This is a genomic window from Bacillus sp. MRMR6, from assembly GCF_001940785.1.
Taxonomy (GTDB): Bacteria; Bacillota; Bacilli; order Bacillales; family Cytobacillaceae; genus Neobacillus.
Genome location: NZ_MSLS01000002.1, coordinates 115344 through 173014, shown reverse-complemented (window position 1 = coordinate 173014; position 57671 = coordinate 115344). Strand labels below are relative to the sequence as shown.

Genomic DNA, 57671 nt, shown 5'->3' with positions numbered 1-57671 from the left:
CATTAATTAACATAAAGATTGTGGTTAACTCTTCAACAGAATAATGATCCAATTTTTCTTTCACATTAAATTGATTTAGCCAGGTGCTCTGCATTAATAGGTCCGCTCTATTGCGGACAATTCCTGTGCGTTCCATCATCAGATCTTTCATTTCTTCTACGTTTGGTAGTGCCAGCTTTTCACCCTCAAATGTTACTTCACTCCGGTATACTTTTAAAAAAGGCTCCTTAGGGGCGTTATTTAACCATTCAGCCAATTTATGTCCTTGGTACAGTCCTTCTAATAATGAATTGCTGGCCAGACGGTTTGCACCGTGAAGCCCTGTACAGGCAGCCTCACCAATGGCATATAAGCCAGTAATGGACGTACGGCCCATTAAGTCCGTTTTAATGCCGCCCATTAAAAAATGACTTCCAGGGGCAACAGGAATTCTCCCCTTCGAAAGCTCTATTCCATTTTTCCTACAAATCAAAGTGATAGAAGGGAATCTTTCTTCAAAATTATTAATCGTGCTAATATCTAAATAAACATTTTGACCATTTTTAAGATATTCATAGATGGTTTGTGAAACGACGTGGCGCGGACCTAGATCCTTTAAGGGGTGTACGCCGTCCATAATTCTTGTGCCATCATCGGTTACAAGGATTGCCCCTTCCCCCCTCACTGCCTCGGATATGAGACCATGTGTTTCACCGTTTACATACAACAAGGTCGGATGAAATTGGATAAACTCCATATCAACAAGTTCAGCACCTGCTAAATAGGCCATAGCAATTCCATCTCCGGTTACCGTTTTCGCATTGGAGGTAAATCGGTACAATTGGCCGCAGCCACCTGTGGCAAGAATGACATGCTTGGCATAGTAAAAACAAACCGTTCCATCCAGCCTTTTCGCTTTCACTCCGATACAGCGGTCTTTTTCAGGATTTAAAATACATTCGTAAGCGTGGACATCCTCTTCAACGATGACATTTGCCTGTAGACTCTTAACTAAGTAATCCACCACATTTTTTCCGGTAGCATCTCCGCCACCATGGACGATTCTTTTTTCGCTGTGAGCACCTTCCATCCCAAGCAGCAAATTTCCATTTTCGTCTTTATCCAGAAAATCACCTTGTGCATCCATTCCTTTAATTAGCGATGGTGCCTGGTTAATCACCTGCTTTACCACTTCGGGGTCATTGTGAAAGCGGCCTGCTTCAATGGAATCGACAATATGTTTTGCAGGATTGTCGTGTTCACCAATCGCAGCCGCAATCCCCCCTTGTGCGAGGTAGGAGTTAGCGGTGGTGATTTTTCCTTTTGTGAGTATCCTCACATTCACATGATTATTTAAACGAACAGCCAGCTGTAAAGCGGCAATTCCACTACCGATAATAAGTACATCATCACTTAACATATACGCTCCTCCTGGATTAACAGGTGTCTTGACATATATATTTACATAGAATTACAATATTGACAAGTGTTTTTGTCATTTAAAAATAAGAGTATAGGAGAATGATAATGTCCTATTTTGATTATGCGGCTACCACACCTTTAGATTTTGAAGCAGCTGAGGTATATGTACAAGCAGCAACCAAGTATTTTGGTAATTCGAGCAGTCTCCATGACATCGGCGGTCAGGCAGCAGGTTTGTTAGAAAATTGCCGGGAAGAGCTTGCTAGCTTGTTAGGGGTTGATAAGACAGGGTTGTATTTTACAAGCGGCGGTTCAGAGAGTAATTTCTTGGCTATTGAAGCCTTATTGTCCGCTCCTAAAAAAACTGGTAATCATATTATCACCGGTATCGCTGAACACTCGTCCATTCATGGTGTGCTCAACCGGCTAAAAGGCTATGATGTCACCTGCCTCCCACTCGATTCAACTGGTTTAATTGATGATGAGCTTTTCATCAATGCCATTAGACCGGAAACAGTTCTCGTAACCATTCAACATGTTAATTCTGAAATTGGTACAATCCAGCCGATTGAAAGAATGGCACAAATTTGCCGCGACAATCAAATTCATTTTCATAGCGATTTTGTTCAATCATTTGGAAAAATCGATGTAAGAAGGGCTGCCGCTCTTGTCAGCAGCTTCGCTTTCTCTGGTCATAAATTTTATGGTCCAAAAGGGGTGGGCGGGGTATATATTGACCCGAACATCTCTTGGAAACCATTTTTCCCAGGGGGCTCACATGAAAAAGGGTTACGTCAGGGGACATTGAATGTTCCAGCCATCGCTGCCATGACTGCCGCGGCGCAAAAAATAAACAAGGTTAGTTCAGACAAATTTTTATTATTTCGAAAAACTTTTATTGAGATGCTTGAACCGATTAATGACGATGTCCAAATTTTTCAGGCTGCTCCCGATTCGCAGCTTCCCCATATTATTGGGATGAGAATTGCAGGCATTGAAGGTCAGTGGATGATGCTCGAATGCAACCGGCTGGGCTTTGCAATTAGTACCGGAAGTGCCTGCCATGTAGGAATGCAATCGCCAGCTAAAGTGATGCAGGCTCTAAATATTCCAGTTGAAGAAGCAAAAGGATTTATTCGGATTAGCTTTGGAAATATGACAACCTTGGAAGAAGTGGTACGACTTGGGGAAAAAATAGTTGATATCGTAAAAAAGTTTAAAGGGAGCATGGTATGCTAAAATAAAAGAAACAGACTACAAATAGGAGGTCAACTATGACGGAACAAAAGAAAATACTAGGGGAAGAAAGGAGAGAATATATCCTACAGCTGCTAAAGGACAGTTCTGTTCCGCTAACAGGAGGCGAATTGTCTGCTAGGACGAATGTGAGCAGACAGGTGATTGTCGGCGATATTACCCTGTTAAAAGCACGGAACGAGCCGATTATTGCCACAAGCCAGGGCTATCTATATTTTAGCCAAAATGCCGCCACTCCTTCCTTTGAGAAAACGATTGCCTGCCGCCACACACCTGCGGAAACGGAACGGGAGCTTAATTTGTTGGTCGATCATGGGGTAGTCGTGAAGGATGTAAAAATTGAACATGCAGTTTACGGTGATTTGACGGCCTCGGTTATGGTCTCCAATCGCCAAGAGGTGAAGCAGTTCCTTGAAAACATGCGTAATTCAAATGCCGCACTCTTGTCGGAATTAACGGATGGCATCCATCTGCATACCATTGCTGCATCTAGTATCGATGTGTTGAATAAAGCCGAAGCGGCCTTAAAAGGGGAAGGGTTTTTGATTGAGTAATGAAGGCGAAACATGAGGCCAGCCATTCCTGTACGAACTAAAAAACAAAAGCAGACCATTGATGGTCTGCTTTTGTTGGTTCGAACAATCTCACCGGTTTTTCACTCAGTTTGTCCCAAGTTAACTCCAGTTCAGACAATCTAGCTAGTAGCTCAAAAACTTTTTGTCTATAGCCCCACCATTACCGATGGATAGCTACCTAAAAGAGTCACACCGCAGCCCAATGCCTCTAGCTCGGCCATAGCTCCCGGGATGAGCACCTCATCAAGCTTCATTTCTAAATCAATGATAAAGAAGTAATTCCCAATACCTGTTTTCATTGGGCGGGATTCAATTTTGGAGAGGTTTATTCTTCGCCAAGCAAAAGCCGATAGTACCTGGTGGAGCGCACCAGCACGGTCTGAAGGTAAAGTAACCATCAAGGTTGTTTTAAAATGAGACGAACCGCTAACTGCCTCAAAATCTATTTCTTTTTCACATAGAACAACAAAGCGAGTATGATTATATTTAAAGTCATGAATGTCTCGCTGAACGATGCTTAGTCCGTATTCGCTGGCTGCTAGTTCATTAGCAATCGCTGCAACATTCTGCTCTGGATGGTCCATCACCATTTTCGCTGCAGCTGCGGTCGAGCTGACACTTTCAAACGGGACTCCTTTAAGACTTGTATGTAAAAATTTATGGCACTGAGCAATCGCATGAGAGTGGCTGTACACCTTGCTCACTTCCTGCCAGTGATTCTGATTCACAGGGTGCACCATCAGATGTTGTTTGATCGGGAGTGTAATTTCCCCAACAATCGGAAGCTGAACCACCTGTGTCAAATAATCTAGTGTAATATTAACAGAACCCTCTAGGGCATTTTCAATCGGCACAACCGCAAGGTCTACCGTTTGCTCCACAACCGCATCCATACTCTCCGGAATGGTGGTATATGGTTGATATTCATATCCTGGAAACACCTTCTGAACCGCCAAGTCTGTGAAGGTTGCTCTTGGTCCTAAAAAACCTACTTTCATCATTTCTCACTCCCCCTTGTCAAAAAACTCTATATGATGTTGGATAGAAAAGTAAACAGGCGCAAAGCAAAAACTATGCACCTGTTCCCAGCACGTCCACTTTCTCTACAAATTCAAGCTTCCGTAATTCCATTAGCAAATCCTCAATTTCCATCGAGATGTCAGAGGTATTTAACGACAGAGTTACGTTAGCACGCCCTTGCAAAGGAATCGTTTGGTGAATCGTTAACACATTACATCCTGAGGACGCTACGACTCCTAGCAATTTGGAAAGTGTGCCGGAACGGTCCTCAAGATAAAAGAAGAGCGAAACTAATTTATCCTTCTGAATGGTCGAGAATGGAAAAACAGTGTCCTTATATTTATAATAGGCGCTCCTGCTTAAGTCGACTCTATGGCATGCATCCCAGATTGATTCCGCTGTTCCCCGCTCAAGCATTTCTTTGGCATCCAGCGTTTTCTTCATGGCTTCAGGCAAAACATCTTCACGAATTAAATAAAACTTCTTGTGATACGACTCATTTCTCATCTCTCCACCACCTGGCCTCAGAATGGCTACTCTATAAATTCAAATTCAAATTCTAATAACTTAACGATGTCTCCGTCTTTTGCACCCTTTGCTCGTAACGCTTCATCCACACCAAGACCTCGGAGCTGACGGGCGAAACGGCGGACAGATTCCTCCGTTTGGAAATTGGTCATCTTAAACAGCTTCTCAACCTTTTCACCTGAAATGACAAATGAACCATCTGGGTCTCTTGTGATAAAGAACGCCTCAGGATCAGCTTCGTGCTTGTACAGTACACGATGGACGCCTGTATCCTCTTCTTCATGGTCAAGTGGAAATTCTGGCGTTTGCTCAATTTTATCGGCAATCGAAAACAGCAGGTCACGCAAACCTTTTCTGGTCACTGCAGAAATTGGAAAAACAGGAAAATCATCTTCCAGCTTCTCTTTAAATTTCTTTAGATTCTCTTCCGCTTCTGGAATATCCATTTTATTCGCAACAATAACTTGCGGACGCTCAGTAAGGCGAAGATTATACTCTTCTAATTCTTTATTGATCGTCACGTAATCCTCGTAAGGGTCACGGCCTTCCATTGCAGACATATCAATAACATGAACAATCACTCGGGTACGTTCAATATGACGTAAAAATTGATGACCCAGTCCAACTCCTTGGTGTGCACCTTCAATCAATCCTGGGAGGTCAGCCATAACAAAGCTTCGGTTATCCTCAGTCTCCACCATACCGAGATTCGGTACAATCGTCGTAAAATGGTACTCAGCAATTTTAGGCTTCGCTGAAGAAACAACGGATAGTAATGTGGACTTACCTACGCTTGGAAAACCAACAAGACCAACGTCAGCTAGCAGCTTTAACTCAAGAATGACATCGCGATCTTGACCAGGTTCGCCGTTTTCAGCAAGCTCTGGTGCTGGGTTTTGCGGGGTTGCAAAACGAGAGTTTCCTCTTCCACCACGGCCGCCCTTGGCAATAACTGCTCGTTGACCATGTTCTACAAGGTCAGCAAGTACTTCCTTAGTTTCAGCATCAATCACAACTGTACCAGGTGGAACTTTTACAATCATGTCCTTGGCATTTTTCCCATGCTGATTCTTGGACATTCCATGCTCACCACGAGGGGCTTTCCAGTGCTTTTGGTAACGGAAATCCATAAGGGTACGTAGACCTTCATTGACTTCAAATACGACATCGGCACCCTTACCTCCGTCACCGCCAGCAGGACCTCCCATTGGTACATATTTTTCACGACGAAACGCGACCATTCCATTACCGCCGTCGCCGCCTTTTACATAAATCTTCGTTTGATCGACAAACATTTTACATCCTCCCGTCTAAATAACTGAATGATACCGACGAGAATCGCTGCTTTAATCCCTGATTTACTTTAAAAGGGCATAAAAGCTTCTAGTGCGAGTTCGCTTGCTGAGAATTCCTTTACCTCAACCGCCATTTCTGGTGTTTTTGAGGCTGATAGAAATTCTTCAATCAGATCATTTTTTATTATTATTCCGCTAAAATCAAAAAAGAAACGGATTCCATTTGATTGCGGTTCAATTGTGATCGATAAATGATTGTCTTGAAACGCCTCAATGGCTGAATCTAAACATGAAAAAAAGGAGATGGTCCAATTTGTCAAAAGTTCATCGTTTACTTTAATATTGTCCATTTCATTTAAAACTTCATATTCCAATTGAAAAGAATGATGTTCCCAGTTTGAACGCAACAATAGACTTGCAAACAATGGTAAGTGGAAATTAGAGAGTTTAGACTCATTTTGGGTTTCAATCACAATTTCATTTATATATTCTTTTACACGGTCAATCCGATTCATTTCTAAGTTTCCTTTAATTAATTGCAGGCGATTTAGCCAATCATGTCGTGAATGCCGGAGCACCTCAACGATATCCCATTCTTTCTCCATATCTCGAACTCCTATAGTAAGTGTCGAAAAACTGTTTATAGTATATCAAAAAAGTGCGAAAGAGTAAGCTATTTTGACCAATTCCATGCCAATAGTGGAAAAAATAGTTGCTTTTACCATTGATTTTTATTCTAAATGGTAAAATTTACCTAAAACTACAAAAAGAAAACTCTAACCAATCAGGTTAGAGTTTTCACTGAAAGCTTACGCTTCTTGAGCTACTGGGTATACAGATACTTGCTTGCGGTCACGACCTAAACGCTCGAACTTAACAACGCCGTCTACTTTCGCAAATAGAGTATCATCTCCACCACGGCCTACGTTTTCACCTGGATAAATCTTTGTACCGCGTTGACGGTAAAGGATTGAACCACCAGATACGAATTGACCATCAGCACGCTTAGCACCTAGGCGCTTCGAGATCGAGTCACGTCCGTTCTTTGTAGAACCTACTCCCTTTTTAGATGCAAAAAGTTGAAGATCTAATTTCAATAACATTTTCATTTCACCTCCTGCTTTTTGAAGGTAATTTTTATGTGTTCTCCGTATTCTTCCTCAATCGTCAGTAAAGAAATAATCATACCTTCAAGAAGAATTTGTACTTTCTCATTTATGTCTTCCGAAAGGTTTTCCGGTACAACACAGCGGAGAAAGCCGTCTCCCTGCTCAATCTCTGGGGTAACGTCAGTTAAGGCATGTACCGCATTGATGGCTCCGACGGACACAGCGGATGCGCCTGCACAGACGATATCCTTGCCCCGTTCGGCAAAAAAAGCATGACCACTAATTACAAACGAATGAATGGAACCGGACTCTGTACGATTAATCGTAATGTAAATCATCTATGAATCAACACCTTACGCGTTGATTGCTTCAATCACAACTTTAGTGTATGGTTGACGATGACCTTGCTTCTTACGGTTGTTTTTCTTCGCTTTGTACTTGAAAACGATGATTTTCTTAGCGCGGCCTTGTTTTTCAACTTTAGCTGTAACAGTAGCTCCTGCCACCAATGGGCTTCCTACTTTTACGTTTTCTCCGCCAACGAAAAGAACCTTGTCAAATGTAACTGTTTCGCCTGCTTCTGCGTTAAGCTTCTCGATGTAGACTGCTTGACCAGCTTCTACTTTGATTTGCTTACCGCCTGTTTCGATAATTGCGTACATACTTGCACCTCCTTATAAACTCAGACTCGCCAAATACAGGCGTCTATGCCTGGCATAAAACTTATTACCTGAACTGTGCGGTTGTAGTAGCACGGGTGCTACAAACATAACGTTACAATATTAGCATGTTTTAAGGAAAAGTGTCAATACTATTCGACAGCTTTTTGGGCAATCTCATTTTCAGTGCCAAATTGTTTTAATAAAAACTGATGATGAGGTGACTCCAGAATCTTAAAGTACACATTAAAATGAAGCATCTCTTCTAAGATTTCTAGATGTCCAGCCAAAGCTTCCTTTACCTCAATCGTTGTCTCTACTAGAACGGCTTCAAAATCACCATGACGGTGCTCCAACAGCTGCCGCTCAAGGCGGAAAGCTACCGTTTCAGCACTTAAAATTCGGCCTGTCCCATCACAAACAGGACACTTTACCTGTAAAGCTTCTGATAACGAGACCTTCGTTTTCTTCCTTGTCAGCTGGAGTATTCCAAGCGGGGTGAAGCCAATGACTTTCGTCCTTTTTTCGTCTTTTTTCAGCTCAGTTTCAATACGATCTAGAACGGATTGCTTGTCCTTTTCCCGTTTCATATCAATAAAATCAATTAAGACAATACCGCCGATGTCACGAAGACGAAGCTGGCGGACAATCTCGATGGCGGCTAACTGATTTGTTTTTAGGACCGTATCCTGATAATCGCTTTTTCCGGAAAACTTGCCAGTATTTACATCAATTACGGTTAATGCTTCTGTCTCGTCGAAAATCAGATATGATCCGTTATCAAGCCAAACAATTCTTTTTATAGCTTTTTCAATTTCATGTTCAACTCGGTTGAAAGCAAATATGTTTTCCTTACCACCATAAAACGAAATCTGCAAATCAGGATTCCTATTTTCTAGAAGCTTCTTTATAGATAAGTCATCAATAATGACTTCTCCATTTTTCATTCTTGAGGCAATATCTAGTATTGTTTCAATAAAGGTATCCTTTTGAGAAACGATTCCTGGTTTCTTAAGTTGTGAAGCTTGTTCGGAGATACCAACGTACTGTTCACGGAGTTTCTGTAGTTCTCCAACAATTTCCTCCTCCGTCGCAGCCATACTAGAGGTACGGAAGATGAATCCCTCAGCTTCTTCTTTTAAAGAATGACCCATGCGTCTTAATTCAGCATCTGACTTTTCGGCAGCAATTTTTTTCGAAACAGCCACATATCGCCCTTGTGGCATGTAAATGAGATGATCACCGGAAATTTCTATGATTCCCGTGACTCTCGGACCTTTTGTGCCAGTAGCATCTTTATCAACCTGGACCAACAGTTTTTCACCTTGGTGAACAAGGGTAGATACACTTTTCTTCTCTTTATCCATATTCTTCTCGGGAGACAGGACATAGCTAGGCAGGACATCACGATGCAGGTAAGCATTTTTTTCTTCGCCTATGTCGATAAACACCGCGTTCATTCCCGGCAGTACCTTCGTAACAGTCCCATAATAAATATTACCGACCAAAGAACGCTGCTCTGGCCGGTCAAAAATTAGCTTTTCAACTGTATTATTTCTCACAAAAGCAACTCTCTTTTCCCGCGATACATAATTTACAATTAGTTTTTCCAAACCTAGTGGCCTCACTTTATTAATCTCGATGTGTTCATTATACCGTTTTAATACAAAAAGAGAAGGTCGCTAATCTTATCGTTCGTTCTTTTCTCTGTAAAAAAAGCGTGGAGCAGCTCATTTTCGTCTAGCATTCCTTTCTCTTTCCCGTTACTCTCCACGATAATGGGGTGCTTGCATCCGCGCTGGAATTTTTCAAGTACGTCGATTAGCAAATCCTGCTCGTTCGCTTGGATTGGCACAAGAGCTTGGAGGTCACTCTTTTTACCATAATAGCGCTCTAGTAAAAAACGCATAAAAATAAAGCGGCGCTGTTTCCACTCATAAAAAATGGAGAACGCTAGAAATCCAATAATAATCCAAATGTTTAGATGAGATGGTGCCACCACTACGGTCACTATTGAAAAAATAAATAGGCTAATCATAGAGATGAGTAAGGATAACCGATGGGCATTCGGAAATGATTTTTTCAAGGATAGCATCATAAAAATTAGTTTGCCTCCATCAAGCGGCCAAACTGGAAAAAGATTAAATATAAAAATCATAAGATTATAGTTAAAAAATAGCTGAAACATATCCTCTGAGATAAGTGAGAAGGTAAATAATAAATAAGCCGCCCCCACCATCCATATGTGCTGAATTGGCCCAGCAAGAACAACGATTGCTTCTTCTTTTAATGGTCGATTTCCGTGCTCCTCCATTTCGGCGACACCGCCAAAGGGAAGGAGTGTGATTTTTTTAATTCTCCAGGAAAAAAAAGAAGCTGCTGCAGCATGCCCCATTTCATGTATAAAGATAATGCCAATTAACAGGCAAAGTTCGAGGAAATGTGCTGTAGCAACAGATATGGCGATGATAACCCACAATAACGGGTGGATATGGACATGTTGTAATAATGTGATCACCCTATTCAAAGCGGATCACCTGTATCGGGTCGATGAAATCATCGCCTTTTTTATAAGCAAAATAATATTTGCCTTTTGTTTTATCTTCACCCGTTGACTCTGAAGCCGTGCCCACTACGGTTTCTTTTTTTACATACTCATATAAACTCACTTTTAAATCTGCTAAGTTTGCGTACCAGGTTTCCGTTTGATCAGGATGCTGAATGATAACCGTCTTCCCTAACCCTTCCTTAACACCTGCAAACATGACATTGCCTTCGTTCATCGCTTCCACTGGAGCACCGTTAGTTGTTTCAATCATGATACCCTGACCGTCTTTTTCAAAGTTTTCAAGAACTTTTCCTGAAAAAACAGGGACCGAATTCGGTTTATCAACGATTGTTTTGTCTTCCTCTTTTTCCGCATCTGGATATGGCAGCAGAGCTAACGGTTTCCCAAATTGGTCCTCATACCATTTAGAGACGGTTGCAAACTGAAAATCTCTTTCCATTGCAGTGTTTACCAAATTTCGTGCCGGTTCAAACGTTGCCGATGTATTGCGAAATAAAATCCCCACTACTAAAAATAACAACACTGAAGCTAAAATTTTAAAGATAAATACCTCTTTTTTAAATAACGGATGGAAACCATCATCCTCATTTTTTTGATCCTTGGACGACCATGGATCGTATGTGTATTTATCTTCATCGCTAGGCCACATCATTAACTTATTATCTGGACTTTTATCGGACGAACCCGTACCCTTCTTACGTTTTGCGATTCGTCGCCGTATTTCATCCGGTGTAGACCGCATCAACCCCACCAACCTTTATCACTCTGTATTGTTTGTACAAGTTTATGAGGTTGTCTATAAGAGTATGACTTTTACCATAAAAAGATAAATCGCATTATATCCGTCAATGTATTCAGGTGCTAAATGTTTTGGACATTTTTCCAGAGGTTTTGGACATTTATTTTTGTATTTGGACATTTCCAATGCTTTTGGATATTTATTTTAGGGTTTTGGACATTTTTCAATGGGTTTTGGATATTTATACATATTTTACCATTAAACCACATAAAAATAGCCTGTCCACAATAAAATGGACAGGCTACATAATTAACGTACACCAAAAAACTTCTTAAGTTTACCAAACATGCCTTTGTTAGGGTCTTCTAACGGCTGTAACGGTATCGATTCTCCTAGAATGCGTCGGGCAATATTGCGGTAGGCAATCGATGCTTTGCTGTTTGGATTCAAGGCAATGGGCTCTCCGTGGTTGGATGCGCGGATTACTTCATCGTCATCTGCAACGATTCCGATTAACTCAATCGATAAATGAGTAGTAATTTCATCTACATCTAACATGTCGCCGCTTTTCATCATGTGATTGCGGATCCGGTTGATGACCAATTTTGGTGACTCGATATTTTGCTCTTTTTCTAATAAACCGATGATGCGGTCAGCGTCACGAACGGCAGAAACTTCAGGTGTCGTGACAACAATTGCACGGTCAGCACCTGCAACCGCGTTTTTGTAGCCCTGCTCGATACCGGCAGGACAATCGATAATAATATAATCATAGTCTTGCTTCAGTTCATTAATTAGTTTGTGCATTTGTTCTGGCGTGACGGCTGACTTATCAACCGTTTGCGCTGCTGGCAGCAAATACAATAAATCCTCGAAACGTTTATCCTTCACCAATGCTTGGTGTACTTTGCATCTGCCTTCCACCACATCGACTAGGTCATAAATGATTCGATTTTCAAGTCCCATTACGACATCTAAGTTGCGAAGGCCAATATCAGTATCTACTAAACATACTTTTTTGCCTTGAAGGGCCAAAGCTGTACCTATATTAGCAGAAGTCGTGGTTTTGCCGACGCCACCCTTACCGGATGTAATTACTATTGCTTCTCCCACATTAATGTCCCCCTTCTAAACTTGTTAAATTAGGCCTCAATTGTATTAAAACTTGTAATCTATCAACGATGATTTGACGATTCTCGTCTACGTATGCACATTCCATTTCACGTTTTTCATTTTGGCTGGCATCAGGGGCGCGATTGATACAATCACTGATCCGCAGCTGTGACGGCTGCATGCTGGATGCCGTGATGACGGCCTGGTCATTGCCATAATAACCAGCATGTGCGATTCCCTTTAAGGTGCCCATGATAAAAATGTTACCGCCTGCAATGACGGTTCCACCAGGGTTAACATCGCCTACTAGCAGCAAGTCGCCTGGAACCTCTAATACTTGTCCCGAACGGATGATTTTAGTCACCGTTACGACTTGGCCTTCAGCTTTAAGCTGCTCGGCCTCTTCCCTAGTAACCACGTTTGTTACGATATCTTGGACACTTAAATTCTTTTTCTGACGAATTAAGTCTTTTATTTCTTCACGTTGAGCAGCCTTTAAATACCTGTTGCCAACTACCGCCTTAACAGGTGTTAATTGCCGCTCAACTTGAGTTCTTAGGTTTGCGGATAATTTTTCATCTAGTTCCTTTATCAGTTCATCGTAGGAACATTGGTCATCTAAATGAAGGACTAGTCCATCCTTAGTCCCTTTTATTGTAACATTTTGTCGCTTTTTCATGGAGAGTTTTTCACCTCAAATAATTTCAGGAACGCCGTGTATCTAAGTAAAATTTTTTTACAGCTCAAAAAAGCGTAATGATACACCTTCTAAATTCAATTCGACACTTCCTGCTTCTTTTCCTTCAAAAAAATTACTCATCTCTCAATTCTTCAGCTACCTTTTCAAAATGCCGTTTTAAAGGATAGGCAGCGATGATGATAAATACGGCGTTTAATATAAGTGAAGGAGTAAAACGCATCCGAATAAAGCTCATAAATTCCAGGTTCGTTACATGAATCAAAAAGTCCATTTGATATACACCAATCTCTAGTAGGGCAATACCAGCGAGTGATACTAAGAACGCGATAATGATATGCGCTTGCAGGAAATGCATGATTTTTGATCCGAGATAGGTAACAAACGGAAAGAGGAAAAAATAAATCCCGATAATCTCAATCCAGATAATATCAAAGAGCAGACCAAAAACGGCTGCATAGATAATTCCATACTTTCTACCTGCATAAATCATTAAAAAGAGGATCCCTGCAAACAAAAAGTGGGGCACCAATATGTAATCCTGACCAAAAACTTTTGACGGGATATATTGTACAAAAATGCTTTCTAATAGAAAAAGAAACAGAAACAAAAGAGGAAGAAGGAGCCTCTTCAATATTCCTCCTCCTCCCCATCAATCATCTCATCGCCATTAGGCTGAATCATATTTCTTTTGATGACAATAATATTTTCAAGATCGTAAAAATTTGCTCCCGGTTCCACTAAGGCGGTTTGATTTAAGCCATACTGATCCGGCTTAACCTCGATTACCTTACCAATTTGCAGACCTTGCGGGAACACTCCGCCTAGACCGGATGTAATGACGTTTTGGCCTTTTTTAATTTCTACACCAGCAGGAATGGTCTTAACGAGTAGAGCCTTTTTCTCTTTATCAAAGCCCTCTACTAGTCCGAAGACATTGGTATCACCTTGGATAATGGCAGAGATCCTGTTTTTTGGATCCATGGCGCTCAACAGTTGAACCGTTGAGCTAAACTGATTGACGGTCTTCACTTTCCCAATTAATCCATGGGCTGTGACAACGGCCATATTTTTCTGAATGCCGTTCAATTTGCCTTTATTAATAATAATCATTTCATGCCAACGATCAGGGTTTCTGCCAATTACAGTTGCTTGTAATGGCTCATAATCTCTCAGGGTTTCTTCCTCACCAAGAATATCACGAAGCTCTTTATTATCCTTTTCTAGCTCTTGAACCTTCGCCTCAAGGGTAACTAGCTGCTCCATCCGTGATTTTAACTCTTTATTCTCTTGATATGTATTTTGTAAGTCCTGTAGATTTTCAAAAAATCCTGCAACAAAATGAGCAGGCTTTGAAACGAGGGATTGAACCCAGCCGGCGCTATCTTTGACAAATTGCTCCGGCCAGGATAGTTTCTCTCTCTCCCTTATCGAAAACCCAATCAATGCCACGAGAACAATAATGCTGACTAGCAAAATGATCAGACGTTTATTCAAGAAGAACTGTGGCATGATTATACACCTCTATCTTATCTATAAAAAGTAGGTTGATTTATCTTGTATCCTTGGCTTTGTTTTTGAATAGCTGGATGTGGTCTAGTGCTCTTCCTGTTCCAATTGCTACACAGTCAAGCGGGTTTTCGGCAATTAGTACAGGCATGTTTGTTTCTTCACTGATGACCTTGTCCAAGTTACGAAGCAAGGCTCCACCGCCTGTTAATACGATGCCACGGTCCATGATATCAGCAGCTAATTCTGGCGGAGTTTTTTCCAGTGTGTTTTTCACTGCTTCTACAATTGCGTAAACCGTATCCTTTAAGGCAACAGCAATTTCTTTAGGCGTGATTTCAATGGTCTTAGGAAGACCCGTCAGCAGGTCACGTCCGCGAATTTCCATGTTTTCAACGCCTTCGTGGTCACCAGCCGAGCCAACCTCCATCTTAATGGCTTCTGCTGTCCGCTCACCAATCATTAAATTATAATTCTTGCGAATGAATGACATGATGCTCTCATCCATTTCATCGCCAGCAACGCGGATCGATTGGCTTGTCACAATTCCCCCTAAGGAAATGATCGCCACTTCAGTTGTTCCGCCGCCAATATCAACGACCATACTGCCAGTAGGCTCCCAAACAGGCAGGTTGGCCCCAATTGCCGCTGCAAATGGTTCTTCAATGGTATAGGCATCCTTCGCGCCAGCTTGTCTTGTTGCATCGATTACAGCTCTTTCTTCAACAGCTGTAATTCCTGAAGGGACACAGACCATAACATACGGCTTTCCTGAGAAAATGCCTTTTGATTTCTGGGCCATGCGAATATGGTATTTCATCATCACTGCTGTAGTTTCGAAGTCAGCGATTACGCCATCCTTCATCGGACGCATCGCGACAACATTTCCTGGTGTCCGTCCAATCATATTTTTCGCATCATTACCAACCGCTACGATTTGTTTTGTATCTGTCTGCATCGCCACAACCGATGGCTCGCGTAGTACAATCCCTTTTCCTTTCACAAATACAAGCGTATTTGCTGTTCCCAAGTCAATTCCAAGATCTCTTGTCCCAATTCCAAACATAAGTTGTATCTCCCTTTCTGATACGAATGCATCCATTCCTAAATGGTAAGGTCATGTACCTTAATATCGTATATGTGTTCGTTAATTTTTATAAGATAAGACTATTCACGGCATTTGGTGAACTTCCCTATCATATCTTTTTTCTAGTTATTTAAAGTCAGTTAATGGTAACATTGCCTAAAAAATCATACCCATTATTATAACCCAACGTTTTATAAAATCATAGTTTATAAATACCCTTTTTCTTTCAATGAGACAAATTTATTTTCGCCGATGATCAAATGATCAAGCAACTCGATGCCAATTATTTTTCCGCATTCCACTAGCCTTTTGGTCACCTCAATGTCCTCTTTACTTGGTGCGGGATCACCAGAAGATAGCAATAGGTAAGGCTTTGAGGTTATCTCTGCCTTTTCCCCTGCTCCACACCGTGCATGCAACTTTCATCGCACACGGCATTCCATCGTTTTCTATCTATTCCCTTTTCTCAATCTCCTAAATATCAAGGACTCTCCCGACTCAACTTTGCTCATGACCTTTTTAGTCCTACGAGAATCCTTGAGTTGATTGAGTTGAAATAGCTTAATTAAAACGACTTGAGGCTATTGTTCCATTTCCATTACAGAAACTTCATCACTTCTGCCTCTACTCTCACTACCATAAAAGGAAGTTATAGATATATTCCTTTCCTTCCTAACACTTCATCGAGTGTGTACTCTCCATGTTGATAGCTTTCCACGTTCCCTTAACCCTATCAATACTTAACTTAGGTGCTAGCTCTTGCCTGGCGTCCTCTCCATCGCCTGTAACGATGCATGGAGCTTTCGAAACCACCATACTTACTCGCCCACGGAACGCACTTGAAATTTCATCAAGTCTACTCATTTCTAAGTAGTTCCACTTCCAGACATTTGGTTCGCTAGTTCGTCAGTGTTTCACCACATTCTCACCATATTAAGTTTTTCACGACTCCCGACTTATCAGTTGCACCAACCACCTCTGGTTAGCTTTCGGTTACTCATGAGCACTACGGCAACTTTCAGCCGACTTTACCGAGCTTCATACCTTATTCTTATACACTTTCAAATAACGCATGTCGGAGTATTAGAGTAGGCGTTTCAAGGCGTTACCCTATCATTCCACCTATCAAGTTAAGAGTTCAAGAATCACTTGCGTAACCTTTTCAGTTACGAACGTGTCGCACGATGGTTATGCAGGGCAATAATAGAGGCCGCTGACCGCTTTAAAGCTTCGCGGTACACCTCCCTAGGGTGCACGATCGAGGCATTTAGACTTCCAATAAAGATCGTCTGTTTATGAAGCACTTGATTCTTGGTGTTCAAATACAAGCAGACAAAGTGCTCTTGTGAAAGAAAGCGCATGTCGTTCATCACATAATTCGCACCATCTTCCGGGGAGCGAATCACGTAACGGTCTTCGTTTTTCAAGTTGGCAATCCGTCTGCCAATTTCAACGGCAGCAAGAATTTGGATCGCCTTTGCTTGGCCGATGCCTTTAATTTCCATCATTTCTTCTAACGTCGCTGCTTTTAACATTCGTAAGCCTTCGAAATTCGTCAGCAACCGATTCGATAATTGAAGTACCGATTCATCCTTCGTACCCGTCCGTAATAAAATCGCAATTAGTTCATGATTGGATAAGCTTTCTGGGCCGTTTTGAACAAACCGTTCTCTTGGTCTTTCGTCTTGCGGAAAATCACGTATCATTAATGAATTTGTCGACACACTGTTTCCTCCCTTATAGTCGGGAGTTATAGAACAGCTTTAATACGGCAATTGATAGCCGGCCTTTCTCAGTTCACGAACCGTCCTCGCAACCGGGAGGCCGACAACCGCAAAATAATCACCTTTTATTCTTTTGACAAGCATGCTTCCTAGCTGCTGAATACCGTACGAACCTGCTTTATCAAGCGGTTCACCACTTTGCACGTAATAGGATATTTCCTCGTCCGTTAACTCCCAAAACTCTACTTCTGTTTTTTCAAAAAATTTTGTTGAAACATTTGCAGATAAAATGGCCACACCTGTGTAAACATCGTGCTGCTGCCCTGAAAGGATCGTTAGCATCCTTGTCGCTTCTTCGGAGTTTGTGGGCTTCCCTAACACTTGACCGTTTGCGACCACAATCGTATCCGAGCCAAGGACAAAGCTTTCAGGATTGTCTTTAAAAACTGCCTGTGCTTTTCGTTCGGCAAGTTCCATCACTACATCCTCAGGTGAAAGCATTGGATCAAAGCTTTCATCCACTTCACTGCTTGAAATCGTGAAGGTTAATTGGAGGTTTTCTAGAAGTTCTTTTCGCCGTGGAGAAGAAGAGGCTAAAATGAGGTTTTGCATTTCATCACCATACCTTTGCATCATTTAGGAAGATACACTCTAATCGTATCAGAAGTTGCATGCGCAAACAATTTTTATATCCTTAAAGTTCGAAGAAAATTGACAAAATATGCAAGTGAAAACCACTATTCTACAAAAAGCAAAGCCTGTCCAGTATGAACAGGCTAGGGCAATAAAATTATTTCCTAGAAAATATCGAGATTTGTCATTTACAGTGCGTAATAGGCAGATATGAAATTTAATAAGTGCTGCTGTGCTTCAATGAGACTCTTAGTTTCCTTCGAAGTCTGGAAGGATTTAACCTTTTCTACAGCGCCGGTCAAATCGGCATGGAGACCCTTTACTTTCTCATTATTTAGCTTGTCACCAGATTTGAGTTGTTCGCTTAAAGCATTGATGTCATCTGCAGCTGTTTTAGTAACGATCCCCGTTGAACTGATCTTTGAAAGCTGCTGATAAATGGCTGCACTAGATTCAAGGAAAGCTTTTTCAGTCTCATTGATCTCGGCCACTGTCTTTTCGGGTACTGCTATTGATTTGGCATATACATCTTCGACACTATTGTTTTCTTTATAAAAAGTTCCCAACTGTTTTGCTGACTCAACAGAATCGGCTACCCCTATGAATAAGTATTCCTTACCATCGATTGCAATTGAAGTTGCAGCAGCCCCTTTCCCTTTTACCGCGTTCGCTCCTGATACCGCCAACTCTTTTGTTGAAAAATAACCACCCTGGACCACAAAGATGGTCTGAGTAGGTATTACTGTCGATGCTGTCGCGGCAGGCGTCTTTTCTTCCCCTGTATTCTTCCCCGTTTCACCACCGACTGGCTGCACAACAGCAGGTTTGTCAGTATCCGTAATAAAGAGCTTTAACATCAACACACCTAAGCTCGTTCCAATGAGAATGGCAAAAACAGCCGTGAACAATATATTTTTAATGGCTCCACCATTTCTTTTCTTGGAAAAGGTTGAAAAGGATACGGTTTTCTTTCCGGCTTTTTTCGACTTTTGACTGCTGGCAATCTTATATTCGACAATGTCATTTTCGGAAGACTCAGGAATGATCCAATCAAAACTCTCATCGACAGATTCCTGAGCAGCCGCTGTTTCTCTGAAGCTTTCTTGTTCGAGGTGTTCTGGATCAATCTTGATAACCGTTGAAAACGGTTCAGCTTCCTTGTCAGCTAGCTTTTTTACCGGCTCTTCTTTAAACGACTGCTGTTCACCATTTAACTTAATCTTTATTGTATGGCCATTTTTAGGCTTGTCCACTCATTCGTACTCCTTTCCCTCCCGACACTGATTTCTACTAGCCTACCATATGTACAAAAAAAAATAACAAGACTTTTGTCGTCTTGTTACTAGATGCTTTCGCCAAATTTTTTAATTGTTGTTGAATTTAATTAGACCTACCGAGATATTGTCAATCTCTGTGCAAAGGTTACGATTTTCTCCATATAAACACACTGAAGAAATTTTCCCATCAATTAACTCAACATAAGTGATTTCAGATGGAGATAATACCTCTCCAGTGTATGGGTCATAAAATTCATTAATATAATTCTTGTTAAACAATTCTTCATAAGTGATTTTAGCTATACTGTTTCTATCTTCAACTTCATCATTCAGATATAACTCAGCTGCATGTAAGATCGCTTTTGCATTATTAACAAAGATTTTATCTTTTGAATTAGCGATTACACTATCAATCGATACGAGGCCTACTGATGCAATGATCCCTAAGATTACTATGACTGCTAATAATTCAACAAGTGTGTATCCTTTTTGATTCCAACTCATTCGTTTTTTCATAGAAAGTGCCCTTTGCCATGATTATTATTTAGTTATTTCCACTCAATTTAGTAGATGCACTTAATGGGTTTTTCTTGTTAGCAGGTCCTGGCGCATCAATCTTTGGAAGATCAGCTATTAAATCATTTAAGGTAGGCAAGTAATAAGCAGAGACCGTTAGACTGTAGGTTAGCTTTTCTTCTGCATCTTTACTATCTAAACTAGTAATTTCTTTACCGCCCGAATAACTTATCGATTCGACTACGACAATTCGATTCAATGATTCAAGTGTGCTAATAAACTTCTCAAGATCTCCATAAGTTGGTGATTCTACACTTAAGCTAATGGTTAGCTTTTTTAAGCCAGTAACAGTATTAGCTGCCTGAGCTTCCTGTTCAGCAGTCACTTCCTGAACCGTCTTAACCTCTAGATCCTCATCAGTTGTTTCGCCATTAGCCGCCGTTTCCGGTGCTGGGGGTGCAACTGGTACATCCACATCTTTAGCAAAGCTCATCGACTTAACCAAGCTGCTAGAAACAGTTTCTGCCCTTTCAAGGTCCAGTACAAATTGCTCTTGAAGGGGTGCTACTGGAACTTTTTTCTGTAGTTCCCTAGTATCCTCTACAACTTTTGTCGTTTCGTCTGCTTTTTTCTGTGTGATGGTCTCTAATAGCTTTTGTTCTGTCTTCAGTGTTTGCTCTTTCGTTTCAAGGTCAGTTTTCAGGGGTGAAAGCATCATGAATTGAACAATGGTGATGAATAACGCCACTAGGAGGATGCCAAACAACATTACTAGCTTTTCTCTTTTTGAAAGTCGAAGCTTCATGATGCTGTCACCTCTTCTCCATTACCTTTGTTTATGAGTTGCTTAATCGTTTCCTTTGTGAATTTAATCTCAAACTGTCCAATATATCTTGGTACATATTTGTTAGTCGGATACTTTATCTCTGGCTGTGTGTTCGCAGATTCACTTTCATTTGGTTTTACCGGAGTAAAAATGAATCTAGAAGGATCATTAGGGTCAATTGTAACAATAAAACTATCGTTAGTATTCAACTGATTATCAACTGTTTGAGTTCCAGATGTAGTAGTGGCCGTTTCTTTCGCTTCTTCAAGCTCTTGTGCGGCTAATGAACTAAGACTCGCTTCGTCTATATAGTCTGACTCGTTTAGGTTATCTAGGAAGTATGCTGCTTCCCTAGAACTATCAAATTGAACAGAGAGAGTAACCGTACCAGCTTCTGTATAACCAAAGGTTTGAATAAAGCCTCGTTCTGGCAGTAATCCAGTTAAATGTTGCATAACTGGAACGGTTTGAATCGGGTAGTTATCGGCCCAACTCACAGCATTTTTTAATACAGTAACAGATAACTGTGCTTCGGTTTTCCCGGCATTGTTTTGTTCAATTTCAGCAAGCTTTTTAGTGGTATCAATTTGTTGGTCAACTGCAGCGATATCACTTCTCACCTGTTGAATTTGCCATAAATAAACGCCGCCGACTGCTATTAATAGGACAGCAAAGCTTACCAGCATCAGGATAAGGCCTTTTTTTCCACGTTCTTTTTGAGGAAGCAGGTTAATTTCTACTAGCATCATTGCACCTCTTTTAAAGCGAGACCTAAAGATAAAAATAGATTAGCCGGTACGCTTCCTTTCATTTCAGAATCAAAACTGATCCTCTCAAGAGGAATCTCGAATCTTTCTTTCATTTCTTCGTAAATGGCCGTTAGCATCGGATGATCGCCGTTTAGTAGAAACTTCGTAACATCCTTTTTCTCATTGTTGCTAAGTGTATAGCGATAAAAATCCAAAAGCTTGTTAATTTCTTTGAAGATATCTTCAAATTGAATAACTAACTCTTCAGGATCTCCACTGTATTTGTATTCCATCAAGCCAGATAAATCCTGCTTGATTTCCCAATTATCGATATTAAAAGGTAGAGCGAATTGGCGCATTACCAATGGTACACTCTCTTCAAAGATACACAGATTTACACTTGTTAAGTCGAATTGAACCGTAAACAGAACCTCTTTCTCACTTGCAAGTTCAAGATAGTGATACAAGCGATAGAGTGATAAAGGAGAAATATCAGCAGCAATTGGGCTTAGTTTAAGGCTGGAGAATAATTCAGCATATTGCATGACAAACTGTTCAGGAGCGGCAAATAAAAGCAAGTCCTTTGTTTTCCCGTTATTAGAAAGCGGATAATAGTCAAACACTGGTTCTTCGAACGGCAAGTGAATGCTTGAGCCAAGTTCCAAATAGAGATACCCTTTTATTTCATCGTCTTGAATATCAACTGGTATGCTGACTTTACGAATAATCACCAGTGAATCTGGTACGATGAAGCGGATCGAACGGCGATTAATCTTCCAGTCGTCAATACATTCTTCGAGAATATTCGTCAGCGTATCCAGATCGACAATCCTTCCGTCGGTTATAATACCTGGCGGCAGGTAACGTTCGTTCCATTTTTGTGCAGCAGGGGGTTTTGATTGTTTCAGTTCAACGAAACGAATCGAGTGGTCATTGATGACGAGATTAATTATTCGGTTTTTTGTTGAAAAAAGGGAAAATGCCATATCTATAACCCCTTACTTAAAATCCTTGATTTAGAAACTGTAAATATAGATCTATTAAATCCGATCCCCAATAATAGGCGGTTAATGTCCCAGCTGCAATAAATGGACCAAACGGAATCGGCTGCTTTCTTTTGACAAGTTTGAAGAGCAATGCTAATCCACCGATAACGGCTCCAAATAGGGTAGAAAAAAAGAAAGATAAGAGCACAAGCTTGAAACCTAGGACAAATCCTAGTAACGCATATAACTTCACATCTCCCATACCCATCCCGCCTTTGCTGACAAGAACGATAATAAGAAGAAGTGTAAACCCAGTTACTGCACCAAGCAGGCTGTCCCACCATGGTGTTAGCGGTACAAAAATTCGTTCCAATAAAAAAATCCCTGTAAACCAGATTAAAATCTTATCAGGGATGATCATATAATGTATATCTGATACGGTAATAATGATAAACATTGAAATTAGTGTTAAAGCAACGACTAATTCTCCGGACCAGCCAATAACTAGTGGTGCTGTGGCAAAAAGAACGCCAGTCAATAATTCAAAAAAGGGATAGATAGGAGAAATCCGCGACTGACAGCCGCGGCATTTCCCTTTTTGAAGCAAATATGAAATTACTGGAATAAGTTCATATGGTTTCAATTGATGCCTACAAGTTGGACAAGCCGATCCCGGAGTAACAATTGATTGTTTTATTGGAACTCTAAGTCCAACAACATTGAAAAAAGACCCTAAAACTAAACCATATAAAAAAACAATAAACCCAATCATTATTTTACATATTCTAATAATTCTTGTTCTGAAGCACCATCTGTTCCTTTGTCAGCCAAATCTTCAGCCGGATGATCTGTTAGAGTATAAGTATAGTTTCCTGATGCTGTATAAACTACCTTTACAGTATACCCATTTACTTTTACCTTATCTAGGTAAGTTCCTAGTTTTGCATGAGTAATATCTTCGTTAGCTGCCGGTCTAGTATCAGCAATATATAGCTTTGCAGCATTAACTATTTGTATGCCTTCTTGAACCTTAGCTTTATTATCTGATTTTGAAATAACACTCGTAATCGCAGGAATCGCAATCGCCGCAATGATCCCTAAAATAACAATAACTGCTAGTAATTCGATTAATGTAAAGCCTTTTTGTTCTTTTAATTTTGAACTTAATTTTTTAATCATATTCCGTCTCCTTCTGGTTCTATGAACCTAGTAATATTTCTCTATGAGTATACAATAAATGACAGTGAAAGAAAAGTAGATTTTTATCAATCGCTGTAACAAATTTTACCTCTTTGTAATATTAGTGAATTTTCTGTCTAGTTTTGTCAACTCATTTGGTCGAACATGGAGAACATTGGCATCATAATGGAAAGTACAATGACCCCGACGATCCCTGCTAAAAATACAATCATGATCGGTTCGATTAACGACTTGAGTCTATCGGTCACTTGATCGACTTCTTTTTCATAGAAATCAGCAATTTTTGACATCATCGTATCTAATGCCCCTGTTCCCTCACCGATCAAAATCATTTGTGTCACGAGCGGTGGAAAGACCCAGTGGTCACTCATTGGTTCTGTCATAGAACGCCCTTTTTCTAGGGAGTCACGCGACTCGCGTATTACCTTCGCGATGACTTCATTTTCTACTACTTTTTCTACAATCGACATCGCTTGTAATATCGGAACAGAACTTGAAAATAGCGAAGCAAGTGTTCTCATCATTCGGGCTAGTGCAGCCTTTTGCATCATGTTTCCAAAAATCGGCATTCTTAACATGAAGTAATCCAAGTAATACTTCGTTTTTTTGTTTTTCTTCATATACATAATCGAAAATACAAACGCGAGTATAACTAGAAAGACTATCCACCAGAACTTTTGCATAAATTCACTTGCAGCTAATACAAACTTCGTAATTCCTGGTAACTCTGCACCCATATCAGAAAACATCGTAACAAAGGTAGGAACTACCCCAACAAGCAGGAAAATTACCGCACCAATGGCAAGAATCCCGATAACAGCTGGATAGGTTAATGCAGAGACAACTTTGGCTCTAGTATCGTGCTGTTTCTCAAAATCATCCGCTAGTTTTTCAAGTGTTTCATCTAAATTACCGCTGACTTCCCCTGCTTTTACCATATTAATAAACATCGAATTGAAAATCTTCTTATACTTTGAAACAGCATCAGAAAAAGGATTTCCCTCACGAAGCTCTTGCTCCACATCTAGCAAGGCTTTTTTTAGGGCTTTACTCTCTGTTTGAGCTGCAAGTACAGAGGTAGCCTCTACTAGGGTTACCCCGGCCTTCAATAAGGTGGCAAACTGCCTTAAATAAATAACAAAATGCTGCAGCTTAACAGGGTTACCAAAAGTTAGATCCTTCGTCATTAACGTTTCCGGAATTTCCTTCATTTCAATAACACGGATACCTTCTTCTTTCAGCTTGAGCATTGCCTCTCTTCTTGAGGCAGCGTTAACGGTGCCCTGCCGTTTTCCGCGCCGGTCACGTCCGTCAAATTTGAACCTAGCCATCGAGCATCATCTTTTCTTGTAGGTATTTTACTGCTACTTCTTTTTGAATCAGGTTTCGGTCTAGTAAGTCTCTTATACTCATTTCAAGCGTGTGCATTCCCTGGGCACGGGATGTTTGCATTGTACTTTGGATTTGATGGATTTTTTCAGCACGAATTAGGTTAGCGATCGCAGGATTGTTTACTAACACTTCTGTTGCTGCCTTCCTGCCTTTTTTATCAACAGTAGGGAACAAACGCTGTGAAATGACACCTACTAATACAGAAGCAAGCTGGACACGAATCTGCGGCTGCTGTGCAGGTGGAAAAACATCGATAATCCGGTTAATCGTTGACGGAGCACTTGATGTATGGAGCGTCCCTAATACAAGGTGCCCGGTTTCGGCAGCGGTAATCGCAATCCCGATTGTCTCTAAGTCACGCATTTCCCCAACTAGAATAATATCAGGGTCTTGTCTTAGTGCACCCTTTAGTCCGTTTGCATATGATTTGGTGTCAAAACCGACCTCACGCTGGTCAATAATTGAATTATTATGCTTATGGAGATATTCAATCGGATCTTCAAGGGTAACAATGTGCTTACGCATGGTTCTGTTGACATAATCGATCATTGAAGCAAGCGTAGTTGATTTACCGCTACCTGTAGGCCCAGTTACAAGAATGAGGCCCTGAGGCTTTTCAACTAATTTTGCTACAATTTCAGGTAAATCTAAATCTTCAAGTGTCGGTGTTTTGGAAGCCACTACACGGAGTGCCAAGGAAACACTTTTTCTTTGGTGGTAGGCGTTCACACGGAACCGTGATAGCCCAGGAATACCGTATGAATAGTCAAGCTCACCTTTTTCCTTAAATAAATCATACATATCTTCCGGGATGGTCAGTTTTGCGATTTCTTCGGTATCATCAGGAAGCAAAATATCCTTACCGTACCTTTTCATATCTCCATTAATCCGGAATACAGGTGGGACACCGACGGTTAAATGCACATCGGACGCTTTAAATTCAAGCGCTGCCCTCAGTATATTGTCAATTTTTTCTTTCATTTGTCAGTTCTCCTACTCCAGAGTGGCAACACGTAAAACTTCTTCAGTAGTGGTGATACCTTGCTTCACTTTCAACAACCCATCATCAATCAAAAAGATGGTTTTACTTTTTATCGCTTGGTCTTTTAGCTTTTGAAAAGAATCATCATTCATAATGATTCGGCGCATTTCATCATTAAGGACAAGCACTTCATGAAGTGCCACCCTCCCTTTATAGCCTGTCATATTACAGGAAGCACAGCCTTTTCCACGGGAGATTTTATCGATCTTCATCCCGCGCCTTGCAAAGATTTCTATCTCACGCTTGGATGGCTCCTGCACCTCTGCACAGTCACGGCACACCTTACGAACTAGACGCTGAGCGACGATTCCGGTTAAGGAAGAGGCAATCAAGAATGGTTCAACACCCATATCAATTAGTCGGGTGACGGTTCCTAATGAGTCGTTCGTGTGCAGAGTACTTAACACTAAGTGTCCTGTTAATGAAGCACGTACGGCAATTTCAGCTGTATCTTTATCACGAATTTCCCCTACCATGATAATGTTTGGATCCTGACGAAGGATGGAACGCAGTCCGGCAGCAAAGGTCATCCCAACATTGGTATTGACCTGAATTTGATTGATCCCCTCTAACTGGTATTCTACAGGATCCTCAATCGTAATGATGTTGACTTGTTCACTGTTCAGCTTGTTTAATGCTGCATATAGTGTCGAGGATTTACCCGAACCTGTTGGACCTGTAATCAGAACGATACCGGTCGGCTGTTCAATCATCTCGTTAAATCGTTTTAAATTAAGAGTGTTAAATCCTATTTTATTTAAATCATTTAATGCAGCACCCATGTCCAAAATCCGCATTACGATTTTTTCGCCATAAACGGTCGGCAAAGTCGATACACGGAGGTCAATGGGATGGAAGTCAAGGTTAATCTTGATCCGTCCATCCTGAGGTACACGGTGCTCGGTAATATCCAGATTGGACATAATTTTAATTCTCGCCGTTAACACACTTTGCATATTTCGCGGTAACACCCGTTCCACACGTAATACCCCGTCAACACGATAACGAACCACTACTTTTGTTTCGTGCGGATCAATATGGATGTCACTAGCCTTTTGAACGACTGCGTTCGTCAGCAATTGATTGACGAGACGGACAATCGGTGAATCTAGGTTAGTAACATCATCATCTTGTCCCCTGTCTTTTGAAGACAGGTCGTCAAACAGCTCTTCTAAATCTTCGTCCGTATTGTAATATTTATTAATCGCTCGGATAATATCATCTTTTGTGCCGATGACTGTTTCAATATTGAATCCCGTTGACAACCTGAGGTCATCGATTACGATGAAATCCATTGGATCCACCATCGCGACGTAAAGCTTATTCCCATCTTTTTTTAAAGGAATGATAAGATTTCTTCTGGCTGTATCTTTTGAAATTAATGAAAACAGATTAGTATCAAAAGGATATTGCAATAGATTAACGTGCGGAATTCCTAACTGGTGCTCAAGAACCTCTGCTAACTGCTGATCGGTAATATAGCCTCTTTGTAAGAGAGCATCGCCTATCTTTTGATTAGCCGCTTTATCTGCAAGAGCCGTTGCTAACTGCTCAGCGGTAATTAGCCCTTCTTCAATTAGCAAATCGCCAAGACGTTTACGTGTTTGCTTCATTTATGATCACTTCTTATGTTGTTATTTTGGTTGTTCATTTGTTTTCCCCCAAAGGTCATTATCCTGCTGTTCCGTGTTAGATGGTGACGGTGATTGACTTTCAGATGGAGTTGTTTGCCCTGTGGTATTTGTTCCCGTTCCAGTTTGAGTGCTGCCTGTTAAACCATGAATCTCGACACGAAATACCGGCGGGTAATAATCTTCTGAAATCAGTTCAGCTTTTAACAACTGACTGCCTTCATAAATATTCCGATAAACCTTTACAATTTTCCCATCTGCCCCTGCATTTTCAACCTTTGTTTTTCCTGGTAAGAGTAACGGGCTGTATTGAATAATTGTTTTCGGCTTTAATTCCTGTTGGTCTTTTTTGCTAATTTCGTATTTATATAGCAGCTGATCACCCATTAAGGTAACTTTTAAGCTTCCAGGCACTAAGTCAAATCCTAGTGTATATGTTGCATTATTCGGATTGACGATTACCAAGTCGACACCTTTTGCACTATTTACCATTGCTTCATAGCCTAACTCGGCATAGCTTGGCAGTGAGCCGCTGATACTCCTCTCTTTAATTGAGAGATTAGTAGGAAGTACTGCTTGATAAATCCCCGTTGCCAACAAATCTAGGGCAGAGCTATTCTCAACTTTCTGTGCCTTAGCAAATTCTAGGAATGAAAAGACAGCTTCTTCGGCAATTACAATTTCAGGGTTGTTTTTTATTAGACTATATAATTCATCTGAAACGGAATCTAATTCAACGACAACCTCGCTGATTACAGCTTTCTTATTCGCTACTAATAAATAGTCTTTGTTTAAAGCAAAACTAAACGTTCCACTTTGAAGCTGTGAAGCAGTGTTTGTTAAATCTGCCGTAAGCTTTGTAAGTTCGATCTCTTTACTATCTACCTGTTGGAAAAGCACATTAATTTGTTCTTCTACTTGTAACAGGTCGATCGTAAGACTAGCATGGTTATTCTGGCCCTCTTTAAGGTTCAGGACCGTTTCGGTAGCATCAAATTGAAATAAGTTCACATCGAAATTAACGGTTTTCTCACTATATTGAAGAGTAATCTTAGTACTATTGACCCATTCCACATACTTTTCTTCCAACATAGCAATGGCTTCATTCTCTGTTTTACCTGTAAGGTTTACAGAACCAATCGTTGTGCCTTCATAGAATTTTCCATCGTTGTTCGAAAACTTCCCAAATGCTTCTGAGCCAAAGTGAGAAGAACTAAAAATCACGGCTGTAGTTAAAAATAGAACAGTAAATAATTTCATTAGTTGCTGGTATTTACTACTCAAAAGATTTGCCCCCCTTCTGTTTATCCTTATTTCTGTAGTTCGAGCTTTTTAAGAGGAGTTTCCTCTTTATCACTTGCAGCCTCTTTCGAAGCGATAAATAATTCTTCTAATAGGTGGTTGTCAAGTTCTGCCTTATCGTCCTTCGTCTCTGGTGCAAAATCTTCAAGTTCAGCTAACCAGTCTTCTTCTTCTAATACTGGTAAATCATCTGTTTCAGATTCGTCTAAAAGCATATTTTCTATTTCTGATAAGTACCCTGTTTCCAATGGTTCCTCTTCTTTTATATGTTCTTCTACTATTATGTCCTGATCAACATTTCGATCTTGTAAAAAAGAAATCTCATCATCTATGATTTCAAGTGTATCTTCTTTTTCTAAAGATAGTGCAGCAACTTCAATATCAAGGTTACCCTCCGCTTCTTCCAACGTAGGAGCCATTTGGACTTCTGATAGATCTAAGAAATCCAGTTCATCAGACATTGCCTGTTGTGTATCTGCATAGGATACTGAATTAGTCTCTGTGACAACATCCTCAGCTTGTAATTTCAAAGTGTAAAGCGAAGCTGACAACCGACTGTCCATGATATAAGCAGCAAAAAAGGAGAGCACAAGTAATAATACCAACGCGGCCCATACTGAGAAAGTGGAAACTGCTGCTAGTCCACCTAGTGCCAGGACAAAGCCAACAAAGACAACGGTAAGCTTTCCCTTCACTGTAATTCCAAGCGGTAAAAACGAAATAATCAACATTACAGTCAACATAGACCCAAAGGCCCAAAATAATGAAACCATCCAGCCACGCCCTCTCTATTTATACAAGATTCTATAAAACTACATTTTATATCAAAAATTTATATATTTTGTACATGTGTACGAAATATAGACAAATTTCGCCTACTAAATATTGTATAATACTTTTAACAAGTTTTAAAGAAGCTGGAAAACATTTGTGGGTATAAAATACTGTTTTTTGTTAATTATTGTCTGTGGTTTCTGTTAATATATATCTAATAAACTAGAAATTAAAATTTTTCCTCCCAAGAAGGGATTGATTAAAATGAAACTTTTAAATAATGAAGAAGGTGTAACGTTAGTAGAGGTGCTTGCTTCCATCACACTTTTGTCTATTGTCCTAATCTCTATGATGGGTATTTTTCCACAAATGGGGATGTTGAATAATCACAATGAGGATAAAGCCCAAGCAATTAACATCGTAAAGGAAGTCCTTATTGATTGGCAAGATGCTGCAGAAGTAAAAGCATTTATCAAAGAAAAAAACCATACTGTCGGATTTACACCAATAGCAGGTAATGATAAAGTTGCCTACACTAATTTTTATTATGATGTGCCTGATAGTGGGTTTTATTATTTTGAAACAACAAAGGCCCAATATGATGTGAAAATAAAAATAAAAAAATCTCCGAAAATAAATGCTAGTACAACACAGGTAAATCAAATTATTGTTCAACTATTTAATGAGAGAGGTAATATTATTAGCGAAACCTATGGATATGTAAAAAGAATGGGAGGGGAAGCTGTTGCTACGCCATGAACGTGGACTAACATTAGTAGAAGTTCTAGCTACCCTAACATTGCTCTCTGTCATCAGTATTATTATTTGGAGTATTTTCTTTCAAGGCTACTCCTTTTCACAGAAGGCAATATCGAAAAATTTCATACAGCAAGAAACCAACCTATTAATAACCAATTTAACAACCACTCACCAGACTGCTAAGCAATACGAAATACTAAATTCTACAGATGAATGTAAAATTACAGTTAACATAGTTAATAGGGATGCTACAACAAAAACAGATGTTTACAGCCATCCTAATATGTGCTTTAAGTTTGAGATTCAAAACTCAGTAACGAACCCAGTTAATCCGAATCTAAACAATGTTCGTTTAAAAATAACTACTAGTGATAAAAGCTATCCAGATAATAAAATCACATTAAATACATTTCTCTATAGAGTAAAGGGGGTTCAATATTAATGAATCAGGAAAATAATGAACAAGGATATGCTTTAATCTCCGTCCTGTTAATTGTAACTGTATTTTCAGTTGTGTTTCTCTCATTTATAGGACAAGCATTTTCCAGTGTAAAGCAAAATGAAGTAGTTGAGCAGCGGACACGTACCGTGGCTGCAGCGGAAATGGGCATTTCTTATTTCCAGGTAGAGATTCAACGGATGTTCGAATCAAAACAAAGTATAGTGAACAGCCATGTTAGTACAGTTATGGCAGCAGCCGGTGCTTCCACAACAAAGGATTTTAAACGTGAAGCAACTATTAAAATGGCTCAAGAGCTACAAAGTATGTTGCCTACAACAACAGTTACTCCCCCAATAAAAATTGATGAACATCCTAATGCAGAATTCTTTATTAAGGATTTTGTTTCTGTAGCGAATCCTGCTGCGGACTCTTATAAGATAAATATCAATTTCAATGTTATTGGGAGAGAGAATGGAAAACAAACGACGCTCGATACAAAAATGGTTATCGATTTAGATACAATTGTAAATTTGCCAACAACTGAAAATCCCAACTACTACCAATTGCCTACCTATAATAATATTTTAAAGCCTAGAGTAAATGAATGTACAACTCTAACGGGTTGTGATAATAAAGTCTATATCAATGGACCTGGAAGTTTTACTGGTAATAACTTACTAAATGATAATTTGACAATTTACACAAACGGCAGCTTAACTTTGACTGGAACAGGTAATGAAAATAATAATAGTAATATTAAGATTCATGCTGAAGGGGATTTAATACTCGGTAAAAATATGAACAGCCAAACAAACTTAACAATTGAAACAAATGGAAACGCAACATTTAATCAAAACTTGAAAATTGATACGGATTCAACACTGCTCGTTAGAAGGAATTTAACAACAGCACAACAATTTGATATATCTAGCAGATCTTTTGCCTATGTTGGAGAAAATGCAACTGTTAACTTTTTAAACATCTCTTCCAATTCTAAAATGTGTGTTTTTGGTGACTTAACATACAGTAATAGTATTACCGTTCCTACCAATAACAACCCAAAGAGACTAATTGTTAGAGGGAAAGTGTTGAAGAGTGGAAATACTACTACTCTTACAGCAGATCAGAAGTATCAAGTCACTCACAATGAATTTGTTCAACAGTGTGGTACTTATGTTCCACCTTCCTTCCAGATCAACTGGGGAGATCGAATCAGTCCCGTTATTAGTGATGTTGAATATTAATATCCAAAAAAGAGGTGGGAAAGAGTTGTAAGTACAACTCTTTCCCACCTCTTCTTAACATGATGAATATTCCGCAACCCGATTCCTTCCCGCTCTCTTCGCTCCAACATAAAGCGCTCTATCAGCATGTCTGATCAGTGCAAGCGAATCCTCCGCATCCTCTGGTGCTGTAGCAACCCCAATCGAAGCCGTAATCTTAACTTGTTGCTGCTTTAATTCAAGTGACTGCTGCAGTATGAATGGCCAGTTTGCAATCGATTGCCGAATTAGTTCTGCCATTTGAAAAGCTTCTTGCCTCTCGACATCAGGTAAAAGAATGACAAATTCCTCACCGCCGTAACGGGCAAGTGTTCCGCGTCCATTCACTAATTTTGTTAGTCTTTCTGCAAGTTCACAAAGGATTTCATTACCGCTTTGATGTCCATACGTGTCATTAACGGCTTTAAAATGATCAATATCAAGAATGATTAACGATAATACCTTCCGCTTGAAAAGCTCCAAATTCGTAAATTCCTCATTTAAGTGGTTTTCAAAATAACGATAATTATATAATTTCGTTAAGGCACAGCGTTCACTTTGCATTTTTGTTAATTCATAGTGCTTGGCATTTTCCACTGCCACTGCAAAGTGTGAGCAAAGGATATCCACAATCATCAGTTGTGATTTCTCATAGGCATGTTTTTGTTTGGACATTAACATTAACACACCGGTAACCTTCTTATTGCGAACAATGGGTACTGCTAAGACACTTTCCACATGATCTGGGACATATCCCTTGGTGTATTTACTCCATTCGTTTTTTTCAGAATATAGGAATGCCTTCTGCTTCGCCCAAACAAAGCCACTAATACCTTCATGTTTTTTAATTCTAAAATTATCACTTGAGAGGCCACCCCCACCTTCAATCCGGCGAATCAATTGAAGTTCATTTTCATTGACCACTTCAAGGATGTAGGCGTAATCAACAGGTAGCATCTCACTTAACTTTTGAAGAAATAAGTCGATAACATCATTGACCTTTAACTGTTCAGCCATTTGATGACCGATTTCAGCTGCCATCTGCAGATATTCGTTCACTTTTTCACTTGAATAATAAAGCTTGAAGATGATTGATAAACTAACGAATGGAATTCCTACTAGCAAGAGTGGCAATAATCCTCCTTGCTGATACAGCATATATAACACCAAACCTAATGGCAGTGTAATCAGGGTTGTAATGGTTTCAACCACGAAGTCTTTACCAAAGTAGGATTCTTTTCGTTTATAAATAAAATAAAAGTTGAACGAGATAATCACTTGATTTAAAGAATAATTTAATATTGCGTAAATTCCAGCTAGAACGAGTGCCTGAGGATTGTTCATTAAACTTGGACCCGTTTCACCACCGAGTAAGTAGTACACACCGCCGCTGATTAGTGAAACTAGGAAGAACATAATTAAATTTAATGGAAGGCGAAAAAATTGTTCCTTGCGTAATTTCAATCTTAGCAGTAGTACAATGACAGCCACTTGGGCAAAAATCAATTCGACAAAGATTCCGAAGGTTAAAAAGGTAGCTAACGATACCCATTGAATCAAGAAAATCGGTGTATTATTAATGACCATCGGCATCGAGGCAACGGTAGAGGTTAGTAATAAAAATGCCAGTAAATCTAACCCATTCCCGGCAATTTCAGGAGGATAGGTCTTATAGGTTAACCACATTCCAGCAGGGACTAATAACAAATAGACAAGATAAATTGCTCTTTTTGTTTGTCGTGTAACACCCATCGTTCCCCTCCTCCATTGAATTTAGTATGATTTCAAGATAATAGAATAATCTTAACAAATAAGCCTAAGCTTGTCATAAGGAAATCTTGTCATTTTTCAAAATTTTACATAAGTGAGGTTTCACTTCTGAGATGAAATAGAGAGAACCTGTTACGATTAACACATCGTTTGGTTCTAATAAAGCTATTTCTTCTTGTAAATAGCTCTTCCAGTCATCAACCGCCAATTTGTTTTGCGAACTGCTGATTTTTAATAAATCCTCCGCAGCTGATGCACGAGGGAAATCAAAGCTGACAAAGGAGATTTTATCGGCAATCAGATCGAGCTGACTAATCATTCCATCTAACTTTTTGTCCTTAAGTGCTGCAAAAACAATGTGAATAGGTTTGTTTGTAAAGCGGGATGAAACTTCCTTCACTAACGCAGTAATCCCCTCATCATTATGTGCACCATCAATGATGACAGTTGGATTTTCGGATAGAACTTCAAATCTTGCCGGCCAGTAAGCGTTTTTCAATCCTTTTCTAATCGCATTATCTGAAATCTTGAATGCCGTGGCTTGATTCAAATATTGAGCAGCCATTACGGCAAGACTGGCATTTTCGGTTTGGTGCTCACCGATCATCCCTACTTCAAGTCCCTTCATTGGTTGATTTCCGTAAGATAAAGAAAAGAGTTCACCGTTCATTAAAGATTGGTGACCGCTTATAAAGAATTCGTGATTCATCCTGAATATTGTGGCATTCTTGTCCGAAGCTTGAGCTTCGATCACATTCAAAGCACCAGGATGCTTTACCGCGGTGAAAATAGGGGTACTTGGTTTAATAATCCCAGCTTTTTCAAAAGCAATTTCTTCGTAACTGTTTCCAAGGATATTAGTATGGTCAAGTCCGATATTTGTTATGATGCTAGCTAGCGGTTGGATGATATTGGTTGAATCGAATCTTCCGCCTAAGCCCACTTCATACAATACAACATCCACATCACTGCAATGAGCGAAATAATAAAAAGACATCGCCGTAATGACTTCAAACTCTGTTGGGCCACCAAGCTCCGTCAACTCAAGTTCATCCGCTAAAGGTCGGATCACATTTGTTAATGCAAGTATTTCTTCATCCCTAATGGGCACTCCATTTATGCTAATTCTTTCATTAAAATGTTCTATATATGGTGAGGTAAAGGTTCCAACACGATACCCTTCCGCTTGCAAAATCGAACGGAGAAAGGTAACTGTCGAGCCTTTTCCATTCGTCCCGCCAATATGCACAGTCGGCACCTTTGTTTCAGGATGGCCAAGCTTCTCCATCATCCATTCCATCCGCTTCAACCCCGGCTTAATCCCAAGCCTCAAACGGCCATGAATCCACTCAAGGGCTTCATTATAGGTAGTAAACATATCGCACCCCCTTTTTAGTGTAAAAGAAGACGAATCCAAAACGGACTCGTCTTACTTCATTGTCCAGCTATAGCGCCTAGGGGCTCGGGTTCATAAGCCAATCCGTCAAGAAGGGTAAAAAGCAACCTTCCTGCCGGCTCGTCATATGCCAGTCGCCCCTGTGCAAGGCGCTTGCGCTTTTCTTTTATTATAATGCTTTTAATTCATTTAAACGAGCCTCAACCACCGCTCTTTTTTCCTGATAATCCTTTTCCTTTGCCCGTTCCTCAGCCACAACACTTTCAGGAGCTTTTTTCATAAACCCTTCATTCGCCAGCTTCTTCTGAACGCGCTCTACTTCCTTAGTATATTTATCAACTTCTTTTTCAAGCCGGGCAATTTCTTCCTCAATATTAATCAAGCCTTCAAGCGGAAGGATGATCTCTAATCCGGTAATAACCGCTGTCATCGCCTTTTCGGGAACGTCAAGGTTAATGCCGATCTGCAGCTCCTCAGGGTTACAGAACTTTTCAATATAGCCTCGGTTTTTTTCAACTGCTGTTAAGATGGTTTCATCCTTCGCTTTCACCAGCATTTTGATTTTCTTGCTCATTGGCGTATTAACTTCGGCACGGATATTCCGTACAGACCGAATCATTTCCATCAGCATTTTCATTTCTTGGGCTGCCTGCTCATCCGTATAATCTGGATTTACTACCGGCCAAGCTGCCGTTGTAATCGATTCTCCAGAGTGAGGAAGGTTTTGCCAAATTTCCTCGGTGATAAATGGCATGAATGGATGTAATAAACGCATGGTTTGATCTAGGACATGGGCCAAAATCGAACGAGTGGTTTTCTTTGCTGCTTCATCTTCTCCATAAAGTGGAAGCTTCGCCATTTCGATATACCAATCACAGAAGTCATCCCAAATGAAATTGTATAATGCACGGCCCACTTCACCAAATTCATAACGCTCTGATAGCTTCGTTACATGTTCAATCGTTTCATTTAGGCGCGTCAAAATCCATTTATCTGCTACAGACTTTTCACCGCTGAAATCAATTTCTTCGTATTTCATGCCATCCATATTCATTAAAGCAAAGCGGGAGGCATTCCAAATTTTATTAGCAAAGTTCCAAACTGATTCAACCTTTTCGATACTAAAACGAAGGTCCTGACCTGGAGAACTGCCCGTTGATAAGAAGTAACGCAATGCATCGGCACCGTACTTGTCAATGACATCCATTGGGTCTACACCGTTTCCGAGTGACTTACTCATCTTACGTCCCTGTGCATCACGAACGAGACCATGAATCAATACATCTTTAAATGGACGCTCACCCGTAAACTCGATACTGGAGAAAATCATTCTTGATACCCAGAAGAAGATAATGTCATAGCCTGTAACTAATACAGCTGTTGGGAAGTAGCGCTTGAAATCTGCTGCTTCTGTATCTGGCCAGCCCATGGTTGAGAATGGCCAAAGTGCCGAACTGAACCAAGTATCTAATACATCTTTATCCTGCTCCCAGTTTTCACTATCTGCAGGTGCAACGTGGCCAACATAAACTTCACCCGTCTCTTTATGGTACCAAGCAGGAATACGGTGTCCCCACCATAGCTGTCTTGAAATACACCAGTCACGAATATTTTCCATCCAGCGTAAGTATGTCTTTTCAAAACGATCAGGAACAAAGTTTACTTTATTTTCTTTGTTCTGAAGCGCAATTGCTTCATCGGCAAGCGGCTGCATTTTAACAAACCATTGCGTAGAAAGATACGGTTCTACTACCGCGCCGCTTCGTTCAGAGTGTCCAACAGAATGCATATGCTCCTCAATTTTGAAAAGAACGCCTTGTTCTTGAAGGTCTTTGACGATCTGCTTACGGCATTCGAAACGGTCTAAACCTTTATATTTACCTGCTTTATCATTCATAGAACCGTCTTCGTTCATTACAAGAACACGCTCTAAGTTATGACGATTGCCAATTTCAAAGTCATTCGGATCATGTGCCGGCGTAATTTTTACTGCCCCTGAACCAAATTCCATGTCAACATAGTCATCACCAACAATCGGAATTTCACGGCCAACGATTGGTAAAATAACTGTTTTTCCAATGAGGTGCTTATAGCGCTCATCTTCTGGATGTACCGCAACCGCTGTGTCTCCAAGCATTGTTTCCGGACGGGTGGTGGCAACTTCAATATGTCCTGAGCCATCTGCCAGTGGATATGTCATATGATAAAACGCACCTTGAACATCTTTGTATATGACTTCGATATCAGAGATGGCTGTTTTTGTTGATGGATCCCAGTTAATAATATACTCACCGCGGTAAATAAGACCTTTGTTATAAAGAGTAACAAAAACCTCACGAACAGCAGCGGAAAGTCCTTCGTCAAGTGTGAAACGCTCGCGGTTGTAATCTAAGCCTAAACCAAGCTTCGACCATTGTTGACGGATATGGGAAGCATACTCTTCCTTCCACTTCCAAGTCTCCTCAACAAATTTTTCCCGGCCTAAATCATAACGACTTTTGCCCTCACTGCGAAGTTTTTCCTCTACCTTCGCCTGGGTAGCGATTCCGGCGTGATCCATTCCTGGCAGCCATAATACATCATACCCCTGCATCCGCTTCATCCGCGTTACGATATCTTGAAGGGTTGTATCCCACGCGTGACCTAAGTGAAGTCTGCCTGTTACGTTAGGAGGTGGAATAACAATTGTGTAAGGCTCTTTACTTTCATCATCCTTCGCTTCAAAAAACTTTCCCTTTAACCACCATTCATAGCGCCCTTGTTCGATCGATTGCGGATCGTACTTTGTCGGCATTGAAATCTCCTTTGTTTCCATTGACCTTCCTCCTTGGTTCTCTTTCTATTTGGCAAAACAACAAAAAACCCCACTCGTCATAAAAGGACGAATGGAGTTTGTTTCGCGGTACCACCTTTTTTCCAATCAAAAATAATGATTGGCACTTCATCGGATAACGGATTGAATCCGTCCTCTACTAATAGGATGTAATATCCGTTCATAGAAGAAGCTCGAGGGCGACCTTCTGATTGTCTGCTTAGGAAACCTTCCAGCTACTGGCTCCCCTCTCTTAAAGCAGATAGAATCGTACTCTTCCCTGTCGTTGCTTAACTTTTAAATTATGTTCTTATACTACCCAAAAAAGGTTCGTGACGTCAATCATCATAGCCGATTTTTTTGTTTTTTATACTTTAAGCACTTTGTACCGTTTCTTTTGAATATGGTTTTTCATTGTTTAATTCTTTAGCCTGATTTAGTACCCGCGATGATCTCGCCAAAGTCATGCCGAGGATGGCCCAAAATAAAGGTGCCACTGGGACCGTACTAATATTAAAAAAGGCTTGTACCAGATAACCGACGATGGCTGCAATTAAACCATACAAAAATACTTTCTCTTGTCCGTCCACTTTCTTAACAGCACGGAATGCTTTTTGTAAAATAACAAAAATTAACAGTAAGTAAGTAATCAAAGCTGGTGTTCCAAGTGTGATCGCCATTTGCAAATATTCATTGTGTGCTTTATCCACAATTGAACCATGCAGAAATTGTCTAACTTCTTCATCATCATTAGGGTAAGCAAATTCAAATGAATCTGGTCCTGACCCAATCCAAAAGTATTCTTTTACAAGCGGCAGCGATTGTTTCCAGATAAAGAAGCGGTTCGAACCTTCACGACCTGTGGTTTGATTGGTTGCAATAGAATAGGAATCCTTCACCACGGTATTGATTCTTTCTATGTATCGATCACTCTCTGAGAAATTAATGACTAGTAGGATTAGTCCAAAAGTAAGGAGAAGTCCTGCCCATTTTTTCCAGAGGGACTTTCTCTTCATTATCACAAATACTGTCACGAACACCAGTCCAAAAAACACACCGAGATACGCACTTCGTGTATTTGAAAAAATCAAACTAGCGAAGGTCAAGGAAATGGTTAGTAAATAAAGTGAACTATACTTTATGTTTTTCGCAGTTAAATAAATAGGTATTGTTACTAGAAGTGCTAAAACGAGATAAGAACCAAAGAAATTAGGATTATCAAAAAAAGTATAAGTACCAGGATAATTTCTCATTGCGCTATTTCTCGGAAAAAAATCTAGTTGATAATGCTGTAAAATCCCGTAGATTCCAACCATTGCCGATACGATTGCCATACCAGCCAGGATTTTATTTAATTTCTTCATGTCAAATAACCGGTAGGAAAAGAGAAGAACACTTACGTAGGAAAAATAGGACAAAAGCCCTTCCTTACGATCAATTAAACCGTACACTGACGTATACGACCTGCCTGAAAAGGCAGCCGAAATTTCTACTAAACATAAGAAAAGTAATAATAATATTCCTACATTCGTATCCTGCTTTTCTGGCATAACAGTGCGATATTTACGTTTGAATAGTAAATAAGCCCATGTGCCGAATACAAATAAATATAAGTAGTTTGCCTTCACTGTCGTGTAGTACGGGTCAAAGCCCCAAGGATAAATCATCAGTGGAAATAAAATGATAAACCAAAACATTTTCAAGACTCCTTTAAGAACATGCCGTGCTGTAAAATTCCATAATAATCAATTTTTCTAAGACTTTTTTATTATTTCATTTATCCTAGAACAATTCAATATGGAAATTTTTTAGGGGTTCTTAAAAGAATTACCTTGAATGTGAGGAATTTAAACCACCTGTGGAATATATATAAAATAAATGCCTACTTAAGGGGAGATTTATGATGAAGAGGAGGAAGTTTGTTAACAAGTATGCTTACACACCTTGGTTTCGCAAGGTACGCGGTGTTTGCTCTCAGTTGATTATCCCGTTTACCATTTTTCAGCTAGTTCGGACTTTAATATTACCAACGGTGTTTGATGTCCTATTATTGACGATTTTTATTGCGATTGCTGTTTCCATCTATTTCGAGGTGGTATAGGAGCCCTTGTAGCATATTTACTGCTGCTGGGCTCCTTCTTTTGCCTTCTTTGCTTGGTTATCAATCTCCGTCATTTGCATGACTACATACTCAGCGTTTTTCAGATTCCAATAGCGGCGCTGGAGCTGGCGGACAAATTTCAGTTCATTCTTTGGCTGTTCTTTTCGATAATAACGATCAACCACTTGAATGATTGGTGTCGGGTAGGCGAGATAGCTGTAGAACAAAAGCTTTTCATCCTCTTTAAAAGGGAAGTATTTTAAGTAATGATGGACCCACTCGACCACTTCATCATTCCGTTTTGGCATCGTATTTAACGAGCGTGACAAATATGGCAGGAGATCATGAAACGGTGCTCCGTAGTTGGCTTTTTCAAAATTAATAAAATAACCATAGCCTTTTTCATCATATAAAAAGTGCTCAGATGATAATTTACCATGTGTAATGACCATCCTTGCTTTCTCATTTTCCTTTGTTTTTTCGTACCAATCTTCAAACCTTGACTTTGAATAGCGAAGTGCCTGGCTAATTTCGTTATAGTACAAAGAGTAGCACAGCTCAAATGGGGACATATAGGTCTTTTGTTCACATTCATCAATGAAGCCGTCAAGAAATTCCTGGTTTTTCTCAAACTGCTGAATCGTTTTTTCATAATGCTCGGTGCGCTCTTCTTTATTGACCTTGATTTCTTTCGTACTTAATTGATGCAGTCTCGCTAATTCGCGGAAAAGCTGTTTGTTCCGATGCTGTCGGTCTTCCTTCATTTCATTCGGCATCCACGGCATCAGGTAGTACAGGTTCTTATTATAAAGAACACCATATCTCCCATCCATCGTTGGATAAATCGGTACAATACGATTAAAGCCTTTTTGATACAACTGTTGGACATGACGGATAAAATCAGTCCCTATAGCCGGATCTAGTCTTTTAAGAGCAAACGTACCCTTATCAGAATAAACCTTCTTAATACTGCCATATTCTTCTACAAAATAAGGCTTTACCTGATAGTTATTTAAGATTGGAATAAGAGATTCCACCTGGTTCGAGTTACTCATTGTAAACTCAGCTCTCTTTCAAATTGTTGCCTAAAAGAAGGTGAGCAGGTTGAAAAACCCGCTCATCTTGTTTTGATCATGCTATTTTTTCGCCAATGCAACCGGTATATATAAAACTTGACCTTCATGCACATCTTGATTGAGTTCAAGATTATTCACCCGGAGCAGGTTTGGAACAGAGACGTCATAACGGTCAGCAAGACTATCGAGGGTATCATTCTTTTGGACAATACACATCTTCAATCTTGCCTGATCTGCATTTTCTTCCTTACGGGCGAAAAACTCTGTTAACGTCATTGTCTTCTGTTTTGTATTTTTTACAGCTGTCTTTAATTTTGCAAGTTTGGACGGCTTTTCCGGCGATGAAGAGCTTTCCTCCATTTCTTGGGCTGCCTCTTCAAGCACTGGTGCCTCCTCAACCACTTCCTCGACGACTTCCTCTACATAGGTCGGTGCTCCTTCACTTCGCCCATGAGCGTTCCAAGTGGAAGACTGCTGGTACTCCTCTTCTTTCGTTTCTTCCATTGCTTGATATGAAAGGGTCGGAAACTTAGGGAATGCTTCTTCCTGTTCTCCCTCCTGCTGTTTCCTGGCCTCAGACTCAAACAAGTAATCATCTTCGTCATCGAATCCGTGATTGCGATGCAGTACCTCTAATTGTTCATTCTGTTCTTCCGCATAAGTAGGTGCATCATACTGATTTTCTTGAAATTGAATAGGGATAACCACTTCATCATCTTGTTCGGCAGGATTTTCAGCTTCGTAGCGCTGAAGCACCTCAAAGCCTTGGTCTTCCTCCACAGTCTCTTGCTGTGATGAATCATACAATCCACTAATCGTAAGCTCGGCAGTCAGCTTTAAGCAGCTGCGCTCAGGCAGGGAATAATCAAAGCTTTCGACGAGAACATCGATATCATAGATGCTTTGAATTCGATTATTCGGGATGGTGATATCCACTGGGAAACGATGAGAAAACTCACAATCTCCCTCCTGTGGTACCTCTACCCTTTCCACATACTTCTGGGATGCTACATTTTCTTCTTCACTGACCTCGGTATTTTCGAAGTTCTTATATTCTCCAGTCAAAAGTAACGAACCACGTATGGTTACGTACTGGTCATCTTCCTGGATGGTAATGTCTGGGTCTAGAGAAATCGAGACAAGTTCTTCGACTTCCTGTCCTTTTCTAAACCACAAAGACTCCTCCAAGGAAAACCGTAGGCACGATTGATTCTCCTGAGACAAAGCGACTCCTCCTTTCGTTTCCTTTCACGCAAAATCACTATGTCACTTACACCATATGAAGCAAAAGGATTATTTATGATAAAAAAGCAATCTTAGGGGGAAAAGTTTCATGATTTGGAGTAGAGTTGGGGATTGATACTTGGGTGGTGATGATGAAGGGAGACTTTCAAGATGACCGTAATTGCTGGGAATAACTGATTTCGGGCATCTTGAACCTTTTATGATGACCGAAACTGCCTGGACTCACTGATTTCGGGCATCTTGAACCTCTCATGAGGACCGAAACTGCCTGGACTCACTGATTTCGGGCATCTTGAACTTCTCATGAGGACCGAAATTGCCTGGACTCACTGATTTCGGGCATCTTGAACCTCTCATGAGGACCGAAATTCCTGAGACTAACTGATTTCGGGCTTCATAAAAATTTCATGACCAACGCTTGACGCGATGTAAATAAACCAAATAAAAACAGACACCAGCCGAGTAGGCTGATGTCTGCAGCAAATTTTATTTAAGCTTTGAAAAAGCGATTTCAACAGCTTGGATTGTTTTTTCGATATCTTCGTCCGAATGCTCTGTTGAAAGGAACAAGCCTTCGAATTGGGATGGCGGTAAGAACACGCCTTGGTTGGCCATTTCACGATAGTAGTTGGCAAAGTACTCTAGGTTAGAAGATTTCGCGGTTTCATAGTTAATCACCTTTTCGTTGGTAAAGAAGAAGCCTACCATGGATCCAGCACGGTTAAAGCTAACTGGGATGCCATACTTTTCAGCTGCCGCCGTAATTCCTTCTTCGAGACGATCTGCTTTCCGAATAAACTCATCATAATGTGCAGGTGTTAACTGGACTAATGTCTCATAGCCAGCTGTCATCGCAAGCGGGTTACCAGAAAGTGTTCCTGCCTGATAAATCGGGCCTGCTGGTGCTACCTGCTGCATGACTTCTGCTTTACCGCCGTATGCACCTACTGGCAGTCCGCCGCCAATTACTTTTCCTAGACAAGTAAGGTCAGGCGTCACACCATAAAAGCCTTGTGCACAGTTATAACCAACGCGGAAGCCTGTCATTACTTCATCAAACACTAATAGCGTACCATTTGCAGTAGTCAGCTCACGCAGGCCTTCTAAGAAGCCTGGCTGTGGTGGTACAACACCCATGTTTCCAGCTACTGGCTCCACGATAATACAAGCAAGATCATCGCCAAACTGTTCGAAAGCGAATCTTACACTTTCAAGATCGTTATAAGGCACGGTAATCGTATTCATCGCCACCGCTTCAGGTACGCCTGGGCTGTCTGGCAAGCCTAGTGTAGCGACCCCAGAACCGGCCTTAATGAGTAGAGAATCACCATGGCCATGGTAACAGCCTTCGAATTTTAAAATCTTATTACGGCCAGTATAGCCGCGTGCTAGCCGCAGTGCACTCATCGTTGCTTCTGTTCCGGATGAAACCATTCGAACTACTTCAATCGATGGTACGCGTTCAATCACAAGCTTCGCTAGGACATTCTCCATTTCTGTCGGTGCACCATAGCTTGTCCCGAGTTCAGCCACTTTTTTAATTCCTGCGACAACACGGTCGTTTGTGTGACCAAGAATTAGCGGCCCCCAAGATAATACATAATCGATATATTCATTGCCGTCGATATCATATATTTTTGACCCTTTTCCTCTTTCCATAAAAATCGGATCCATGTTCACCGATTTAAAGGCGCGAACCGGGCTGTTTACACCACCTGGCATAAGGGTTTGAGCTTCTTTAAATGCTTCTTTTGATTTAGTATACGAGCGCATTCGGAGTCCCTCTTTTCGAGTATTATTCTTCTTCTTTCAGCCAGCGAACGGCATCTTTAGCCGCATAAGTAATAATGAGGTCAGCACCAGCACGCTTCATCCCCATTAACATCTCAAGAACGGTTTTCTTTTCATCAATCCAGCCGTTAGCAGAGGCAGCCTTGATCATCGCATACTCTCCACTTACATTATAAATAACCACTGGAAGGTTAAAGTTGTTTTTAATATCACGGACAATATCTAAATATGGCATACCTGGCTTCACAATCAGGAAGTCTGCACCTTCAGCGACATCCGATTCTGCTTCTCGGAATGCTTCCATCCGATTTGCCGGGTCCATTTGATACGTTTTCCGGTCGCCAAATTGCGGCGCGCCTTCTGCTGCCTCACGGAAAGGTCCGTAAAAAGCGGATGCATATTTAACCGCATAGCTCATGATCGGAATTTCCTTAAAGCCTGCTTCGTCAAGCCCTGCACGAATGGCTGCCACAAAGCCGTCCATCATGTTTGACGGTGCGATAATATCAGCGCCCGCTTCTGCTTGTGCAATCGCTGTCTTAACTAATAATTCAAGCGATTCATCGTTTAGGACCTTTTCGCCTTCAACGACTCCACAGTGACCATGGTCGGTGTACTCACAAAGGCAGGTATCCGCAACAACAAGCACTTCAGCGAAATGTTTTTTTATATAGCGGGTTGCAACTTGAATGATTCCATGATCATGAAATGCCTGCTCACCGCACGCATCCTTTGTCTTCGGAATGCCAAATAATAGAACCGCTTTAATGCCATGTGCCACGATATCTTCCATTTCAGCATGAAGATGGTCCATTGATACTTGGAATACACCAGGCATAGAGGATACTTCTTTGCGGATATTTTCCCCCTCATAAATAAACAATGGGTAGATGAAATCCTCTGCCTTCAAGTGGTTTTCTCTAACAAGCGCACGCATGCTTGCACTTGAACGCAAGCGGCGGTGACGTGAAAATTGTAGTTCCATTATAATACCCCCAACTATTATTTCAAAAAAATTATTTTTCTAAAAACTCAATGGTGCTTTTGATCATTTCTTTCACGGTGTATTCCTTTGGTGACGCATGTACCTGTAACCCGTGGGCGTACAGTTTCTTCTCGGTCACCGGACCGATACAGCTGATCACACAGCGATTTACATGATCTTCTAGATGTCTTTCCTTCACGATGCTCATAAAGTGGTCTACCGTTGAAGGGCTGGTAAACGTCAAAACATCGAGCTCGTCCTTTGATAACATCTCCGCAAGCTTATCGCTGCTTTCCTTTGGCATATAGGTTTCATAGATGACAATTTCATCAACCATTGCACCATTATCAATGAGCTTGCTTGAGATATATTCTCTCGCCAGATTCCCCTTTGGAATCAACACTTTAGTTCCTTTTTCGATCAGTGGCAAGAATTCTTCGACAAACTGCTCTGCCACATAGGCCGAAGGTACAAAGGCAGACTTTAATCCTCGCTCACGCAAGACCTCTTCTGTTCTTTTCCCAATCACAGCAACCTTTGGGGCATCTCCCCAGTCTTTTTTATAAGAAGAAAAGAAGGTTTCCACTGTGACATTGCTAGTAAAAACAATCCAGTCATATGTATCCATCCTCTCCAAAGCCTTTTGAAGATGATGATTTGCTTCAATTGGACGAAAAGCAATAAGAGGGATTTCAACCGGAATCCCTCCAACCTTTTCAACAAGCTGTGAAAAGGGCTTTGCATGTCCTGCTCCTCTAGGAACAAGAACGGTTTTATTCAGCAGTGCTGATGAGGTGATCATTGACCTTCGAGCTCCCGTTTAACCCGATCAATCAGGTCCTTGGCTCCTTTTTCAATTAATAAATCAGCAGCTTGAATCCCAAGCTCTTCCGGATTATGTCCACGTACTACTTCTTTGTAGATTTCCTGGCCTTCAGGTGTACCAACTAGGACAGTCAATTCGATTTCATCGTTTTCATCGACAGCAGCGAAGCCAGCAATTGGAACCTGACAGCCGCCCTCCATTTTATGAAGAAATGCTCGTTCCGCTTTTACCGCTCTTTCTGTTTTCTTACAGGTGAATTTTTCAAAAAGCTCAAGCAGCTCTTTGTCATCTTCTCGGCACTCAATTGATAATGCACCTTGACCAACAGCAGGCACACAAAGTTCAGCATCAATTAGCTCAGTAACCGTATCCTTTGCCCAGCCAAGACGAGACAATCCAGCTGCAGCAAGAATGATCGCGTCGTATTCTTCTGCTTCAAGCTTAGCCAAACGTGTATCGACGTTTCCACGAATCCATTTGATTTCTAAATCAGGGCGGGTTGCTAATATTTGCGCACTGCGGCGAAGGCTGCTTGTACCGATCACAGCACCTGGATTTAAATCCTTTAATAGGACGTGTCCTCTTGAAATAAGGGCGTCACGGTGGTCTTCACGGAACGGGATACAGCCAATTGTTAATCCTTCCGGAAGGACTGCAGGCATATCCTTCATACTATGAACAGCCATATCAATCTCTTGATCAAGCAAGGCTTGCTCAATTTCCTTAACAAATAATCCTTTTCCGCCCACCTTTGAAAGGGTTACGTCGAGAATTTTATCGCCTTTTGTAACAATTTCTTTTATTTCAAATTCAAATGGGCCACCAAGCTTTTTAAGCTGTTCGATGACCCAATTTGTTTGTGTTAAAGCAAGTTTGCTTCGTCTGGAACCTACAATAATTTTTCTCATGACTGCCTCCTAAGTTTATGAGTACCAAAAGTGAAAGGACGATAATTGTCCTAATAGGAAAAAGTTAACTAGTACAAATAGAAACGTACCTGCATTGTATATCGCTAATTGCTTAGCAGAGAGATTTCTGCGAATTCTTAAGTATAAAAAGATACTGTATGCGGCGAGTAAAATAAACGAACCAATAATTTTGATATCGTACCACGGCATGCCAGGCAGCTTAATAATCGCCCATTGCAAGCCGAGGATGAGACTTAACAGCAGCATCGGAACGCCGATGACTACTAGTATATAAGAATAACGTTCTAGCTTACTTAAGTCTGGAAGGCGCTTCAGCCGCGGGCCCCATTTCTTTCTTTTCAACAGATCGTATTGAATTAAGTAAAGAATGGCAAACACAAAGCTCAGTGAAAAGGCCCCGTATGAGAGGATCGCCATTGTAATATGTATCAGTAATAATTCAGACATAAGCTGCTTGCCAATCACATGAGAATCGTATTGAACCGGAGCAAAAGTATGTATCGCCAGGACAATAAAACCGAGAATGTTCGTAAAAAAGACGATAAAATCAACTTTTAGCAATCGGTTGATTCCAAGCGACAAGCTTACCAATACCCAAGCATAAAAATAGAGCCCCTCAAAGATCGTCAAAACCGGGAACCTGCCTGTTTCAAGCATATAGTACGTTAAAAAGATGGTTTGAAAAACCCATACAAATGCAAGTAACCAGAAGGCGATCTGGTTTGCCCTCCGGTTATGATTAAGAAAATCAAAGAAATATAACAATACACTGAAGGCATATAGGACAACTGTCAATTCGTGCAGCCTTGTCATATGGAAGTCTAGCATCACTTATACCCCTTATGACTGAAAGGAAGCCTGCGGTACTTTAACCATTGCTTGATTGGTTTCGGCTGCTTTCGATTCTTGTTTTGCAACAAGCTCTTCTATATTAAAAATCTTCATGAATAATTCCAGCGCTTCATCCGCGTCAGGTCTTGCAGCCAGTTCTTTCGCTTGTAAAATTGGGTCTTTTAATAACTGATTAATAATGCTCTTCGTGTGTTTGTTAAGCACTTTAAGATCACGGTCAGATAAATGTGGAAGCTTACGTTCAAGGCTGACCATTGTTTCTGATTGAATCACTAGAGCCTTATCTCTAAGCGCTGAAATCACAGGTACTACCCCAAGCATTCCGAGCCACTGCTTGAAGTCGACGATTTCTTTTTCAATCATCAGCATAATCTTTTCAGCAGCCTTTTTACGCTCCTTTAGGTTCGCTTCTACAATGCCTTCTAAATCGTCTATATCATATAGGAAAACACTATCAAGCTCTGCGATTTTTGGATCAAGATCACGCGGAACAGCGATATCCACCATAAATAATGGATTGCCTCTGCGCTGCTTTTCTACTTTTTCCATCAATTGTTTCGTAATGACAAAATCCTTTGAACCCGTAGAGCTAATCAAAATATCTGCTTCAACAAGCGTCTTTTGCAGTTCATCCAGAGTTTTTGCCTCACCTGCAAAACGGCTTGCGAGAACTCTTGCTTTATCATAGGTACGATTGATGACCGTTACCTTTTTCACACCATTGCCGTGTAGATTTTGGGCTGCTAATTCGCCCATCTTCCCTGCACCAAGGATGAGTACATGCTTGTTTTCAAGTGAACCAAAAATTTTCTTAGCCAGTTCAACGGCTGCATAGCTGACAGATACAGCATTTGCTCCGATATCTGTTTCAGCATGTCCGCGCTTGGCAATCGTAATCGCTTGTTTGAATAATTGATTGAATACTGTACCAGTCGTTCCTTCCTCTTGAGCTTGAATAAAGCTCGTCCGGACTTGACCTAAAATTTGTGTTTCTCCTAAAACCATTGAATTTAGACCACAAGAAACCTTAAATAAATGTTCAATAGCACCGTCTTCTTCATAAATAAAAAGATATGGAGAAAACTCAGCATGATCAATTCCGAACCATTCAGATAAGAATTCTTTAATATAATAGCGGCCTGTATGCAGCTGATCGACAACAGCATATATTTCTGTACGGTTACATGTGGAGACGATGATGTTTTCTAGGATGCTTTTCTTTGTACTTAGTTTTTTAATGGCATCCCCTAAGTCGGATGGATTAAAGGTCAACCGCTCACGTATTTCAACTGGGGCAGTTTTATAGTTTAATCCGATCACTACTATATGCATTATTAGGACACCCCCCATTAGTAATTACATATATCACAGTACTTAACTAGTCTGATTATATCATGGGCAAATTCAATATTTACCCGAAAAATGTGAACAGAAAACGAAACTATATGTTAATATAAAAACAAAAGAGCCTAATGGGCTACTTCAGTTACATATATGAAACATTGATTTAGAATAACTATTACTTATGTACAGTAACAAAAAAACAAACTAGTTTCAAGTGAACCTTACTGGAAGTGGTGTTAACTTTGAAGAGTCAACGAATTTTGCCTGGAATTATACTGATTGGCTTTGGTACATACTTATTTTTACAGCAATTAGCGATTGGATTCCTTTTGCCGTTATTAACTTGGCCAACGTTAGTGATGATCATCGGGATTGCTTTTTTAGCACAGGGATATTCAGAAAGAGTATATGAATCGATTCTTCCTGGCGTGATGATGACAGGAATTGGCCTTCATTTTCATTTGGCAGGAAAGTTTGCATTTTGGCCAAATCATACGATTGGGATGTTTGTGCTGATTCTATCGATTGGGTTCTTCCTGCGATTACAGAAGGTCGGGACTGGAGCCTTCTCCGCCATCCTTTTCCTTATCTTGGCCTTCATGCTTCTTTTTTATGATAGAATGGCCGCCTATCTTGGCTTTTTGCAAAACGGAGTATCACTCATTTGGAAATTCTGGCCTGTTTTAATTATAGTAGTTGGATTGTACTTTCTTTTTAGAAAGAGAAAATAACGCCGGGCATATTGATATGCTCCGGCGTTTATTTTTTACATATAACTTTGTAAAACAGACCAAGCTTTGTCTTTTCCTTCACCTGTTTCAGATGAGAAGACGATAATTTGGTCGTTTGGATCAAGTTCCAGTGTTTCTTTTGTTACTTTTAAATACTTTTGCCATTTGCCCTTTGGAATTTTATCGGCTTTGGTGGCAACCACGATACAAGGTATTTCATAGTGCTTTAAGAAATCATACATCGTGATATCATCCTGTGTTGGCGGGTGTCTCAGATCAACTATTAACACAACCGCACGCAATTGCTCGCGTCTAGTTAAATAGGTTTCAATCATCTTTCCCCAAGCCGCACGCTCAGACTTTGATACCTTGGCATAGCCATATCCAGGTACATCGACAAAATGGAGAATTTCATTGATTAGGTAAAAATTAAGTGTTTGTGTTTTACCTGGCTTCGATGAGATCCGCGCTAACCCTTTTCTGTTAAGCATTTTGTTAATAAAAGAAGATTTACCAACATTTGAACGGCCCGCTAAGGCAAATTCGGGTAAAGCTGTTTCTGGGTACTGTTCTGGTTTAACAGCACTGATTACAATATTTGAACTTACTACTTTCATTAATGCATGCCACCTTCTAGTAGAGCATGCTTTAAAACCTCATCCACATGGGAAACAAGGACAAACTCCATTTCATTTCTAATACTTTCTGGGATATCATCAATATCCTTTTCGTTATCCTTTGGTAAGATAACCTTCGTTAAGCCGGCGCGATGAGCACTTAAGGTTTTCTCTTTCAAACCGCCGATAGGGAGTACTCTTCCTCTTAACGTAATTTCTCCGGTCATTCCCACTTCACGGCGGATTGGTTTTCCGGATAGAGCAGAGACAAGCGCTGTTGCTATCGTAATTCCTGCAGACGGTCCATCCTTTGGAACAGCCCCTTCTGGAACATGAATATGGATATCATATTTTTCATGAAAATCTTGGTCGATTCCAAGCTCCTTCGCTTTTGAACGGATATAGCTGAAGGCTGCTTGCGCAGATTCCTTCATTACATCACCAAGTTTTCCTGTTAACACTAGCTTCCCTTTACCAGGTGATAATGAAACCTCGATTTGCAGGGTGTCGCCGCCAACTGTAGTATAAGCTAAACCAGTTGCTACGCCCACTTGGTCCTCTGTTTCAGCCTGACCATAACGGAATCTAGGTTTACCAAGGAATTCCTCCACATTCTTTTCGGTAACAACTACACGCTTCTTCTCGCCTGAAACGACTATTTTTGCAGTTTTCCGGCAGATGGTTGCCATCTGGCGCTCTAAACTACGAACACCCGCTTCACGTGTATAATATCTTACCACTTTTAAGATTGCATCATCACGTACCTGAAGAGTTCCTTTTGTAAGGCCATTTTCTTTAATTTGCTTCGGTAACAAATGGTCTCTCGTGATATGGACCTTTTCAAGCTCAGTATAGCCGGCAATCGTGATAATCTCCATCCGGTCTAAAAGCGGAGCTGGCACCGTTGACAAATTATTGGCTGTCGCAATAAACATAACCTTCGATAAATCATAAGTTTCTTCAATATAATGATCACTAAAGTTGTGATTTTGTTCAGGGTCTAATACTTCTAACATCGCAGACGATGGATCGCCGCGGAAGTCACTTGACATTTTATCGATCTCATCTAGTAAAAATACTGGATTAATCGTGCCCGCTTTTTTCATACCTTGGATAATTCGGCCTGGCATCGCACCTACATATGTACGGCGATGACCGCGGATTTCAGATTCATCTCGAACACCGCCCAGTGAAATCCGGACAAAATTGCGGTTTAGTGAAGTAGCAATGGAACGGGCAAGACTTGTTTTACCGACACCTGGAGGCCCTGCAAGACATAGAATCGGACCTTTTAAGCTGTCCGTCAGCTTTTGTACAGCCAGATACTCCAGTACGCGTTCCTTTACCTTTTCAAGACCATAATGATCTTCATTAAGAACCTTTTCAGCCCGGAGAATATCAATATCGTCATTCGTTTTCTTCGACCAAGGGAGAGAAATGAGCCAGTCGATATAGTTGCGAATAACAGCACTTTCCGCTGAGCTCGTAGGTACCTTTTCATACCGATCAAGCTCCTTTAAAGCCGCTTTCTCCACATGCTCTGGCATTTCAGCGTTTTTAATTTTTTCGGTAAGCTCGGCAACTTCGCCTGTTTTTCCTTCTTTATCGCCTAATTCCTTCTGGATGGCTTTCATTTGCTCACGCAGGTAATATTCCTTTTGCGTTCTTTCCATGGAGCGCTTTACACGCTGGCCAATCTTTTTCTCCAGATTTAGGACTTCTTTTTCGTTGTGAATCGTATCAACAACGAGATTCATCCTATCCTTCACATCGATGGTTTCAAGAATTTCCTGCTTTTCCTTCAGCTTGATTGGCAGATGAGACGATATTATGTCCGCCATTCTTCCAGGTTCCTCAATGTCAACGACTGAAGCATAAGTTTCAGCAGATACTTTCTTTGACAACTTTATGTATTGCTCGAAATAATCAAGCATGGTTCTCATTAAGGCTTGATCTTCAACGTCTTTTGTATCTGGATCCTCGTAGGTTACGATGCTCACGGAATAATGCTCTTCTTCTTCATGAATCGATTTAATTTCCGCTCGGCTTAATCCCTCTACCAGCACTCTGATTGTGCCATTTGGAAGCTTAAGCATTTGCTTGACCTTTGTTAATGTACCAAGCCTGTATAAATCTTCTTCAGAAGGATCGTCGATTGAGACATCCTTTTGCGTCGTTAAAAAAATTAAGTGGTCATCTACCATCGCTTTTTCAAGGGCATGTACTGACCGTTCACGGCCAACATCTAAATGCAGGACCATTGTCGGATATACCAGCAACCCTCGAAGCGGCAGGAGGGGGACGATCATTTCTCTATTATTCGCCATAAATATGCACCTCCACATATAATCGTATCCCCTATAGTAAACGGGAATAGCCTTTGTACAATTCTATCTTATTTGAAAAAAAGTGTCTAATTTAACGGACATGTTTCGTTTTTCCAATATCATTATTTTCCCCAACGTTTAAGATTTCTTTCGTACTTCCAGCAATAAAATAACACCTCGGCCACGAACAACCGAAGTGTTGTTGTTTAAATCGATTCTTTCTTAGATAGTTCAATCGATGCTGGGATGACATGATCACTAACAAATTTACGTTCAAGTGCAATTTCAAATACTTCGCTCAAATTGGAAACCGGGATAATGTCTATTCCCTTTATTTCATTTAGAATGGATTGCATGTTTTCTTCTGGAATGATGACGGTAGTGGCACCAGCCTTTTTGGCAGCTTTCACCTTCGGATACACGCCTCCAATCGGCTTAACATTACCATGAATACTAATTTCACCCGTCATGGCTACTTTATTATCGATTGGAATTTTATAAATAGCGGAGTAAATACCCGTTGCCATCGCAATTCCGGCAGAAGGACCATCAATCGGCACTCCGCCAGGGAAATTAACATGGATATCAAAATCATCCGCAGGAACACCCATTGACCTAAGTACGGTAATAACATTTTCAATCGAACCGCGTGCCATACTTTTTCGACGGACGGATTTACCTTGTCCGCCAATACTTTCTTCATCCACGATACCGGTAATATTAATTGACCCATTTTCCCTTGCTGGAATGACGGTCACTTCAATTTCTAGCAGCGCCCCAGAATTTGGACCATATACAGCTAGTCCATTGACAAGTCCAATATGAGCATCTGTATTGATTTTTCTTTCCATCCGCGGTGTCAGCTGGCTGGAATGGACTACCCATTCAATATCTTCATCTTTTATAAAATTACGTTCTTCAGTTATAGCGAGCCCTGCCGAAATTTGAACCATGTTCACAGCTTCGCGCCCATTTCTAGCATAGCTTGATAACGTTTCTAACCCAGCATCACTTATTGCTAGATTTACTTTTTCTGCAGCCTTTTTGCCCACTTTAACGATTTCCTCTTGCGTTAATTCTCTAAAGAAAACCTCCATGCAGCGTGAGCGAATGGCCGGAGGAATTTCATTTGGCGTTCTTGTCGTCGCTCCGATTAATCTAAAATCTGCCGGCAGGCCATTTTTAAAAATATCATGGATATGCGTTGGAATTTGCGTATTTTCTTCATTATAATACGCACTTTCTAAAAACACCTTGCGATCCTCTAATACCTTTAGCAGTTTATTCATTTGAATCGGATGAAGCTCACCAATTTCATCTATGAATAACACACCGCCATGGGCATTTGTGACTGCCCCTTGCTTCGGCTGCGGTATGCCAGCCTGTCCCATAGCCCCTGCCCCTTGATAAATCGGATCATGAACAGAGCCGATTAACGGGTCGGCAATTCCCCGCTCATCAAATCGTGCCGTTGTCGCATCAAGCTCAATAAAGACAGATGCAGGTTTGAATGGAGACTTATTGTTCTTCTTTGCTTCTTCTAGAACTAACCTGGCAGCTGCTGTTTTACCGACCCCTGGAGGTCCATAAATAATCACATGCTGCGGGTTCGGTCCGCATAATGCTGCCTTTAATGACTTTATGCCATCTTCTTGGCCGACAATATCGTTAAAGCTTGTCGGGCGAACTTTCTCGGCTAATGGTTCTGTTAATGAAATTGACCTCATTTTTCGGAGCTGTTCCATCTCTTTACGGGATTCCCGATCAATGGAAACTTTCTGTGTTCGTTGGTTCCTAAGCAAATTCCAAAAATACAGCCCTATTATAACCCCGAAAAAAAGCTGTATAAATAAGGCAAATCCCGTCCAACTCATACTTTTCCCTCCTGCTACAATAATCTCAGTAGATATTAATAAGTATCTCCTGCATACAGGGGGAATAAACCACAAAATTGTAAGAAACTGTCCATATTGGGTGGAATCAACTTTGTAAATTTTGGATGTTTGTCTGTCATGGTTATCGTGCTGTCGGTTTTTTCGTATAGCACGGGCAGCATTGCGGTTTTGTCACACCTACACTCCCTCTAAGTAACCAGTTGCAGCTCAATCTTCTTAACCTGGTCATAAAAACCAAAAGACCCAGCGATTAGGCTGGGTCTAAAATAACATTATGCTGATTTTTCTTCTACGACGACGGTTCCGTCTTCTAGAACGAGCTTAGGAACGCTGTTCTCGGCTACGGTTTCTTTTGTTATGATACATTTTGTAATATCATTGCGTGATGGCAGGTCGAACATGACATCAAGCATGATGCCTTCAATGATGGAGCGCAAGCCGCGGGCACCTGTTTTTCGCTCAATTGCTTTCTTAGCAATTTCTTCCAGGGCACCTTCTTCAAAATCAAGCTGTACTTCATCGATTTCAAGCATTTTTTGATATTGCTTCACTAACGCATTTTTCGGCTTCGTTAAGATTTCAATTAGTGCTGCCTCATCTAACTGCTCAAGACTGGCAATAACCGGTAAACGGCCGATAAATTCAGGAATTAATCCAAAACGGAGTAAATCCTCTGGTAATACTTTTGAAAGGAGCTCTTTTTGGCCAATATCTAGCTGCTTAACATCTGAGCCAAATCCAATAACCTTTTGGCCTAAACGGCGCTTAATAATTGGTTCGATTCCATCAAATGCACCACCGCATATGAAAAGAATATTAGTCGTGTCGATTTGAATAAATTCTTGATGCGGATGCTTACGCCCGCCTTGAGGAGGAACGCTGGCAACGGTACCTTCAAGAATTTTTAATAACGCTTGCTGTACGCCTTCACCAGAAACATCTCTTGTAATCGATGGGTTTTCTGATTTACGGGCAATTTTATCAATTTCATCGATATAAATAATCCCTTTTTCTGCCTTTTCAACATCGTAGTCAGCAGCTTGGATTAATTTTAATAAAATATTTTCGACATCTTCACCAACGTAACCTGCTTCAGTAAGAGAAGTTGCATCCGCTATTGCGAACGGTACATTTAGGATTCGCGCTAATGTTTGCGCTAATAACGTTTTACCGCTACCAGTTGGTCCAATCATGCAAATATTACTTTTTGAAAGCTCAACATCATCAATCTTACTATTAGAATTAATACGCTTGTAGTGATTGTACACCGCAACGGATAACGATTTCTTTGCTTTATCCTGTCCGATGACATATTCATCTAAGATTTCACAGATTTCCTTTGGCTTCGGAACATCTTTGAATTCTACTTCTTCTTCAGTTCCAAGCTCTTCTTCAACGATTTCCGTGCAGAGCTCAATACACTCGTCACATATATAAACTCCCGGTCCGGCAACCAATTTACGTACTTGATCCTGAGTTTTACCACAGAAAGAACACTTTAATTGTCCTTTTTCATCATTAAATTTAAACAATTCCTTCACCCCTTAAAACGTGTTTTAACCATATTTAAAGTTGCGTATCACAAACAAAAGTCCGAATTTTTTTCTTATTATTTCAGCGTTATGTATTGCATTGTAACACATGAAGTGCATGGACAGGAAATGAAAAGCTTTACTCAAATATGTTTTCTTGTTTCGGAAATTTGTTTAGATGCGCTCTTTAAAAAGAACAATATGTACTCATTTAAGCTTAACCACTTTTGAATAAATTAAGTCCTCACATAGTAGGATTTTATCTTATTCGTTATTCAAACGATAATTTCCTGCTTTTCATTCTGTCTAATGTTAAAAAGCTTTCCCTGTCCTTATTATAATATGTAATTCAAAAAATGTATAAAGAAAACTGGACGACTGGCAAGCCGATAGGGCGGTTCATGAGGCGTAGTTGCCCTTATACGTAATAGGAAAGGGTAGATTTTTGTTAAAAATTTACTCTTCCGATTAGCTAAAAAGAACTCCCGATTGGGAGGGCCCTCTATATTATCGTGATGAATCAATATGTATTTTTTGGCCAATTAGGAAAAAGAAGACACGATAGAATCGTGCCTTACCTTTTTAATAGAACGCTTGAGCAAAAGCTTAGCTGTTCAATTTATTTTTTGTTTTCAACTAGGAAGTTTACTGCTTTTTGAAGCTTAAGGTCAGATTTGATTCCATCAAGGCCGCCTAGTGCTTGCTTGATGGAATCAACTGTCATGTTGTACGTACCAGCCATTTTTTCAAGTTCAGCATTTACATCTTCGTCAGTTGCTTCAAGGTTTTCAGCTTTAGCAATTGCTTCTAGTGTTAGGTTCACACGTACGCGGTTTGCAGCTTCTTCCTTCATTTGCTCACGAAGTGCATTTTCGTCTTGACCTGAGAATTGGAAGTATAACTCAAGGTTCATACCTTGCATTTGCAGGCGCTGCTCGAATTCTTGAAGCATACGGTTTGTTTCAGATTGAACCATTACTTCTGGAACTTCAACAGTTGCGTTAGCAGCAGCTTGTTCCACTACTGAATCACGTACATGGTGCTCAGCTTCGTGCTTTTTGCTGTCTACTAAACGATTTTGAATTTTTTCTTTTAATGCGTCTAATGTTTCAACTTCATCATCCACATCTTTTGCAAACTCATCATCAAGTTCAGGTAGTTCTCTACCTTTGATTTCGTGAAGAACTACTTTGAATACTGCTGGTTTACCAGCAAGCTCTGCAGCGTGGTATTCTTCAGGGAAAGTTACTTCAACCTCTTTAGATTCACCAGCAGCTACACCTACTAGTTGTTCTTCGAATCCAGGGATGAAAGAACCTGAACCTAATTCTAATGAATGGTTCTCAGCTTTTCCGCCTTCGAATGCTTC

The 57671-nt window shown here is 40.6% G+C and carries 53 protein-coding genes, 2 pseudogenes and 2 other annotated features (2 of these 57 cut by a window edge); of the genes and pseudogenes, 7 read left to right on the top strand and 48 right to left on the bottom strand.

Annotated features, from left to right (window positions below):
• Nucleotides 1-1399: the 5' portion of an L-aspartate oxidase gene (gene nadB, locus BTR25_RS03100; RefSeq protein ID WP_075686051.1), read on the bottom strand. 164 nt of this gene lie to the left of the window's left edge; 1399 of the gene's 1563 nt are visible here — the first part of the coding sequence; it begins with the start codon at nucleotides 1397-1399; its stop codon lies off the left edge, out of view.
• 107 nt (nucleotides 1400-1506) lie between these two features.
• On the opposite strand from nadB, the gene BTR25_RS03095 reads away from it, so the two are divergent.
• Nucleotides 1507-2640, top strand: coding sequence for an IscS subfamily cysteine desulfurase (locus BTR25_RS03095; protein WP_075686050.1), 1134 nt, complete (start codon nucleotides 1507-1509; stop codon nucleotides 2638-2640).
• A 35-nt stretch (nucleotides 2641-2675) separates the two neighbouring features.
• A complete protein-coding gene (locus tag BTR25_RS03090; RefSeq protein WP_075686049.1) occupies nucleotides 2676-3212 on the top strand; it encodes a transcription repressor NadR in 537 nt (178 codons plus the stop codon).
• Nucleotides 3213-3379: 167 nt separating this feature from the next.
• Here BTR25_RS03090 and pheA read toward each other — a convergent pair whose 3' ends face one another.
• The 30 genes and pseudogenes from pheA to BTR25_RS02930 form a co-directional block, all read right to left on the bottom strand.
• Nucleotides 3380-4231: a prephenate dehydratase gene (pheA, locus tag BTR25_RS03085; RefSeq protein ID WP_075686465.1), complete on the bottom strand. Its 852-nt coding sequence runs from the start codon at nucleotides 4229-4231 to the stop codon at nucleotides 3380-3382.
• Between the two features lie 73 nt (nucleotides 4232-4304).
• Nucleotides 4305-4760, bottom strand: a complete 456-nt coding sequence (locus tag BTR25_RS03080; RefSeq protein ID WP_075686048.1) for an ACT domain-containing protein — start codon at nucleotides 4758-4760, stop codon at nucleotides 4305-4307.
• Between the two features lie 26 nt (nucleotides 4761-4786).
• Nucleotides 4787-6076, bottom strand: coding sequence for a GTPase ObgE (gene obgE, locus BTR25_RS03075; RefSeq protein ID WP_075686047.1), 1290 nt, complete (start codon nucleotides 6074-6076; stop codon nucleotides 4787-4789).
• 68 nt (nucleotides 6077-6144) lie between these two features.
• Nucleotides 6145-6681 carry a sporulation initiation phosphotransferase B gene (locus BTR25_RS03070; protein ID WP_075686045.1) on the bottom strand — a complete coding sequence of 179 codons (537 nt, stop codon included), beginning with the start codon at nucleotides 6679-6681 and terminating at the stop codon, nucleotides 6145-6147.
• 204 nt (nucleotides 6682-6885) lie between these two features.
• Nucleotides 6886-7179 (bottom strand): 50S ribosomal protein L27, encoded by a 294-nt coding sequence (gene rpmA / locus BTR25_RS03065; RefSeq protein WP_075686043.1) that lies wholly within the window; start codon nucleotides 7177-7179, stop codon nucleotides 6886-6888.
• Between the two features lie 2 nt (nucleotides 7180-7181).
• Nucleotides 7182-7523, bottom strand: a complete 342-nt coding sequence (locus BTR25_RS03060) for a ribosomal-processing cysteine protease Prp (RefSeq protein ID WP_075686041.1) — start codon at nucleotides 7521-7523, stop codon at nucleotides 7182-7184.
• Between the two features lie 15 nt (nucleotides 7524-7538).
• The gene (gene rplU / locus BTR25_RS03055; protein ID WP_075686039.1) at nucleotides 7539-7847 is read right to left on the bottom strand and encodes a 50S ribosomal protein L21; all 309 of its coding nucleotides are present in this window, start codon (nucleotides 7845-7847) and stop codon (nucleotides 7539-7541) included.
• Nucleotides 7848-7859: 12 nt separating this feature from the next.
• Nucleotides 7860-7940: a sequence feature (ribosomal protein L21 leader region), on the bottom strand.
• Between the two features lie 56 nt (nucleotides 7941-7996).
• Entirely contained in the window at nucleotides 7997-9457 is a 1461-nt protein-coding gene (locus tag BTR25_RS03050; RefSeq protein WP_075686037.1) for an Rne/Rng family ribonuclease, read from the bottom strand.
• Between the two features lie 47 nt (nucleotides 9458-9504).
• A complete protein-coding gene (locus BTR25_RS03045; RefSeq protein ID WP_075686035.1) occupies nucleotides 9505-10371 on the bottom strand; it encodes a M50 family metallopeptidase in 867 nt (288 codons plus the stop codon).
• The gene (locus BTR25_RS03040) at nucleotides 10364-11155 is read right to left on the bottom strand and encodes a M23 family metallopeptidase (RefSeq protein WP_075686033.1); all 792 of its coding nucleotides are present in this window, start codon (nucleotides 11153-11155) and stop codon (nucleotides 10364-10366) included. The genes BTR25_RS03045 and BTR25_RS03040 overlap by 8 nt, the downstream gene beginning before the upstream one ends.
• A 306-nt stretch (nucleotides 11156-11461) precedes the next feature.
• Nucleotides 11462-12265: a septum site-determining protein MinD gene (gene minD / locus BTR25_RS03030; protein WP_075686029.1), complete on the bottom strand. Its 804-nt coding sequence runs from the start codon at nucleotides 12263-12265 to the stop codon at nucleotides 11462-11464.
• A gap of 1 nt (nucleotide 12266) precedes the next feature.
• Nucleotides 12267-12944, bottom strand: coding sequence for a septum site-determining protein MinC (gene minC / locus BTR25_RS03025; protein ID WP_075686027.1), 678 nt, complete (start codon nucleotides 12942-12944; stop codon nucleotides 12267-12269).
• 133 nt (nucleotides 12945-13077) lie between these two features.
• Nucleotides 13078-13596 (bottom strand): rod shape-determining protein MreD, encoded by a 519-nt coding sequence (gene mreD, locus BTR25_RS03020; RefSeq protein WP_075686025.1) that lies wholly within the window; start codon nucleotides 13594-13596, stop codon nucleotides 13078-13080.
• Nucleotides 13593-14474, bottom strand: a complete 882-nt coding sequence (gene mreC / locus BTR25_RS03015) for a rod shape-determining protein MreC (protein WP_075686023.1) — start codon at nucleotides 14472-14474, stop codon at nucleotides 13593-13595. The genes mreD and mreC overlap by 4 nt, the downstream gene beginning before the upstream one ends.
• A 40-nt stretch (nucleotides 14475-14514) precedes the next feature.
• A complete protein-coding gene (locus BTR25_RS03010) occupies nucleotides 14515-15537 on the bottom strand; it encodes a rod shape-determining protein (RefSeq protein ID WP_075686021.1) in 1023 nt (340 codons plus the stop codon).
• 227 nt (nucleotides 15538-15764) lie between these two features.
• A pseudogene (locus BTR25_RS03005) lies at nucleotides 15765-15911 on the bottom strand (JAB domain-containing protein); the annotation flags it as partial.
• A gap of 831 nt (nucleotides 15912-16742) precedes the next feature.
• Nucleotides 16743-17264: pseudogene (radC, locus tag BTR25_RS02995) on the bottom strand (RadC family protein); the annotation flags it as partial.
• A gap of 57 nt (nucleotides 17265-17321) precedes the next feature.
• On the bottom strand, nucleotides 17322-17894 hold the full coding sequence (locus BTR25_RS02990) for a Maf family protein (protein ID WP_075686461.1): 573 nt from the start codon (nucleotides 17892-17894) through the stop codon (nucleotides 17322-17324).
• A 209-nt stretch (nucleotides 17895-18103) separates the two neighbouring features.
• Nucleotides 18104-19168 carry a hypothetical protein gene (locus BTR25_RS02985; RefSeq protein WP_075686017.1) on the bottom strand — a complete coding sequence of 355 codons (1065 nt, stop codon included), beginning with the start codon at nucleotides 19166-19168 and terminating at the stop codon, nucleotides 18104-18106.
• A 111-nt stretch (nucleotides 19169-19279) separates the two neighbouring features.
• Nucleotides 19280-19708 (bottom strand): type II secretion system protein, encoded by a 429-nt coding sequence (locus BTR25_RS02980; RefSeq protein ID WP_075686015.1) that lies wholly within the window; start codon nucleotides 19706-19708, stop codon nucleotides 19280-19282.
• Between the two features lie 28 nt (nucleotides 19709-19736).
• The gene (locus BTR25_RS02975; protein ID WP_075686013.1) at nucleotides 19737-20513 is read right to left on the bottom strand and encodes a hypothetical protein; all 777 of its coding nucleotides are present in this window, start codon (nucleotides 20511-20513) and stop codon (nucleotides 19737-19739) included.
• On the bottom strand, nucleotides 20510-21283 hold the full coding sequence (locus BTR25_RS02970; RefSeq protein ID WP_139311159.1) for a PilN domain-containing protein: 774 nt from the start codon (nucleotides 21281-21283) through the stop codon (nucleotides 20510-20512). Before BTR25_RS02970 ends, BTR25_RS02975 begins: the two co-directional genes overlap by 4 nt.
• Entirely contained in the window at nucleotides 21280-22269 is a 990-nt protein-coding gene (gene pilM, locus BTR25_RS02965) for a type IV pilus biogenesis protein PilM (RefSeq protein WP_083652228.1), read from the bottom strand. The genes BTR25_RS02970 and pilM overlap by 4 nt, the downstream gene beginning before the upstream one ends.
• A 16-nt stretch (nucleotides 22270-22285) precedes the next feature.
• Entirely contained in the window at nucleotides 22286-23041 is a 756-nt protein-coding gene (locus tag BTR25_RS02960; RefSeq protein WP_075686007.1) for a prepilin peptidase, read from the bottom strand.
• Nucleotides 23041-23448 carry a prepilin-type N-terminal cleavage/methylation domain-containing protein gene (locus BTR25_RS28380; RefSeq protein WP_075686005.1) on the bottom strand — a complete coding sequence of 136 codons (408 nt, stop codon included), beginning with the start codon at nucleotides 23446-23448 and terminating at the stop codon, nucleotides 23041-23043. Before BTR25_RS28380 ends, BTR25_RS02960 begins: the two co-directional genes overlap by 1 nt.
• A 146-nt stretch (nucleotides 23449-23594) precedes the next feature.
• Complete coding sequence (locus BTR25_RS02950; RefSeq protein WP_075686003.1) at nucleotides 23595-24800, bottom strand: type II secretion system F family protein; 1206 nt, start codon at nucleotides 24798-24800, stop codon at nucleotides 23595-23597.
• Nucleotides 24793-25842 carry a type IV pilus twitching motility protein PilT gene (locus BTR25_RS02945; RefSeq protein ID WP_075686001.1) on the bottom strand — a complete coding sequence of 350 codons (1050 nt, stop codon included), beginning with the start codon at nucleotides 25840-25842 and terminating at the stop codon, nucleotides 24793-24795. Before BTR25_RS02945 ends, BTR25_RS02950 begins: the two co-directional genes overlap by 8 nt.
• Nucleotides 25843-25854: 12 nt before the next feature.
• The gene (locus tag BTR25_RS02940) at nucleotides 25855-27516 is read right to left on the bottom strand and encodes a GspE/PulE family protein (protein ID WP_075685999.1); all 1662 of its coding nucleotides are present in this window, start codon (nucleotides 27514-27516) and stop codon (nucleotides 25855-25857) included.
• Nucleotides 27517-27537: 21 nt separating this feature from the next.
• Nucleotides 27538-28818, bottom strand: coding sequence for a G5 domain-containing protein (locus BTR25_RS02935; protein WP_075685997.1), 1281 nt, complete (start codon nucleotides 28816-28818; stop codon nucleotides 27538-27540).
• A gap of 26 nt (nucleotides 28819-28844) precedes the next feature.
• Nucleotides 28845-29609, bottom strand: a complete 765-nt coding sequence (locus BTR25_RS02930; RefSeq protein WP_075685995.1) for a hypothetical protein — start codon at nucleotides 29607-29609, stop codon at nucleotides 28845-28847.
• Between the two features lie 265 nt (nucleotides 29610-29874).
• Here BTR25_RS02930 and BTR25_RS02925 point away from each other — a divergent pair, with 265 nt between their 5' ends.
• From BTR25_RS02925 to BTR25_RS02915, 3 genes are read left to right on the top strand one after another with little or no spacing between them, the layout of a single operon-like run.
• A complete protein-coding gene (locus tag BTR25_RS02925) occupies nucleotides 29875-30369 on the top strand; it encodes a type IV pilus modification PilV family protein (protein ID WP_075685993.1) in 495 nt (164 codons plus the stop codon).
• Nucleotides 30356-30811, top strand: coding sequence for a prepilin-type N-terminal cleavage/methylation domain-containing protein (locus BTR25_RS02920; protein WP_075685991.1), 456 nt, complete (start codon nucleotides 30356-30358; stop codon nucleotides 30809-30811). The genes BTR25_RS02925 and BTR25_RS02920 overlap by 14 nt, the downstream gene beginning before the upstream one ends.
• Nucleotides 30811-32055 (top strand): hypothetical protein, encoded by a 1245-nt coding sequence (locus BTR25_RS02915; RefSeq protein ID WP_075685989.1) that lies wholly within the window; start codon nucleotides 30811-30813, stop codon nucleotides 32053-32055. The genes BTR25_RS02920 and BTR25_RS02915 overlap by 1 nt, the downstream gene beginning before the upstream one ends.
• A 54-nt stretch (nucleotides 32056-32109) precedes the next feature.
• Here BTR25_RS02915 and BTR25_RS02910 read toward each other — a convergent pair whose 3' ends face one another.
• From BTR25_RS02910 to BTR25_RS02895, 4 genes are all read right to left on the bottom strand, one after another.
• Entirely contained in the window at nucleotides 32110-33825 is a 1716-nt protein-coding gene (locus BTR25_RS02910; protein ID WP_083652226.1) for a sensor domain-containing diguanylate cyclase, read from the bottom strand.
• 73 nt (nucleotides 33826-33898) lie between these two features.
• Nucleotides 33899-35221, bottom strand: a complete 1323-nt coding sequence (locus BTR25_RS02905) for a bifunctional folylpolyglutamate synthase/dihydrofolate synthase (RefSeq protein ID WP_075685987.1) — start codon at nucleotides 35219-35221, stop codon at nucleotides 33899-33901.
• Between the two features lie 187 nt (nucleotides 35222-35408).
• Entirely contained in the window at nucleotides 35409-38054 is a 2646-nt protein-coding gene (locus tag BTR25_RS02900; protein WP_075685985.1) for a valine--tRNA ligase, read from the bottom strand.
• Between the two features lie 59 nt (nucleotides 38055-38113).
• Nucleotides 38114-38347 (bottom strand) — a binding site (T-box leader).
• A gap of 78 nt (nucleotides 38348-38425) precedes the next feature.
• A complete protein-coding gene (locus tag BTR25_RS02895; RefSeq protein WP_075685983.1) occupies nucleotides 38426-39748 on the bottom strand; it encodes an O-antigen ligase family protein in 1323 nt (440 codons plus the stop codon).
• A gap of 203 nt (nucleotides 39749-39951) precedes the next feature.
• Here BTR25_RS02895 and BTR25_RS02890 point away from each other — a divergent pair, with 203 nt between their 5' ends.
• The gene (locus BTR25_RS02890; RefSeq protein WP_483295226.1) at nucleotides 39952-40152 is read left to right on the top strand and encodes a hypothetical protein; all 201 of its coding nucleotides are present in this window, start codon (nucleotides 39952-39954) and stop codon (nucleotides 40150-40152) included.
• A gap of 17 nt (nucleotides 40153-40169) precedes the next feature.
• Here BTR25_RS02890 and ysxE read toward each other — a convergent pair whose 3' ends face one another.
• From ysxE to hemA, 8 genes are all read right to left on the bottom strand, one after another.
• Complete coding sequence (gene ysxE / locus BTR25_RS02885) at nucleotides 40170-41207, bottom strand: spore coat protein YsxE (RefSeq protein WP_075685979.1); 1038 nt, start codon at nucleotides 41205-41207, stop codon at nucleotides 40170-40172.
• Between the two features lie 81 nt (nucleotides 41208-41288).
• Nucleotides 41289-42416 carry a stage VI sporulation protein D gene (gene spoVID / locus BTR25_RS02880; RefSeq protein WP_303046808.1) on the bottom strand — a complete coding sequence of 376 codons (1128 nt, stop codon included), beginning with the start codon at nucleotides 42414-42416 and terminating at the stop codon, nucleotides 41289-41291.
• A 543-nt stretch (nucleotides 42417-42959) separates the two neighbouring features.
• The gene (gene hemL / locus BTR25_RS02875; RefSeq protein ID WP_075685975.1) at nucleotides 42960-44246 is read right to left on the bottom strand and encodes a glutamate-1-semialdehyde 2,1-aminomutase; all 1287 of its coding nucleotides are present in this window, start codon (nucleotides 44244-44246) and stop codon (nucleotides 42960-42962) included.
• Between the two features lie 22 nt (nucleotides 44247-44268).
• Complete coding sequence (hemB, locus tag BTR25_RS02870; protein ID WP_075685973.1) at nucleotides 44269-45249, bottom strand: porphobilinogen synthase; 981 nt, start codon at nucleotides 45247-45249, stop codon at nucleotides 44269-44271.
• Between the two features lie 31 nt (nucleotides 45250-45280).
• Nucleotides 45281-46051 carry a uroporphyrinogen-III synthase gene (locus BTR25_RS02865; protein ID WP_075685971.1) on the bottom strand — a complete coding sequence of 257 codons (771 nt, stop codon included), beginning with the start codon at nucleotides 46049-46051 and terminating at the stop codon, nucleotides 45281-45283.
• Entirely contained in the window at nucleotides 46048-46983 is a 936-nt protein-coding gene (gene hemC, locus BTR25_RS02860) for a hydroxymethylbilane synthase (protein ID WP_075685969.1), read from the bottom strand. The genes BTR25_RS02865 and hemC overlap by 4 nt, the downstream gene beginning before the upstream one ends.
• A 15-nt stretch (nucleotides 46984-46998) precedes the next feature.
• Nucleotides 46999-47832 (bottom strand): cytochrome C assembly family protein, encoded by an 834-nt coding sequence (locus BTR25_RS02855; RefSeq protein WP_075685967.1) that lies wholly within the window; start codon nucleotides 47830-47832, stop codon nucleotides 46999-47001.
• Between the two features lie 12 nt (nucleotides 47833-47844).
• Nucleotides 47845-49188 (bottom strand): glutamyl-tRNA reductase, encoded by a 1344-nt coding sequence (hemA, locus tag BTR25_RS02850; protein WP_075685965.1) that lies wholly within the window; start codon nucleotides 49186-49188, stop codon nucleotides 47845-47847.
• Nucleotides 49189-49442: 254 nt separating this feature from the next.
• Between hemA and BTR25_RS02845 the strand changes: the two genes are divergently transcribed.
• Nucleotides 49443-49931: a hypothetical protein gene (locus tag BTR25_RS02845; protein ID WP_075685963.1), complete on the top strand. Its 489-nt coding sequence runs from the start codon at nucleotides 49443-49445 to the stop codon at nucleotides 49929-49931.
• A 35-nt stretch (nucleotides 49932-49966) separates the two neighbouring features.
• Here the strand turns inward: BTR25_RS02845 and yihA are convergent, their stop codons facing one another.
• From yihA to tig, 5 genes are all read right to left on the bottom strand, one after another.
• Complete coding sequence (gene yihA, locus BTR25_RS02840) at nucleotides 49967-50548, bottom strand: ribosome biogenesis GTP-binding protein YihA/YsxC (protein WP_075685961.1); 582 nt, start codon at nucleotides 50546-50548, stop codon at nucleotides 49967-49969.
• Nucleotides 50548-52875, bottom strand: coding sequence for an endopeptidase La (lon, locus tag BTR25_RS02835; RefSeq protein ID WP_075685959.1), 2328 nt, complete (start codon nucleotides 52873-52875; stop codon nucleotides 50548-50550). The genes yihA and lon overlap by 1 nt, the downstream gene beginning before the upstream one ends.
• Before the next feature lie 206 nt (nucleotides 52876-53081).
• On the bottom strand, nucleotides 53082-54749 hold the full coding sequence (gene lonB, locus BTR25_RS02830) for an ATP-dependent protease LonB (protein ID WP_075685957.1): 1668 nt from the start codon (nucleotides 54747-54749) through the stop codon (nucleotides 53082-53084).
• Nucleotides 54750-55042: 293 nt separating this feature from the next.
• Nucleotides 55043-56302, bottom strand: coding sequence for an ATP-dependent protease ATP-binding subunit ClpX (gene clpX, locus BTR25_RS02825; protein ID WP_075685955.1), 1260 nt, complete (start codon nucleotides 56300-56302; stop codon nucleotides 55043-55045).
• 619 nt (nucleotides 56303-56921) lie between these two features.
• Nucleotides 56922-57671, bottom strand: the 3' portion of a protein-coding gene (gene tig, locus BTR25_RS02820) for a trigger factor (RefSeq protein WP_075685953.1). The gene runs 528 nt beyond the window's last position; the window shows 750 of its 1278 coding nt (coding positions 529-1278); its start codon lies off the right edge, out of view; it ends in the stop codon at nucleotides 56922-56924.

Bases quoted from the DNA above. Each gene is read 5' to 3' on its own strand.
- ysxE (WP_075685979.1), bottom strand. From the start codon at position 41,207: ATGAGTAACTCGAACCAGGTGGAATCTCTTATTCCAATCTTAAATAAC.
- BTR25_RS02855 (WP_075685967.1), bottom strand. From the start codon at position 47,832: ATGCTAGACTTCCATATGACAAGGCTGCACGAATTGACAGTTGTCCTA.
- yihA (WP_075685961.1), bottom strand. From the start codon at position 50,548: ATGAAAGTAGTAAGTTCAAATATTGTAATCAGTGCTGTTAAACCAGAA.
- BTR25_RS02960 (WP_075686007.1), bottom strand. From the start codon at position 23,041: ATGATTGGGTTTATTGTTTTTTTATATGGTTTAGTTTTAGGGTCTTTT.
- BTR25_RS02905 (WP_075685987.1), bottom strand. From the start codon at position 35,221: ATGTTTACTACCTATAATGAAGCCCTTGAGTGGATTCATGGCCGTTTG.
- BTR25_RS02925 (WP_075685993.1), top strand. From the start codon at position 29,875: ATGAAACTTTTAAATAATGAAGAAGGTGTAACGTTAGTAGAGGTGCTT.
- BTR25_RS02890 (WP_483295226.1), top strand. From the start codon at position 39,952: ATGATGAAGAGGAGGAAGTTTGTTAACAAGTATGCTTACACACCTTGG.
- BTR25_RS03060 (WP_075686041.1), bottom strand. From the start codon at position 7,523: ATGATTTACATTACGATTAATCGTACAGAGTCCGGTTCCATTCATTCG.
- BTR25_RS02930 (WP_075685995.1), bottom strand. From the start codon at position 29,609: ATGGTTTCATTATTTTGGGCCTTTGGGTCTATGTTGACTGTAATGTTG.
- pheA (WP_075686465.1), bottom strand. From the start codon at position 4,231: ATGAAAGTAGGTTTTTTAGGACCAAGAGCAACCTTCACAGACTTGGCG.
- BTR25_RS03040 (WP_075686033.1), bottom strand. From the start codon at position 11,155: ATGCGGTCTACACCGGATGAAATACGGCGACGAATCGCAAAACGTAAG.
- BTR25_RS03090 (WP_075686049.1), top strand. From the start codon at position 2,676: ATGACGGAACAAAAGAAAATACTAGGGGAAGAAAGGAGAGAATATATC.
- BTR25_RS02975 (WP_075686013.1), bottom strand. From the start codon at position 20,513: ATGAAGCTTCGACTTTCAAAAAGAGAAAAGCTAGTAATGTTGTTTGGC.
- BTR25_RS02910 (WP_083652226.1), bottom strand. From the start codon at position 33,825: ATGGGTGTTACACGACAAACAAAAAGAGCAATTTATCTTGTCTATTTG.
- hemA (WP_075685965.1), bottom strand. From the start codon at position 49,188: ATGCATATAGTAGTGATCGGATTAAACTATAAAACTGCCCCAGTTGAA.
- rpmA (WP_075686043.1), bottom strand. From the start codon at position 7,179: ATGTTATTGAAATTAGATCTTCAACTTTTTGCATCTAAAAAGGGAGTA.
- obgE (WP_075686047.1), bottom strand. From the start codon at position 6,076: ATGTTTGTCGATCAAACGAAGATTTATGTAAAAGGCGGCGACGGCGGT.
- BTR25_RS28380 (WP_075686005.1), bottom strand. From the start codon at position 23,448: ATGATTAAAAAATTAAGTTCAAAATTAAAAGAACAAAAAGGCTTTACA.
- BTR25_RS02915 (WP_075685989.1), top strand. From the start codon at position 30,811: ATGAATCAGGAAAATAATGAACAAGGATATGCTTTAATCTCCGTCCTG.
- BTR25_RS02980 (WP_075686015.1), bottom strand. From the start codon at position 19,708: ATGAAAAAACGAATGAGTTGGAATCAAAAAGGATACACACTTGTTGAA.
- BTR25_RS02950 (WP_075686003.1), bottom strand. From the start codon at position 24,800: ATGGCTAGGTTCAAATTTGACGGACGTGACCGGCGCGGAAAACGGCAG.
- hemL (WP_075685975.1), bottom strand. From the start codon at position 44,246: ATGCGCTCGTATACTAAATCAAAAGAAGCATTTAAAGAAGCTCAAACC.
- lonB (WP_075685957.1), bottom strand. From the start codon at position 54,749: ATGAGTTGGACGGGATTTGCCTTATTTATACAGCTTTTTTTCGGGGTT.
- pilM (WP_083652228.1), bottom strand. From the start codon at position 22,269: ATGGCATTTTCCCTTTTTTCAACAAAAAACCGAATAATTAATCTCGTC.
- BTR25_RS02865 (WP_075685971.1), bottom strand. From the start codon at position 46,051: ATGATCACCTCATCAGCACTGCTGAATAAAACCGTTCTTGTTCCTAGA.
- hemB (WP_075685973.1), bottom strand. From the start codon at position 45,249: ATGGAACTACAATTTTCACGTCACCGCCGCTTGCGTTCAAGTGCAAGC.
- BTR25_RS03070 (WP_075686045.1), bottom strand. From the start codon at position 6,681: ATGGAGAAAGAATGGGATATCGTTGAGGTGCTCCGGCATTCACGACAT.
- BTR25_RS03010 (WP_075686021.1), bottom strand. From the start codon at position 15,537: ATGTTTGGAATTGGGACAAGAGATCTTGGAATTGACTTGGGAACAGCA.
- BTR25_RS02970 (WP_139311159.1), bottom strand. From the start codon at position 21,283: ATGATGCTAGTAGAAATTAACCTGCTTCCTCAAAAAGAACGTGGAAAA.
- mreC (WP_075686023.1), bottom strand. From the start codon at position 14,474: ATGCCACAGTTCTTCTTGAATAAACGTCTGATCATTTTGCTAGTCAGC.
- BTR25_RS02945 (WP_075686001.1), bottom strand. From the start codon at position 25,842: ATGAAAGAAAAAATTGACAATATACTGAGGGCAGCGCTTGAATTTAAA.
- BTR25_RS02990 (WP_075686461.1), bottom strand. From the start codon at position 17,894: ATGCAAAACCTCATTTTAGCCTCTTCTTCTCCACGGCGAAAAGAACTT.
- hemC (WP_075685969.1), bottom strand. From the start codon at position 46,983: ATGAGAAAAATTATTGTAGGTTCCAGACGAAGCAAACTTGCTTTAACA.
- BTR25_RS02940 (WP_075685999.1), bottom strand. From the start codon at position 27,516: ATGAAGCAAACACGTAAACGTCTTGGCGATTTGCTAATTGAAGAAGGG.
- BTR25_RS03080 (WP_075686048.1), bottom strand. From the start codon at position 4,760: ATGAGAAATGAGTCGTATCACAAGAAGTTTTATTTAATTCGTGAAGAT.
- BTR25_RS03095 (WP_075686050.1), top strand. From the start codon at position 1,507: ATGTCCTATTTTGATTATGCGGCTACCACACCTTTAGATTTTGAAGCA.
- lon (WP_075685959.1), bottom strand. From the start codon at position 52,875: ATGGCGAATAATAGAGAAATGATCGTCCCCCTCCTGCCGCTTCGAGGG.
- BTR25_RS02900 (WP_075685985.1), bottom strand. From the start codon at position 38,054: ATGGAAACAAAGGAGATTTCAATGCCGACAAAGTACGATCCGCAATCG.
- rplU (WP_075686039.1), bottom strand. From the start codon at position 7,847: ATGTACGCAATTATCGAAACAGGCGGTAAGCAAATCAAAGTAGAAGCT.
- minC (WP_075686027.1), bottom strand. From the start codon at position 12,944: ATGAAAAAGCGACAAAATGTTACAATAAAAGGGACTAAGGATGGACTA.
- BTR25_RS02895 (WP_075685983.1), bottom strand. From the start codon at position 39,748: ATGTTTTGGTTTATCATTTTATTTCCACTGATGATTTATCCTTGGGGC.